Source organism: Streptomyces sp. NPDC059443 (assembly GCF_042750105.1).
In the GTDB taxonomy this organism is placed as follows: Bacteria; Actinomycetota; Actinomycetes; order Streptomycetales; family Streptomycetaceae; genus Streptomyces.
Map to the genome: position 1 here is coordinate 140996 of NZ_JBHYVM010000010.1, position 55827 is coordinate 196822.

53 protein-coding genes (1 of these 53 running past the window's edge) are annotated in these 55827 nt (G+C 71.6%); 21 read left to right on the forward strand and 32 right to left on the reverse strand.

What is annotated here, in order from left to right:
* Nucleotides 1–119: 119 nt before the first annotated feature.
* From ACFXDJ_RS12830 to ACFXDJ_RS12850, 5 genes are all read right to left on the reverse strand, one after another.
* Nucleotides 120–818, reverse strand: a complete 699-nt coding sequence (locus ACFXDJ_RS12830) for a DUF4191 domain-containing protein (RefSeq protein ID WP_384663466.1) — start codon at nt 816–818, stop codon at nt 120–122.
* Nucleotides 819–828: 10 nt separating this feature from the next.
* On the reverse strand, nt 829–1026 hold the full coding sequence (locus ACFXDJ_RS12835; protein WP_214950030.1) for a hypothetical protein: 198 nt from the start codon (nt 1024–1026) through the stop codon (nt 829–831).
* A 259-nt stretch (nt 1027–1285) separates the two neighbouring features.
* Complete coding sequence (gene lipA / locus ACFXDJ_RS12840) at nt 1286–2233, reverse strand: lipoyl synthase (RefSeq protein ID WP_384663464.1); 948 nt, start codon at nt 2231–2233, stop codon at nt 1286–1288.
* 121 nt (nt 2234–2354) lie between these two features.
* Nucleotides 2355–3152, reverse strand: coding sequence for a lipoyl(octanoyl) transferase LipB (gene lipB / locus ACFXDJ_RS12845; RefSeq protein WP_384663462.1), 798 nt, complete (start codon nt 3150–3152; stop codon nt 2355–2357).
* An 88-nt stretch (nt 3153–3240) separates the two neighbouring features.
* Nucleotides 3241–3612 carry a hypothetical protein gene (locus tag ACFXDJ_RS12850; protein WP_384663460.1) on the reverse strand — a complete coding sequence of 124 codons (372 nt, stop codon included), beginning with the start codon at nt 3610–3612 and terminating at the stop codon, nt 3241–3243.
* Between the two features lie 173 nt (nt 3613–3785).
* Here ACFXDJ_RS12850 and ACFXDJ_RS12855 point away from each other — a divergent pair, with 173 nt between their 5' ends.
* Entirely contained in the window at nt 3786–5270 is a 1485-nt protein-coding gene (locus tag ACFXDJ_RS12855; protein ID WP_384849016.1) for a regulator, read from the forward strand.
* 30 nt (nt 5271–5300) lie between these two features.
* On the opposite strand, the gene ACFXDJ_RS12860 is transcribed toward ACFXDJ_RS12855, so the two are convergent.
* The 3 genes from ACFXDJ_RS12860 to ACFXDJ_RS12870 form a co-directional block, all read right to left on the reverse strand.
* The gene (locus ACFXDJ_RS12860) at nt 5301–6551 is read right to left on the reverse strand and encodes an FAD-dependent oxidoreductase (RefSeq protein WP_384849019.1); all 1251 of its coding nucleotides are present in this window, start codon (nt 6549–6551) and stop codon (nt 5301–5303) included.
* Between the two features lie 186 nt (nt 6552–6737).
* Complete coding sequence (locus ACFXDJ_RS12865) at nt 6738–7631, reverse strand: TIGR01777 family oxidoreductase (RefSeq protein WP_384664059.1); 894 nt, start codon at nt 7629–7631, stop codon at nt 6738–6740.
* A 366-nt stretch (nt 7632–7997) separates the two neighbouring features.
* Nucleotides 7998–8669, reverse strand: a complete 672-nt coding sequence (locus ACFXDJ_RS12870) for a VIT family protein (protein ID WP_384649406.1) — start codon at nt 8667–8669, stop codon at nt 7998–8000.
* A gap of 151 nt (nt 8670–8820) precedes the next feature.
* On the opposite strand from ACFXDJ_RS12870, the gene ACFXDJ_RS12875 reads away from it, so the two are divergent.
* Nucleotides 8821–9933 carry a PP2C family protein-serine/threonine phosphatase gene (locus tag ACFXDJ_RS12875; protein ID WP_384649300.1) on the forward strand — a complete coding sequence of 371 codons (1113 nt, stop codon included), beginning with the start codon at nt 8821–8823 and terminating at the stop codon, nt 9931–9933.
* Nucleotides 9934–10116: 183 nt separating this feature from the next.
* Here the strand turns inward: ACFXDJ_RS12875 and ACFXDJ_RS12880 are convergent, their stop codons facing one another.
* A complete protein-coding gene (locus ACFXDJ_RS12880) occupies nt 10117–10398 on the reverse strand; it encodes a hypothetical protein (protein WP_384649302.1) in 282 nt (93 codons plus the stop codon).
* Between the two features lie 119 nt (nt 10399–10517).
* Between ACFXDJ_RS12880 and ACFXDJ_RS12885 the strand changes: the two genes are divergently transcribed.
* Together ACFXDJ_RS12885 and ACFXDJ_RS12890 are read left to right on the forward strand one after the other, a co-directional pair.
* Nucleotides 10518–10889 carry an ArsC/Spx/MgsR family protein gene (locus ACFXDJ_RS12885; RefSeq protein WP_384649303.1) on the forward strand — a complete coding sequence of 124 codons (372 nt, stop codon included), beginning with the start codon at nt 10518–10520 and terminating at the stop codon, nt 10887–10889.
* Between the two features lie 109 nt (nt 10890–10998).
* The gene (locus tag ACFXDJ_RS12890) at nt 10999–11526 is read left to right on the forward strand and encodes a hypothetical protein (protein ID WP_384649305.1); all 528 of its coding nucleotides are present in this window, start codon (nt 10999–11001) and stop codon (nt 11524–11526) included.
* A 19-nt stretch (nt 11527–11545) separates the two neighbouring features.
* On the opposite strand, the gene ACFXDJ_RS12895 is transcribed toward ACFXDJ_RS12890, so the two are convergent.
* On the reverse strand, nt 11546–12487 hold the full coding sequence (locus ACFXDJ_RS12895; protein ID WP_384649408.1) for a Gfo/Idh/MocA family protein: 942 nt from the start codon (nt 12485–12487) through the stop codon (nt 11546–11548).
* A gap of 254 nt (nt 12488–12741) precedes the next feature.
* On the opposite strand from ACFXDJ_RS12895, the gene glnII reads away from it, so the two are divergent.
* The gene (gene glnII / locus ACFXDJ_RS12900; protein WP_384649307.1) at nt 12742–13761 is read left to right on the forward strand and encodes a glutamine synthetase; all 1020 of its coding nucleotides are present in this window, start codon (nt 12742–12744) and stop codon (nt 13759–13761) included.
* Between the two features lie 514 nt (nt 13762–14275).
* Entirely contained in the window at nt 14276–14875 is a 600-nt protein-coding gene (locus tag ACFXDJ_RS12905) for a winged helix-turn-helix domain-containing protein (RefSeq protein ID WP_384649309.1), read from the forward strand.
* A gap of 113 nt (nt 14876–14988) precedes the next feature.
* Here the strand turns inward: ACFXDJ_RS12905 and ACFXDJ_RS12910 are convergent, their stop codons facing one another.
* Both ACFXDJ_RS12910 and ACFXDJ_RS12915 read right to left on the reverse strand, forming a co-directional pair.
* Nucleotides 14989–16494 carry a PepSY-associated TM helix domain-containing protein gene (locus ACFXDJ_RS12910; protein ID WP_384649311.1) on the reverse strand — a complete coding sequence of 502 codons (1506 nt, stop codon included), beginning with the start codon at nt 16492–16494 and terminating at the stop codon, nt 14989–14991.
* A 78-nt stretch (nt 16495–16572) separates the two neighbouring features.
* A complete protein-coding gene (locus tag ACFXDJ_RS12915; RefSeq protein WP_384649313.1) occupies nt 16573–17322 on the reverse strand; it encodes a hypothetical protein in 750 nt (249 codons plus the stop codon).
* A gap of 65 nt (nt 17323–17387) precedes the next feature.
* On the opposite strand from ACFXDJ_RS12915, the gene ACFXDJ_RS12920 reads away from it, so the two are divergent.
* The 7 genes from ACFXDJ_RS12920 (at nt 17388) to ACFXDJ_RS12950 (ending at nt 24380) form a co-directional block, all read left to right on the forward strand.
* Nucleotides 17388–18008, forward strand: coding sequence for a rhomboid-like protein (locus tag ACFXDJ_RS12920; RefSeq protein WP_384649315.1), 621 nt, complete (start codon nt 17388–17390; stop codon nt 18006–18008).
* 44 nt (nt 18009–18052) lie between these two features.
* On the forward strand, nt 18053–18853 hold the full coding sequence (locus ACFXDJ_RS12925) for a tyrosine-protein phosphatase (protein ID WP_384649317.1): 801 nt from the start codon (nt 18053–18055) through the stop codon (nt 18851–18853).
* 109 nt (nt 18854–18962) lie between these two features.
* A complete protein-coding gene (locus ACFXDJ_RS12930) occupies nt 18963–20891 on the forward strand; it encodes a hypothetical protein (protein WP_384649319.1) in 1929 nt (642 codons plus the stop codon).
* Nucleotides 20892–21062: 171 nt separating this feature from the next.
* Nucleotides 21063–21965, forward strand: coding sequence for a metal-dependent hydrolase (locus ACFXDJ_RS12935; RefSeq protein WP_384649321.1), 903 nt, complete (start codon nt 21063–21065; stop codon nt 21963–21965).
* Nucleotides 21962–23020: a PDR/VanB family oxidoreductase gene (locus ACFXDJ_RS12940; protein ID WP_384649323.1), complete on the forward strand. Its 1059-nt coding sequence runs from the start codon at nt 21962–21964 to the stop codon at nt 23018–23020. Before ACFXDJ_RS12935 ends, ACFXDJ_RS12940 begins: the two co-directional genes overlap by 4 nt.
* A gap of 47 nt (nt 23021–23067) precedes the next feature.
* Complete coding sequence (locus ACFXDJ_RS12945) at nt 23068–23793, forward strand: TetR/AcrR family transcriptional regulator (RefSeq protein ID WP_384649325.1); 726 nt, start codon at nt 23068–23070, stop codon at nt 23791–23793.
* Nucleotides 23794–23843: 50 nt separating this feature from the next.
* Complete coding sequence (locus ACFXDJ_RS12950; protein WP_384649326.1) at nt 23844–24380, forward strand: GNAT family N-acetyltransferase; 537 nt, start codon at nt 23844–23846, stop codon at nt 24378–24380.
* 27 nt (nt 24381–24407) lie between these two features.
* Here ACFXDJ_RS12950 and pulA read toward each other — a convergent pair whose 3' ends face one another.
* Nucleotides 24408–29870 carry a pullulanase-type alpha-1,6-glucosidase gene (gene pulA, locus ACFXDJ_RS12955; RefSeq protein ID WP_384649410.1) on the reverse strand — a complete coding sequence of 1821 codons (5463 nt, stop codon included), beginning with the start codon at nt 29868–29870 and terminating at the stop codon, nt 24408–24410.
* Nucleotides 29870–31612, reverse strand: coding sequence for a carbohydrate-binding module family 20 domain-containing protein (locus ACFXDJ_RS12960; RefSeq protein ID WP_384649328.1), 1743 nt, complete (start codon nt 31610–31612; stop codon nt 29870–29872). Before ACFXDJ_RS12960 ends, pulA begins: the two co-directional genes overlap by 1 nt.
* A gap of 317 nt (nt 31613–31929) precedes the next feature.
* Between ACFXDJ_RS12960 and ACFXDJ_RS12965 the strand changes: the two genes are divergently transcribed.
* Nucleotides 31930–32403, forward strand: coding sequence for a hypothetical protein (locus ACFXDJ_RS12965; protein WP_384649330.1), 474 nt, complete (start codon nt 31930–31932; stop codon nt 32401–32403).
* A 16-nt stretch (nt 32404–32419) separates the two neighbouring features.
* Here ACFXDJ_RS12965 and ACFXDJ_RS12970 read toward each other — a convergent pair whose 3' ends face one another.
* Together ACFXDJ_RS12970 and ACFXDJ_RS12975 are read right to left on the reverse strand one after the other, a co-directional pair.
* Nucleotides 32420–33301: a carbon-nitrogen hydrolase family protein gene (locus ACFXDJ_RS12970; protein WP_384649332.1), complete on the reverse strand. Its 882-nt coding sequence runs from the start codon at nt 33299–33301 to the stop codon at nt 32420–32422.
* 7 nt (nt 33302–33308) lie between these two features.
* Nucleotides 33309–34811 (reverse strand): APC family permease, encoded by a 1503-nt coding sequence (locus tag ACFXDJ_RS12975; protein ID WP_384649334.1) that lies wholly within the window; start codon nt 34809–34811, stop codon nt 33309–33311.
* A gap of 123 nt (nt 34812–34934) precedes the next feature.
* Between ACFXDJ_RS12975 and ACFXDJ_RS12980 the strand changes: the two genes are divergently transcribed.
* Nucleotides 34935–35543, forward strand: coding sequence for a TetR/AcrR family transcriptional regulator (locus ACFXDJ_RS12980; protein ID WP_384649336.1), 609 nt, complete (start codon nt 34935–34937; stop codon nt 35541–35543).
* 91 nt (nt 35544–35634) lie between these two features.
* On the opposite strand, the gene ACFXDJ_RS12985 is transcribed toward ACFXDJ_RS12980, so the two are convergent.
* Nucleotides 35635–35865, reverse strand: a complete 231-nt coding sequence (locus ACFXDJ_RS12985; RefSeq protein WP_384649338.1) for a hypothetical protein — start codon at nt 35863–35865, stop codon at nt 35635–35637.
* 97 nt (nt 35866–35962) lie between these two features.
* Between ACFXDJ_RS12985 and ACFXDJ_RS12990 the strand changes: the two genes are divergently transcribed.
* Nucleotides 35963–36253 carry a hypothetical protein gene (locus ACFXDJ_RS12990; RefSeq protein WP_384649339.1) on the forward strand — a complete coding sequence of 97 codons (291 nt, stop codon included), beginning with the start codon at nt 35963–35965 and terminating at the stop codon, nt 36251–36253.
* Nucleotides 36254–36375: 122 nt separating this feature from the next.
* On the opposite strand, the gene ACFXDJ_RS12995 is transcribed toward ACFXDJ_RS12990, so the two are convergent.
* From ACFXDJ_RS12995 to ACFXDJ_RS13015, 5 genes are all read right to left on the reverse strand, one after another.
* Nucleotides 36376–37395, reverse strand: a complete 1020-nt coding sequence (locus tag ACFXDJ_RS12995) for a LacI family DNA-binding transcriptional regulator (protein ID WP_384649341.1) — start codon at nt 37393–37395, stop codon at nt 36376–36378.
* On the reverse strand, nt 37380–38984 hold the full coding sequence (locus ACFXDJ_RS13000; protein WP_384649343.1) for a glycoside hydrolase family 13 protein: 1605 nt from the start codon (nt 38982–38984) through the stop codon (nt 37380–37382). Before ACFXDJ_RS13000 ends, ACFXDJ_RS12995 begins: the two co-directional genes overlap by 16 nt.
* Before the next feature lie 79 nt (nt 38985–39063).
* On the reverse strand, nt 39064–39972 hold the full coding sequence (locus ACFXDJ_RS13005) for a sugar ABC transporter permease (RefSeq protein ID WP_384649412.1): 909 nt from the start codon (nt 39970–39972) through the stop codon (nt 39064–39066).
* A 2-nt stretch (nt 39973–39974) separates the two neighbouring features.
* Nucleotides 39975–41036 (reverse strand): carbohydrate ABC transporter permease, encoded by a 1062-nt coding sequence (locus ACFXDJ_RS13010; RefSeq protein WP_384849023.1) that lies wholly within the window; start codon nt 41034–41036, stop codon nt 39975–39977.
* 8 nt (nt 41037–41044) lie between these two features.
* A complete protein-coding gene (locus ACFXDJ_RS13015; protein WP_384649347.1) occupies nt 41045–42319 on the reverse strand; it encodes an extracellular solute-binding protein in 1275 nt (424 codons plus the stop codon).
* Between the two features lie 399 nt (nt 42320–42718).
* On the opposite strand from ACFXDJ_RS13015, the gene ACFXDJ_RS13020 reads away from it, so the two are divergent.
* The 3 genes from ACFXDJ_RS13020 (at nt 42719) to ACFXDJ_RS13030 (ending at nt 45419) form a co-directional block, all read left to right on the forward strand.
* A complete protein-coding gene (locus tag ACFXDJ_RS13020) occupies nt 42719–43759 on the forward strand; it encodes a LacI family DNA-binding transcriptional regulator (RefSeq protein ID WP_384649349.1) in 1041 nt (346 codons plus the stop codon).
* A gap of 147 nt (nt 43760–43906) precedes the next feature.
* Nucleotides 43907–44809 (forward strand): phosphatase PAP2 family protein, encoded by a 903-nt coding sequence (locus tag ACFXDJ_RS13025; RefSeq protein WP_384649351.1) that lies wholly within the window; start codon nt 43907–43909, stop codon nt 44807–44809.
* 103 nt (nt 44810–44912) lie between these two features.
* Nucleotides 44913–45419, forward strand: a complete 507-nt coding sequence (locus tag ACFXDJ_RS13030) for a VOC family protein (protein WP_384649353.1) — start codon at nt 44913–44915, stop codon at nt 45417–45419.
* On the opposite strand, the gene ACFXDJ_RS13035 is transcribed toward ACFXDJ_RS13030, so the two are convergent.
* Together ACFXDJ_RS13035 and ACFXDJ_RS13040 are read right to left on the reverse strand one after the other, a co-directional pair.
* The gene (locus ACFXDJ_RS13035; RefSeq protein WP_384649355.1) at nt 45420–47027 is read right to left on the reverse strand and encodes an amidohydrolase; all 1608 of its coding nucleotides are present in this window, start codon (nt 47025–47027) and stop codon (nt 45420–45422) included.
* Nucleotides 46949–48541 (reverse strand): APC family permease, encoded by a 1593-nt coding sequence (locus tag ACFXDJ_RS13040; RefSeq protein ID WP_384649357.1) that lies wholly within the window; start codon nt 48539–48541, stop codon nt 46949–46951. The genes ACFXDJ_RS13035 and ACFXDJ_RS13040 overlap by 79 nt, the downstream gene beginning before the upstream one ends.
* 121 nt (nt 48542–48662) lie before the next feature.
* On the opposite strand from ACFXDJ_RS13040, the gene ACFXDJ_RS13045 reads away from it, so the two are divergent.
* Complete coding sequence (locus ACFXDJ_RS13045; protein ID WP_384649359.1) at nt 48663–49298, forward strand: TetR/AcrR family transcriptional regulator C-terminal domain-containing protein; 636 nt, start codon at nt 48663–48665, stop codon at nt 49296–49298.
* On the opposite strand, the gene ACFXDJ_RS13050 is transcribed toward ACFXDJ_RS13045, so the two are convergent.
* Entirely contained in the window at nt 49279–49578 is a 300-nt protein-coding gene (locus tag ACFXDJ_RS13050; RefSeq protein WP_384649361.1) for a hypothetical protein, read from the reverse strand. The two genes, ACFXDJ_RS13045 and ACFXDJ_RS13050, sit on opposite strands and share 20 nt — an antisense overlap.
* Nucleotides 49579–49731: 153 nt before the next feature.
* Here ACFXDJ_RS13050 and ACFXDJ_RS13055 point away from each other — a divergent pair, with 153 nt between their 5' ends.
* Nucleotides 49732–50475: a PP2C family protein-serine/threonine phosphatase gene (locus ACFXDJ_RS13055; protein ID WP_384649363.1), complete on the forward strand. Its 744-nt coding sequence runs from the start codon at nt 49732–49734 to the stop codon at nt 50473–50475.
* Between the two features lie 19 nt (nt 50476–50494).
* Here ACFXDJ_RS13055 and ACFXDJ_RS13060 read toward each other — a convergent pair whose 3' ends face one another.
* The 7 genes from ACFXDJ_RS13060 to ACFXDJ_RS13090 form a co-directional block, all read right to left on the reverse strand.
* Nucleotides 50495–51067: a hypothetical protein gene (locus ACFXDJ_RS13060; RefSeq protein ID WP_384649364.1), complete on the reverse strand. Its 573-nt coding sequence runs from the start codon at nt 51065–51067 to the stop codon at nt 50495–50497.
* Nucleotides 51064–51633: a hypothetical protein gene (locus ACFXDJ_RS13065; protein WP_384649366.1), complete on the reverse strand. Its 570-nt coding sequence runs from the start codon at nt 51631–51633 to the stop codon at nt 51064–51066. Before ACFXDJ_RS13065 ends, ACFXDJ_RS13060 begins: the two co-directional genes overlap by 4 nt.
* Nucleotides 51630–53870, reverse strand: a complete 2241-nt coding sequence (locus ACFXDJ_RS13070; RefSeq protein WP_384649368.1) for a DUF6571 family protein — start codon at nt 53868–53870, stop codon at nt 51630–51632. The genes ACFXDJ_RS13065 and ACFXDJ_RS13070 overlap by 4 nt, the downstream gene beginning before the upstream one ends.
* A gap of 12 nt (nt 53871–53882) precedes the next feature.
* Complete coding sequence (locus tag ACFXDJ_RS13075; RefSeq protein ID WP_384649369.1) at nt 53883–54341, reverse strand: hypothetical protein; 459 nt, start codon at nt 54339–54341, stop codon at nt 53883–53885.
* A gap of 125 nt (nt 54342–54466) precedes the next feature.
* The gene (locus ACFXDJ_RS13080) at nt 54467–54724 is read right to left on the reverse strand and encodes a DUF397 domain-containing protein (protein WP_384649371.1); all 258 of its coding nucleotides are present in this window, start codon (nt 54722–54724) and stop codon (nt 54467–54469) included.
* On the reverse strand, nt 54721–55578 hold the full coding sequence (locus ACFXDJ_RS13085; RefSeq protein ID WP_384649373.1) for a helix-turn-helix domain-containing protein: 858 nt from the start codon (nt 55576–55578) through the stop codon (nt 54721–54723). The genes ACFXDJ_RS13080 and ACFXDJ_RS13085 overlap by 4 nt, the downstream gene beginning before the upstream one ends.
* A gap of 175 nt (nt 55579–55753) precedes the next feature.
* Nucleotides 55754–55827, reverse strand: the 3' portion of a protein-coding gene (locus ACFXDJ_RS13090) for an RNA-guided endonuclease InsQ/TnpB family protein (protein ID WP_384649375.1). It continues 1156 nt past the right edge of the window; only the last 74 of its 1230 coding nucleotides appear in the window; its start codon lies off the right edge, out of view — the gene reads right to left on this strand; it ends in the stop codon at nt 55754–55756.

Genomic DNA, 55827 nt, shown 5'->3' on the forward strand with positions numbered 1-55827 from the left:
CCCATCAACCCCCCCCGCGGGCACCCGCGCTGCGTCCCGGTCGCGGGGGCGCGGGGTGGTGTATACGAGACCGGCCCGCGGCTCGGGGCGCCCGTGCGTAGTTGTATACGAAAAGCTGGTCAGCGCATCTTTCCGCCGCGCGGCATGCGCATCCCCTTGGGCATCGGGCCCTTCGGGATCGGCATGTTGCTCAGCAAGTCGCCCATGGCCCGAAGCTTGTCGTTGACCTGGGTGATCTGGGGGCCCGAGAGCACGCGGGGCAGCTTCAGCAGGGTCGTACGGACCTTCTTGAGCGCCACCTCGCCCTCACCGGTACCCACGATGAAGTCGTGGACCGGGATCTCGGGCATGATCCGGGACAGCTTCTTCTTCTCGTTCGCGAGCAGCGCCTTGACCCGGTTCGGGTTGCCCTCGCCGATCAGGACCACGCCGGCCTTGCCGACGGCCCGGTGAACGATGTCCTGCTGCTTGCTCATCGCGACGGCGGGGGTGGTGCTCCAACCCCTGCCCACGTTGTCCAGTACGGCCGCGGCCGCACCCGGCTGTCCCTCCATCTGCCCGAAGGCAGCGCTCTCGGCCCGTCGCCCGAAGATGATCGCCATCGCCAGGAACGCCACCAGGAAGCCCAGAATGCCCAGGTAGACCGGGTGGCCGATCAGGAAGCCGATCGCAAGAAAGACACCGAAGGTGACGATTCCCACGCCCGCGACGATCAGACCGACCTTCGGGTCGGCCTTGCGCGTCATCTTGTACGTCAGGGCGATCTGCTTCAGTCGCCCGGGGTTCGCAGCAGTCTCTGCGTTTGACTTCCTCGCCATGAAGCGAAGTTTACGTGGCCTTCTCGGTCCGGGTCGCAGCGGCCTCGAGTACGTGCTCGGTTTCGACCCGGTCCTTGGCCCTGCGGCGGTCTTCGAGCACCGCGGTCCAGGCGTTGCGGCGGGCGCCGCTCATGAGCAGCGACTCGATGCCCCGGAAGGCGTCGGTGAAGGACGGGATGGCGATGGCGCGTACGGGCGCGGCCTGCATGATGTCGATCCCTTTCACGGAGCTCACATCGGGCGTGCGGAGCGTTGCGTGGAACGTCGTGCGAACGGCGTGCGCACCGGCGCGTACGCGGTGGCGTGCGCGGTGCGTCGAACAATCGTCACTGATTGGTGTTACCAGGGCGTGACTGGCTGGTCAAACAGTGATGAAACATTTACGCGGCCCGCCGGACTCTTCCTTGAAAGAGCCTAGGGGCCGCGTCGATGCGGTGTTACCTGTCAGTAAGGATTTGTGCGCGAGTTCACACGGTCGCGCGCTTCTCCATCGCCTGCTGGTAAAGGCGGCCGGCGCGGTACGAGGAGCGCACCAGCGGTCCGGACATCACACCGGAGAAACCGATGTCCTCGGCCTCCTTCGCCAGCTCCACGAACTCGGCCGGCTTCACCCAGCGCTCCACGGGGTGGTGCCGCGACGAGGGCCGCAGGTACTGGGTGATGGTGATGAGCTCGCAGCCCGCCTCGTGGAGGTCGCGCAGCGCCTGGCTGACTTCCTCGCGCTCCTCGCCCATGCCGAGGATCAGGTTGGACTTGGTCACCAGGCCGTACGCCCGCGCCCGGGTGATGACGTCCAGCGAGCGCTCGTAGCGGAAGCCGGGGCGGATCCGCTTGAAGATCCGCGGCACCGTCTCGATGTTGTGCGCGAACACCTCGGGGCGGGAGGCGAAGACCTCTTCCAGCAGCTCCGGGACCGCGTTGAAGTCCGGGGCGAGCAGCTCGACCTTGGTCTGCCCGGCCGCGCGCTCCGCCGTCTGCTGGTGGATCTGGCGCACGGTCTCCGCGTACAGCCAGGCGCCGCCGTCCGCCAGGTCGTCGCGCGCGACGCCCGTGATGGTGGCGTAGTTCAGGTCCATGGTGACGACCGACTCGCCCACGCGGCGCGGCTCGTCCCGGTCCAGCGCCTCGGGCTTGCCCGTGTCGATCTGGCAGAAGTCGCAGCGCCGGGTGCACTGGTCGCCACCGATGAGGAAGGTGGCCTCGCGGTCCTCCCAGCATTCGTAAATGTTCGGACAACCGGCTTCCTGGCACACCGTGTGCAGTCCTTCGCCCTTCACCAGGGCCTGCATCTTGGTGTACTCGGGACCCATCTTCGCCCGGGTCTTGATCCACTCGGGCTTGCGCTCGATGGGCGTCTGGGCGTTACGGACCTCCAGGCGCAGCATCTTGCGTCCGTCGGGTGCGACTGCGGACACGACCGGCTCCCTGTGACTTCGATTCTTCGGCGCCCACCAGGGTACGCCCGTAATTCGTACGTTCTTACGTCGGCCAACCTGCGGGCGGGCCGGCCCATTCCCCCGGGGGACCGGGCCGCGGCTAGCCGGCGGCCGGCTCTATCTCGCGGGGCCGCAGCTCCGCGTGGACCAGTACGTCGTTCAGGTGGCGTTCGATCACCGGCAGCACCTCGGCGATGGTGATCTCGCGCCCGAGCTCGTACGAGAGCGAGGTCACACCGGCGTCGCGGATGCCGCAGGGCACGATCCGGTCGAACCAGGTGTTGTCGGGGTTCACGTTGATCGCGAACCCGTGCATCGTGACGCCCTTGGCGACCCGGATGCCGATGGCGGCGAGCTTGCGGTCCTCGCGGCGCTGGCCGGCGTTGGACGGGGCGTACTCGGGGCCGTTCAGGCGCGGGTCGAACTCCTCGTCCGCCAGCCGGGGGTCGAAGTCGAGGGAGAGCCCGCCGATCTTCGGACGGTCCTCCACCGGGTCGCCGAGCACCCAGACCCCGCTGCGCCCTTCGACGCGGGTGGTCTCCAGGCCGAACTCGGCGGCCGTGCGGATCAGCGCCTCCTCCAGGCGGCGGACGTGGGCGACCACGTCCACCGGGCGGGGCAGCTTCATGATCGGGTAGCCGACCAGCTGGCCCGGCCCGTGCCAGGTGATCTTGCCGCCGCGGTCCACGTCCACGACGGGCGTGCCGTCGAGCGGCCGCTCGCTGTCGGCGGTGCGCCGGCCGGCGGTGTAGACCGGCTGGTGCTCCAGCAGCAGGCAGGTGTCCGCGATCTCGTCCGCGAAGCGGGCGGCGTGCACCCGGCGCTGTTCTTCCCACGCCACCGTGTACTCGACGGCTTCCGCTCCGAAGCCCAGATGGACAAACCCAAGCTCAGCCACCGCGGCGCCTCCTCGTTGAACCTGCCGACGAACTTGCTGTGTGCACGTATCGCACCAGGCAAGGGTACGGCGGCCCGTGCGCGCCCCGTCAGCCGCCCGTCGCGGGCTCCGCGAAAGGCCCCGGCAGCGGCCCCGGCGGCGTCTCCGGCAGAGGATCCGGCAGCGGCTCCGGCGGCGGCCCCGGCAGCTGTCTCGGCCGCCTGCGCCCCTTCGGCGGCCGGTCCGGGTCCTCGTCCGCCCGGGGCAGCCGCCGGTGCCCCTCGGAGTGGTCGTTGACCCAGCCGCAGACCCCGCACGCGTAGCGCCCGTCGAGACCCGCGATGTACGTCCCGCACCGCCGGCACTCCGCCTCGGTCAGCTCGGGCGCGGCCAGCTCGGGGACGGGCAGCGGGGCCGTGGCGGAATCCGCTTGGTCCTCGCAGCGCTCGGGGGGCTGCTCCCCGGTGGTCCGGCGGGTCATGGGCCGCAGCGTACGCGGGTGGAGGGGGTCGGTCCGTAAAGAGCCCTACCCGTTCTCCACACGATCGGATGAATGTGGGGCAGAGAGGGCGGTGTGGGTCAAGTTCGCCGCTACATTCACGCCGTTCAGAGGGCCGGTACTCCGGTCCATCACGTCAGGAAACCGTGGAGCTGATGACGGAACGACCTGCCCAGCGTGTCCCCAACCGGCAGCTGGCGGCACTGATCGCCGAGGCCGGTTTCTCCAACGCCGGACTCGCCCGCCGCGTCGATCAGCTCGGTCTGGAGCACGGTCTCGATCTGCGGTACGACAAGACCTCCGTGACCCGCTGGCTGCGCGGGCAGCAGCCGCGCGGTACGACCCCGGCGCTGATCGCGGAGGTGTTCACCCGGCGCCTCGGGCGGCGGCTGTCGGCCCAGGACCTGGGGCTGGACGCGTGCGCCCCCGTCTACGCCGGGCTGGAGTTCGCGGCCACCCCCGAGGAGGCCGTGGACATCGCCAGCGGGCTGTGGCGCAAGGACTCCGGCTCGCACGCCGAGCTGCGCAAGATCGCCTTCACCCCGGCCGGGCTGGTGGTGCCCAGCCGGGACTGGCTCATCGGGCGGGCCGACGAGCGGGTCGGCCGGGGGGCGGAACAGGCCGCCGCCCGCGTCCCTGAGCAAGGCCGTCCTGAGCAAGGCCGTCCCGAGCAGGGCCGTCCCGTACCGGTCCGGGCCTCGGTGCCCCGGCAGCGGCAGATCGACCGCGGGCCCGGACAGCGGGTCACGGGCGGGGACATCGCGGCGCTCAGGTCGGTGAGCGAGCTGTTCCGCACCCTGGACCACGCCTACGGAGGCGGCCATGCCCGCCAGGCCCTGGTGCGCTACCTGGAGCACGAGGCGGAGCCGATGCTCCGCGGGACCTACGGGGAGACCACCGGGCGGCGGCTGTTCTCGGCCGCCGCCGACCTGACCCGGCTCGCGGGCTGGACCTCGTACGACATCGCCGCGCACGGGCTCGCCCAGCGGTACTTCGTGCAGGCGCTGCGCCTCGCCCAGGCCGCCGCGGACCGGCCCTACGGGGCGTACGTGCTGGTCACCATGAGCCGGCAGGCGGTCTACCTCGGCCACGGCCGGGAGGCGGTGCAGCTGGCCCGGGTGGCCCAGCAGGGCGTCGGCTCGGGCCCGCCGCCGGTGGTGCAGGCGCTGCTGCACTCGGCGGAGGCCCGCGGGCACGCGGTGCTCGGCGAGGTCAGGGCGGCGACGGCCTCCCTGGTGCGGGCCGAGCGGGCGCTGGGCGCGGCCCGGCCGGGTGACGACGTGCCGCACTGGGCCCGGTCCTACGACGAGGGGCAGCTGGCGGACGAGTTCGGGCACTGCCACCGGGACCTCCAGCAGTACCGGGCCTCGGCGCAGCACGCGGAGCGCTCGCTCCAGCTGCGGGCACCGGGGTACGCGCGCTCGCGGCTGTTCTGCCGGGTGGTGCTGGCCACGGCGCGGCTGGGGCTGGGCGAGCTGGACCAGGCGTGCGCGCTGGGCGCGGAGGCGGCGCAGCAGGCGATGGAGATGCGGTCGGTGCGGGCGGTGGAGTACGTACGGGACTTCGAGCGCCGGCTGGAGCCGTACCGGGACGCGTCGGCCGTGCGGACGTACCGGGACCGGGTCGCGGCGCTGTCGTAGCCGCGGCCCGGTCCCGGAGAGGCGGTTCCCTCAGGCCGCCACCGGAAGCAGGGCTTCCGGGGCGGCCGGGAGCGGGATGCCGAAGTCCTTCAGGAGGGCTCCGGCGGCGCGGCGCGCCGAACGCAGGGCGCCCTCGACGGTGTTGGTGTCCCGGTGGTCGCCGCACACGTAGAGCCCGGCGAGGACCCGGACCGGGCGGCGCGTGTCCTGCGGCGGGGGCATGGCGGGGACGGCCTCGGGGGTGTGGTGGACGGCGAGGAGCTCCCACTCCCGGGTCGAGGTCTCGTAGAGCCGGGCCAGGCGCGAGGCGACCGTACGCGTGGGCGGCGGGGGGCCGAGCACGGTGGTGGTGACCAGGCTGCGGCCGGCGGGGGCGCGCGTCGGGTCGACGGCGCTCATCACGGCGGTGTGGGCGACGGGCCACTTGGGGTCGCCGTCCAGGAGCAGCGAGCCGTCCCGGGGCAGGGTCCCGGTGGTGGCGTGGTGGATGACCGTCACCTCGTGGAAGCCGGGCACGCGCAGCCCCGGGAGCAGTTCGGCGGCGGCCCGGGCCCCGGTGGCCAGGACGGCGGAGCGGCAGCTGAAGTCCCCGTGCCCCTCGGTGGTGACGAGGTTGGTGGCCACCGACCGGACCCGGACCCCGGTGCGTACGGTGCCGGGCGGCAGCGCGGCGGCGAGCAGTCCGGGCAGGGTGGCGGCGCCGCCCTCGGGCACGGCGAGGCGGCCGCGGGCGAAGGTGCGCAGGGCGAGGTCGGCGACGCGGCTGGAGGTGGCGAGCGCGGGGTCGCGCAGGAGCGCGGCGAGGAGCGGGCGCAGCGCCGTACCGAGGCTCCGGGAGCTCAGGGCGGCTTGCGCGGTGCGCTCCGGGCGGGCGAGGAGGCGTTCCTCTGGCTGCGCGGCGAGGCGGCCGAGGGCGGCGCCGATCCGGGCTTGGTCGAGGGAGCCGCTGGTCAGGGCGCGGGCGGGGGTGAGTGCGCCGGCGTGCAGGATCCTGCCGTCGGTGTGGATGAGGGCGCCGGGTGCGAAGGGCCGCAGGACCAGGCCCTCCAGGCCGGGGGTGCGGGCCGGCTCGGCGTAGGCGGTGTTGAGCAACTGGCCGACCCGGTCGAGCCGGAAGCCGTCCACGGTCTCGGTGGCCATCCGTCCCCCGGGGTCGTCCGCGCCCTCCAGGACGATGACCGTGACCCCGGCCGCGATCAGGTGGTGCGCGGCCGCGAGTCCGGAGACTCCGGCTCCTACGATGACCACGTCCGCATGGTGTGCGTGTGCGCTGTTGAGCACGTGCCCCTCCCCGAGGTCGGCCCGGCTGTGTGGGAATCCTCCTTCCCCCAACCGGCTCCAGCGGAACCCGAGTTTGCCGTGCTATTGCGAGCGAAGCGGTCAACTACGGTCGCACGGCGGTCGCATTCGGCTCACGTACGGTCGCACGCGGGCGCCGGACGCTCCCCCCGAGGACCCCGCACCCGCCTAGCTCTCCAGCGCCGCCCTGATCGACTCGTCGATCCCCGGGTACCGGAAGACGAAGCCGGACTCCAGCAGCCGGGCGGGGCGCACCCGCTGACTGCCCAGCACGTCCTGGGCGAACTCGCCGAGCACGAGGCGCATGGCCGGAGCCGGCACGGCGAACACCGCCGGACGGTGCAGGGCCCGGCCCATCGCGGCCGTGACCTCGCGGTTGGTCAGGGGCTCGGGGGCGGTCAGGTTCACCGGGCCGGTCATCGCCGGGTTGTCGATGACGTACCGCAGGGCGGCGAGCTCGTCGTACATCGAGATGTGCGACCAGTACTGGCGGCCGTTGCCGAGCCGGCCGCCGATCCCGGCCTTGAAGATCGGGAAGAGCTTGCCCCAGGCCCCGCCCTCGGCCGCGACGACCAGCCCGGTACGGGCGAACACCGTCCGGACGCCGGCGTCCAGCGCGGGGGCGGCGGCCGCCTCCCACGCGATGCACACCTCGGGGAGGAAGCCCTCTCCCGCCGGGGCGCTCTCGTCGACGGCCCGGTCGCCCGTATCGCCGTAGTAGCCGATGGCGGTCCCGCAGACGAACACCTCGGGCGGCTCGGCCATGGCGGCGACGGCACGCGCCATGGCGTCCGTGCCGTTGACCCGGCTGTCGCGGATCTCCCGCTTGTACGCGTCCGTCCACCGGTGGTCTCCAACCCCGGCTCCGGCGAGGTGCACGACGGCTTGGCAGCCGGTGAGTCCGGCGGGATCGACGTAGCCGGCGGCCGGATCCCACCGCGCCTCGTCGGAGGTCGCGGCCGCCCGCCGCACGAAGCGGACGACCTCGTGCCCGTCGGCCTTCAAGGACCGCCCGAGGGCGCTGCCGATGAGCCCGGTGGCACCGGTGATCGCGATACGCATGCCCTCATCTTGGCAGCCGCGGCCGCGGGGCGGCCCTGCGGTGGCGCCGCGCCGCGCGGCTCCGCTCCCGGGGGCCAGCCCCCGGCCCCCCGCGCCTCAAACGCCGGCGAGGCTTGATTTGCCTCCGGCGGCGCCTCAAACGCCGGCGGGGCTGGATTTTGCCCGGCGGGGCAATCCAGTCCCGCCCCCATTCACGTGCAGGCTGACGCCGGCCAATTCCAGCCTCGCCGGCGTTTGAGGCGCGGGTCTGGGCGGAGCCCAGGGAACGGTGGAAGGGCGGGTAGGGGACGAGCCCCGCAGGGCCGACCACCCGCGCCAGGCCACCTGGCCCCGCGGCCAGGCGACGGCGGCGGCACCCCGCCCGTGTCAGGATGAGGCTCCGCCCAGCCAGGTGCCGACCGCGTAGGTCACGGCCATCGCCAGCGCGCCCCCGGCAACGTTCCGCAGGACCGCGCGAGCCACCGCCGCCCCGCCCAGCCGTGCGCTGAGCACCCCGCACAGGGTCAGCGCCACCAGCACCGCCGCCACCGTCACCGGCACCCGCCCCGACGGCCCCGGCAGGACGATCGCCAGGAGCGGCAGCAGCGCCCCCACCGTGAAGGCCACCAGGCTCGCCAGTGCCGCGTGCCACGGATTGGCCAGTTCGTCGGGGTTGATCCCCAGCTCCACGCGCGCATGCGCCCGCAGCGCGTCCCGTTCCGTCAGCTGCTCCGCGGCCTCGCGCGCCACCGCCCCGCTCAGCCCCCGCTGCACCAGGAGCCCGGTCAGCTCCTCCAGCTCCTCCTCCGGGGACTCCGCCAACTCCCGCCGCTCCAGCTCCAGCGCCGCCTTCTCGGAGTCCCGCTGGGAGCTGACCGACACGTACTCCCCCGCCGCCATCGACAGCGCGCCCGCCAGCAGCCCCGCGACGCCCGCCGCGAGGATCGCCGACCGCGAGGTCGTGGCCCCGGCGACGCCGACCACCAGGCCCGCCGTGGAGATGATCCCGTCGTTCGCGCCGAGCACCCCCGCGCGCAGCCAGTTCAGCCGCGTGCTGATCGCCGCGCTCTGCGTGCCTCCGTCAACGCTCGCCCCGCCCTCGGGGGCCGCGCCACCGTCCGTCGTTTCCGTCACGCCCCCACTGTCGTGGCCACCGCCGCGCGGGGCCACCCGGCGTGCGCGCCTTCCGTGCCGGTACCAGGGTGGAGGGGTGAGACGCGTACGCGAGGAGCCGGGCTGGCTGCGCGGGGCGCCGCCGCCGCGCTGGGCCCGGCTCGCGCCCGCGGTGGCGCTGTTCGTGCTGGTCTGCGCCCAGCGCATCACCCCGGGCGATGTCGAATTCGGCTACTTCCTGGCCGGGCTCCCCCCGGTCGCCGCCTTCGCGTACGGTGCCGCCGGCACCGCCGTCTTCGCCGGGGTGGTGCTCGTACTCCTCGGCCTGCCCGCCATCGGCATCGCGCACCCCCGCGGCTCCGACCTCGCCACCGTCGCCGCGATCGGCCTGCTGAGCGTGGTGGTCGCCTGGGTCCGAAAACGTCGTGACGCCCAGCTGATCAACGTCCGGACCGTCGCCGAGGCCGCCCAGCTGGCGGTGCTGCCGCCCGTCCCCGGGCGGGTCGGCCAGGTCCGCTGCTCCGGTCTCTACCGGGCGGCCCAGCGCGGCACCCTGGTGGGCGGCGACCTCTACGACGTCCGGGTCGGCCCCTTCGGCGTGCGCGCGGTGGTCGGCGACGTCCAGGGCCACGGTCTCGCCGCCGTCGGCACGGTGGCCTCGCTGCTCGGCGCCTTCCGCGAGGGGGTCCTGGACGACGCGGAGCTCGCGGCCGTGGCGGCCCGGCTGGACCGGCGGCTGCTGGCGGACGCGGCGTCCTCGGCGGTGGAGCACGCGGAGCTGTTCGCGACGGCGGTGCTGCTGGAGTTCCCGCCGGGGCTGGGCCTCGTACGGATCATGTCGTGCGGGCATCCCCCGCCCCTGCTGCTACGGGGCTTCGTGGTCTCGGAGCTCGACGTGGAGCCGGGCCCCCCGCTCGGCCTCGGGCTGGCCGGTCCGGCCCCGGCGCAGCCCACCGAGCTCCCGGTCCGGCCCGAGGACCGGGTCCTGCTGTACACGGACGGGGTGACGGAGGCCCGCGACGCGGCGGGCAACTTCTACCCGCTGGCCGCGCGGGTCCCCGTACTCGCGACGGACCCGGCGGGGCTGGCGCGGGCGGTGTGGCGGGACCTGGCCTCCTTCACCGGGGGCGGACCGCGCGACGACGTGGCGCTGCTGGTGCTGTCACCGGACGGGAACCCCGCCGGAGGCGACGCGCACCGTCCGCCGTGACGGCCACCCGTTCGGGCCATTCACCCTGTGCCGGTGTGCCGGTGTGCCGGTGTGCCGGTGTGCCGGTGCGCCGGTGCGCCGGTGCGCCGGTGTTTCGCCCGAGGCGGGCCGGGGCGACGGCTCGCGCCGCCGCTCCCGACCCGCCCGCCCTGCCTGCCCTGCCGACCCCGCCCGCCCCGCTGCCTACGCGGCTTCGCGGATGAAGGAACGGACCAGCTTGCAGGTGACGTTGGACGGCCGGTGGATGCCCGTCCGGACGGCCATCGCGCGGATCTTGCGGTTGGTGGCGCGCCGGACGTCATAGGTGCCCGAGTCGAGCAGGGATATCGCCAGCCGCATCGCCTTCAGCCGCCGGTTGTGGCTCTCGTACCACTCGCGCGGCAGCCCCGCCGGCAGCGGCTTCTTCTTGACGGTCTCGACGGTGCGCGTGACCGTACCCCTCGTAGTGGCAGTGGCAGTGGCCATCTACAGCCTCCCAAACGGTAGTTGGCGTCCTGTCGTTCTCCCTCGATTTTACCGGGGACCACTGACAAAGGACCTGGCCAGGCGCCGCCTCCCCCCGGCATCTCGTTAGGCTTCGGAGCATGGAGATCTGGATCAATCCGGCCTGTTCGAAGTGCCGCAGCGCGTTGACCCTGCTGGACGCGGAGGGCGCCGAGTACACCGTCCGCCGCTACCTGGAGGACGTACCTTCCGAGACCGAAATTCGCGAGGTCCTGGGCCGTCTGGGCCTGGAGCCGTGGGACATCACCCGCACCTCGGACCCGCTCGCCAAGGAGACCGGTGTACGCGACCTCCCGCGCGAGGAGACCGAAGCGGCCCGGCAGCTCTGGATCAGCCACCTGGCGGCGCACCCGAAGCTGATCCAGCGCCCGATCATCACCGCCGAGGACGGCACGGCGGTGGTGGCCCGTTCGGAGGAGGCGGTCCGGGAGGCGCTGTCGCGCAAGGGATAGCCGGGACGGGAGACCAGACCCCACCGCTCACACGGACCCCACCCCTTACCCCCTACGCTTGCCGAGGTCAGCCCAAACGGGGATGAATCAGACCCAAGGACCGCCCTCCGTGACCGAGCAGTCTCCGGAAACCCCCGAAGCGCCCCTCCTCCCCCCGCCCCGCCGGAACGCCGACTGGATGTTCGGCGGGGTGTACGGGACGGTCCTCGCGTCCGGGCTGCTCGCCGCGCTCGACCAGAAGAACGCGGAGTTCACCCCCTTCTACGACGCCAACTGGGTCCTCGTCACCGCCGCCACCGCCGCGCTCGCGCACGGGTACTCGCACCACATGGCCACCCACCAGCCCGGTTCCGCCGGGCACCGGTGGCGGCTGCTCGGGCGGGCGCTGTGGAACGAGTGGCCGATGATCGCGGCCACCCTTCCCACCGTCCTGCTGCTGTTCGTCACCGGGCTCACCGGCTGGGACTCGCACGGGGTCACCGCGATCGGGCTCGGCCTGAACACGGCGCTGCTGTTCGCCTGGGGCTGCTTCGTGGCCCTGCGGGTCGGCTACAAGCTCGGCTCCGCCCTCCTGATCGGCGTCGCCGACGCCACGATCGGGCTGGCCATCATCGTGGCCAACGCCCTCATCAAATGACGCCCTGATCAAGTAGGGGTCAGGAGGGGAGCTGTCCCTCCGCCTCCGCCAGGATCTCCGTCAGCCGTGCTCCGAACTCCGCCCCCCGGGTGTCCGGCACCCCGGTGCGGGCGGCCGTGAGCAGCGCGTCCAGGGCCCGGCCGTAGGCGCCCGGGACGTTGCTCCACTCCGGGAGCCCGAAGACGCCCTCGGCCCCGCGCAGTTCCAGGCCCACTCCGGCGGCGGCGCGCGGGGAGCTCAGGCTCAGGACGGCGGTGCTGGCCGCACCGGAGGTGTGGCGCAGGGCCAGCTGGACCACGTCGGACGGGCCGCGGGTGGCGCTGACCGAGGTGACGTCGCCGAGGACGGGGATGAGTACGGACAGGGCGTGCGGACCCACGTCCCACAGCCCGCCCTTGGCCTTGCGCCAGGGCGAGTCGGCGTAGGCGCTGGGCTCGCCGTCGGGCGGGAAGACCGCGCCGAGCCAGTGGGCGGCCGCGGTGAACCAGCCCGAGCGCTCCGCCTGCTGCTCCACCCAGCCGGCGGTCGGCTCGGCGAAGCGGAGGGTCAGGAAGACGACGGAGGCGACCCGGTGTTCGACCACGGCGTCGGCGACGGCACGGGCGTCGGCCGCGGTCGTCGCGACGGGCTTGTCGAGCAGCAGGTGGCATCCGGCGGCCGCCGCGCGCACCGCGAGCGGGGCCTGCACGTCGGGCGGCAGGGCGAAGGCCACGGCGTCGCAGTCGGCGAACAGCGCGTCGGGGTCTTCGTACACCTTCACGCCGTACCGGCGCGCCAGCTCGGCCGCGGCTTCGGGCCGCCGGCCCCAGACTCCGGCGAACTCGGAGCCGGGGTGCGCGGCGAGGGCGGGGGCGTGGGTGCGGTGGGCCCACGGGCCGGTCCCCAGCAGTCCGACACGGGGGCGCGGTCCGGAAGCGGCCGCTGCGGCACCGTCTTCGGCGGACTTCAAATCGTACGAAATGCTCACCTGGTCAGTCTGCCCCACCCGGACGGGTGCCCCGCGGTCAACCCGCACAGCCGCGCCCACCTGCGGCGTAAACCTCGGTAACACGGGGTTCACACACGGGCAACGGAAGAGAAATCGCGAGGGGGCACGCTGCGGTCACAGCGCAGTTCGAACTGCGCCGCAGAACGAATTCGCAGCACGCGAACCGCAGGACGCAACGCAGCACCCGCAGAGTCTGCGCCGGAGCGACGCACCGAAGGATGGGGCCCGTGAGCTACAAGGCTGAGTACATCTGGATCGACGGAACCGAGCCGACGGCGAAGCTGCGCTCCAAGACCAGGATCCTGGCGGACGGCGACGCGCTGCCGATCTGGGGCTTCGACGGTTCGAGCACCAACCAGGCCGAGGGCCACGCCTCCGACCGCGTCCTCAACCCGGTGTTCTCCTGCCCGGACCCGATCCGCGGCGGCGACCACGTCCTCGTCCTGTGCGAGGTCCTGAACATCGACATGACCCCCCACGAGTCGAACACCCGCGCGCAGCTGCGTCCGATCGCCGAGAAGTTCGCGGCCCAGGCCCCGATCTTCGGCATCGAGCAGGAGTACACCTTCTTCGACGGGGCCCGCCCGCTCGGCTTCCCGGTCAACGGCTTCCCGGCCGCGCAGGGCGGCTACTACTGCGGTGTCGGCTCGGACGAGATCTTCGGCCGCGAGATCGTCGAGAAGCACCTGGACCACTGCCTCGCGGCGGGCCTGGCGATCTCCGGCATCAACGCCGAGGTCATGCCCGGCCAGTGGGAGTTCCAGGTCGGCCCGGTCGGCCCGCTGGAGGTCTCCGACCAGCTGTGGATCGCGCGCTGGCTGCTCTACCGCACCGCCGAGGACTTCAACGTCTCCGCGACGCTGAACCCGAAGCCTGTCAAGGGCGACTGGAACGGCGCGGGCGCGCACACCAACTTCTCCACGAAGGCGATGCGCGAGAGCTACCCGGCGATCATCTCCGCGTGCGAGTCGCTGGGCGAGGGCAGCAAGCCCCTCGACCACGTCAAGAACTACGGGGCGGGCATCGACGAGCGCCTGACGGGCCTGCACGAGACCGCCCCGTGGAACGAGTTCAGCTACGGCGTCTCCGACCGCGGCGCCTCCGTCCGCATCCCGTGGCAGGTGGAGAAGGACGGCAAGGGCTACATCGAGGACCGCCGCCCGAACGCGAACGTGGACCCGTACGTGGTCACCCGCCTCATCACGGACACCTGCTGCACCGCCCTGGAGAAGGACGGCCTGGTCTAACCCCCAGCCTCCACCCCGCACGCCCCACCGCCCGCCGAGCCCCCCGTGGCCCGGCGGGCGTTGTCATGAAGGCTCGCCGTCGTGTGGGACGGATCCGCCCGCGATGCGATACGGGTGACCGGGCTGGACTGGCGGAAGCGGCTGACCGGGTGAGGTTTTGTCAGGATTGCTACGGTCCATTCACGAGGTGATCGCGGAATATGAGATTCCGATCCATGGGGTGAGACGGGGCCTGCGGTGGCGGCCGTACATCTGCTTGAATGGGGCCATGGCCAGCCACTCGCACACCTCGATCGGTCGCACCGACCTCGAACCGTTCTGGCCTTCCCGTCAGGATCACGATTTCGACCGGGTGTGTTGCCGCGCGAAGAACGCGCCGGCCCTCTAAAACCTCCGGGACCTCCTCACCGACCTCTCCCGAGGCCTTCGGTCTGCGCGGTACGACAAAGACGACGCCTGCACGTATGCACGTACGTCTCCTGCCGACCACTCCGCGTGAAAGAGCTGACCACTCATGGCAAACACCCGTTCCTTCGCCTCCGCCGCCTCCACCGCGACCGCACCCCTGACCTACCCGGCCTTCCCCCCCAGTCCGCGCCACCGCCTGCGGTCCGTGGACCGGGACGAGGTGGCCCGGGTCGTGGAGTTCCTCCCGCCCGGTGCCACCTGGCTGCCGGCTCCTCAGCACACCCTGCCCAACCTGCCGGGCCAGCCGCCGATGGTCGGCTACCTGGTCCTCGTACCCGCCGATCAGCAGCCACCGATCGCCTTCGCCCCCCAGTCCGTTCCCGCCGCCCAGGCCGGCGGCCCCGAGGGCGCGGCCGTCACCGGGGACGCCCTGGTCCGCATCGACCCGGCGCAGCGCACCGCCGAGGTGGACGGCCAGGTCCTGGACCTGACCTACCTGGAGTTCGAGCTGCTGGCCCACCTGGTCGCTCACCCGCACCGGGTGCACAGCCGGGACCAGTTGGTGACCACCGTCTGGGGGTACGGCCACGTGGGCGACGGCCGCACCGTCGACGTCCACGTCGCCCGGCTGCGCCGCAAGCTCGGCGCGGCCCATCGCGGCGCGATCCAGACCGTGCGCCGGGTGGGGTACAAGTACGCCCCCTGAGCTCCCGCATGACCTCCGGCCGACGAGGCATGCCTTATGACGGGTGGGCCCGTACTCACGAGGGGGAGTACGGGCCCACGCGCATGCCCGAGCGCTAGGACGGGCTGGAGGCGCTAGACCGTCCGCGAACGGCGGCGCGCAGCGGCGAAGCCCAGCAGCAGGTCCACCGCCAGGAACGCCACCAGGCTGATCCCGAGCAGCGGCAGGAACCAGCCCACGACGGCCGTCGCCGCGGCCAGCGGCAGCAGCAGCGCCACCGGCAGCTTCCGCCAGGCCCCGCGCGGCTGCGGGCGTCCGGCCGAGAGCCTGCGCTCCTTGGTCGGGCGGCGCAGCCACCACATGCGGTAGCCCCAGACGATCGTGCACATCAGCAGGACCGCCAGCACGGCCAGCGCCAGCTGGTTGACCAGCCCGAACGCCAGGCCCATGTGCAGGTCGATGCCGAAGCGGGTGAGCTGCGCGAGCAGCGGGTAGTCGGCGAAGCGGAGTTCGTCCATGACCCGGCCGTCGGCGGGGTCGACGGAGACTGCGTCCAAGTGCACCGGCACCTGCTTGTCCTGCTCCTTGACCACGTACCCCTTGCCCTTGGCGGGCAGGGTGATCCGCAGGTACTCGGTGACTCCGGCGGCACGGGCCGCCGCCACCGCGCGGTCGATGCCCACGTCGGCCACGGGGGCCGGCGGCATCTCCATGCCCTCCATCCCCTCCATGCCTTCGGTCATGACATGGCCCGCGTGGTCCCCGCCCGCGGCGCCGGCCGCGGAGCCGCCGACCGTGGCGGAGACGGCGGGGGTGGCCCCGCCGAGGCCGTCCTTGAGTTCCCCGATGTTCCCGCCGGCGTGCTTCGACCAGGTCAGGCCGGTGGCCGACAGCCCGACGAGGCCGACGGCGAGCCAGACGCCGACCGACCCGTGCCAGGACAGCGTCCGGCGCCGGCCCGTCGCGGCCCGGTCGGGAAGGACCAGCTGTGCCTTGCGCGTGCGCCTGCGGCCGATCCACAGCGCGAGCCCGCCCAGGGCGACGACCCACAGCCAGCTCGCGGCGAGCTCGCTGTAGTTCCGCCCGAACTCCCCCAGCTGGAGGCTGGCGTGGAACTCGCTCAGCCAGGCCCGCAGGGGCAGCGCGTCACCGACGGTGGTGAGCTTCCCGCGCACCTCGGCCGTATACGGATCGACGAACACGGTGAGGGTTTCGCCCTCGGCGAGTCCCGGGCTCTCCATGATCACCCGGGTGGTGGCATCCGCCTCGGGCGCGGGCCACACGGCGGTCACCGAGCCCTGGGGCGCGGCCTTCTTGGCCGCGTCGACCTGGGCGCCGAGCGACAGCGCGCTCGCGCCGACGCGGTCGACCGTCAGCTGGTCGGCGTAGAGGATCTTCTCGGCCTGCCAGGAGCCCGCGTAGAGCAGCCCGGTGGCGGCGGCGAGGAACAGCAGCGGGGCGATCAGCACCCCTGCGTAGAAGTGCAGCCGCAGGAGCAGCGGCCGCAGGGCGGCCCAGGTTCCGGGGGTTCCGGGGGTTCCGGCGGCGGGTTCGGGTGCGGCTGCGGGGTCGGCCGCGGCCCGGGTTTCGGGTGCGTCGGGGTCCGCTGCGCGGACCTGCCCGACCTGGTCGAGAGACATGGGTGTCCTAGGTATTGGCGAAGACATGGGTGACCGGCCCCAGGTCTCGCCGCCTCCTCAAGGAGGTGCGCCGTTCGGTCAGGCGCGGGCGGGCCGGCCGGGGGCCGTGATACGGATCCGGAACGGCGCGGGCGGCCCCCGCCGCTCGGCGGTGTGCGCGTGCAGCGCCCCGCGCAGGGCGCGCGGCCGCTCGTACCCGGGACGGAAGGCCGGCCTCGGCGGTACGGGGGCCACGCGCGTCCGCAGCAGGGCCAGGACCCGGGAGAGCGGCCGGGCCGCGAGCAGCGCTCCGGCCGCGAGGACGGCGGTGAGCCGGAAGACGGCTGCCTCGCCCCAGGCCAACCAGGCCGCGCAGAACAGTCCGGCGAGGACGTGCGCGGCGATCATGCCGAGGCCGTCGTGGGCGTGCCCGGCCATCGCCGTGCCCATGTCCATGCCCGAGCTCATGTCCATGCCCGAGCCCATGCCCGAGCCCATGCCCGAGCCCATGTCCATGCTCATGGCCGAGCCCATGGCGCTCATGTCGTGCGCGCCCGCGCCGCCCATGGAACCGTGAGCCGGGGCGTCGGACGCAGACGCCGACGCGGAGAAGACGAGGTGCAGGACCGCCTGGACGCCCAGCAGGGCCGAGCCGATGGAGAGCAGTCCGCGGCGCCGCCCCGCACCGAGCCAGGCGAGTCCGCCGGTGAGCCCGAATGCGGACAGAAGCCCTATCGCAGGAATGTCCGTACCGGACATGTACGAATGCCCCACCGCACCCAGTGCGACGACCACCGCCGCGAACATCGCGGCCCGGATGGAGCGCAGCGGCGCGGGGCTGGGTGGCATGACCAGGGCATATTGCCATGAGGCCCCGCCTGGCCCGACGCGCGGGGGTGGCCGATCATGACCGGATGAACCGACTGCCGTGGACGGTGCCGCTGAGCGCGGTGTACGCGGGCGGGGTGCAGCTGGGGGCGTACGCCCTGGAACGGCTGGATCCGGCGGCCCGCGAGCGGGTGCTGCGCGCCTGCTCGACCAATGCCGACAACCTCGACGCCGGCCGCTGGGAGACCCTGCCGGTCAGCGCGTTCCTCGTCGAGGAGCCGATGACGCTGCCGTACGCGCTGCTGCTGACGGCGGTCCTCGGCTACGCCGAATACGCGTACGGGGCCTGGTGGACGGCCGCAGCCTTCCTGTTCGGGCATGCCACGGCGACCCTGCTGGTCTACGGCGTGCTGCGCCGGACGGCCGGTCCGCGGACCCGGCGGGCGGTGGACGTGGGCACGAGCTACGGGTTCAACGCCGTGCTCGGCGCGCTGACCTCGGCGCTGCCGCCCGGGCCGGTGCGCACGGCCGCCCGGGCGGGGCTGCTGGCGCTCGCGGTGCGGCCCGTGCTCATGCGGGGCCGGACCTTCACGGACGCCGGGCACCTGGTGGCGATGGGGCTCGGGCTGGGGGTCTCCGTGGCCGCCGATTACCTTTCCGGAGCGAAATCTCCGAAAATCATATGGATGACACGCGTCACCCCTTGAAGCCATAGCAACGCCATGACAACGCCACCGCTGGAGTCGCCACGATGACCGCCACCCCCGCCACGACCGTCGCCAACCTCCGCGACCTCGGCGGCACCCCGCTCTCCGGCGGCCGCACGGTCCGCCCCGGCCTGGTGCTCCGCTCGGGCCAGCTCGACCGGCTCGACGTGGACAGGGACCCGGCGGTGGCCGCGCTGGGCCTGCGCACGGTCATCGACTTCCGCACCGACGCCGAGCGCGCCGATCACCCCGACCGGGTGCCGGCCGGCGCCCGGCTGCTCATAGCCGACGTCCTGGCCGACAAGATGCGCTCCGGGCCGGCCGGCATGCCCGTCGCCGCGCAGCTCAAGGACCTGCTGACCGACCCGGCGGTCGCCGAGGAGCACCTGGGCGGCGGCAAGGCGCAGGCTCTGTTCGGCGGTGTCTACCGCTCTCTGGTGAGCTCCGGCTCCGCGCAGGCCTCGTACCGGACCCTGCTCACCGAGCTCGCCGACCCCGAGGCGGGCCCGCTGCTCTTCCACTGCACGGCGGGCAAGGACCGTACGGGCTGGGGCGCGACCGTGATCCTGTCGCTGCTCGGCGCCGACGACGAGACGCTGATGAGCGAGTACCTGTCGGTCAACTCGGCGGTGCGCCAGGCCTTCGCCCCGATGATCGAGGGGTTCACGGCGGCCGGCGGGGACCCGGACATCGCGCTGGCCCTCATCGGGGTCTTCCCCTCGTACCTGGAGACGGCGATGGACGAGGTGAGCACCCGCTACGGCTCCGTGGAGAAGTACGTGCGCGAGGGCCTCGGAGTTCCCGACGAGACGGTCGAGGCGCTGCGCGCCCGCCTCGTCGCGTAAACCTTTCAGCCCTTTGGGGGCGGTCGGTCCCGGGGGCTCACCGGCGGCCGATCCGAACGTTCGCGCTGGGACCGGGTGACCATCCGACCATTCGCTCGTTCTGCTGAATGTGACTGCGCCGGATACCGCCACCCGCCCCCTCCCGCCCGACGTCGAGCAGGCCGAGGCCGCCATCGTCGAGCACTATCCGCGGCTGGTGCGGCTCGCCTACCTGGTGCTGCCGCCCGCCCTCGGCCGCCACCGCCGGGTCCTCACCGCCCACTCGCTGGCCCAGCGCGCCCTGCCGCGCGGCCGCCGGGACGGGGCGGTCGCCGCCCAGGCCGCGGTGCAGGGCGGGGTTCCCGGGCAGCGGGGCGGGGCGGGTTCCGAGTCCGGGTACGCCTACGTACGCCTGCGCGTGCTGCGGGCCGCCCTGGAGGCCGGGATCCCGCTGACCTTCCGCGCGCTGCCCCGGCGGGCCCAGCTGCCCCCGCTGCTCCCCCAGGTGTGGGGGCTGCGGCTGTTCCCGCGCTCGGGCGGGGCCGAGGAGCTGGCGCTCGACCAGTGGCTGGCCACCCTCGACGGGCCGGGGCGGGCCGCCTGCGTCCTGCGGGCGCTGGAGCGGATGAGCGAGCCGGAGGTCCTGCGGGTGCTGGCGGAGGCCGGGGTCGCGAATCCGGCCTCCGCCGTCGCCGAGTCGGGGGATCCGGGGACCGACGAGCTGTTCGCCTCCCCCGAGTTCGATCCGTGCGTGCTCCAGGCCCGGCCCACCGATCTGCTGCGCCGCCGCCGCTTCGCGCGGGCCGGGATCGCCGCCGGGGCCGCCCTCGTCGTGTGCGGGGCGCTGCTCGCGCTGCCCGGCGGGGGCTGGGGGGCCGACGGGGCCGCGGCCCCGCTGTACGCGAAGAACGCGGCGGCGGAGCAGGCCCTGGATCCCGGGCAGCTGGTCCGGGCCGCGCCGGGGGCCTGGCGCACGTCCTCCCGTACCGACTACTCCGCCTGGCCCGCGCGCGGGGACCGGGCCGATGACACCGCCCTGCTGCGGCGGGCGCTGGCCGTCTGGGCGCGGCCCGGCCGCTCGGTGGTCGTCTCGGCCACCCCGGGCACCCCGTCGGGTCCGCCGATGGGGCCGCCGCAGCTGCTGTTCGCCGGGACGGTCGACCAGGCCGTCGTGGTGCTGCTCTACGACGGGCTGCGCGTGGCCCGGTACGCCGAACCGCGCTCCGGCACCGAGATCGCGGCCCTCGACTTCGCCCGGACCGACGGCGCCTCCGAGGACACGGCGACCGCCCTCGTGCTCAGCCGGGTCGACGGCAACGTCCGCTACCTGGCGGCGCCTTGGGTGACGGGCGCGGCGCTGCGGGACCTGCTCAAGCCCGGCGAGGCCCCCTCCGAGCTGAAGCTGACGCCGGGCGGGATGACTCCGCCGGTGCCGAGCCCGGCCCCGGGAGGCACCTGTACGAGCTGGAACGCGCTGGCCCTGACCGGCGACGGCCAGACCCGGCTGATCACCGACCTGGGCGAACTGACCCCGGCCCGGCTGACCTCGGGGGCGCCGGGCGCCGAGCGGAACGTGACGGAGGGCGCGGAGCTGGGCGACTGGTCGCGGATCGCGTGCCTGCTGCCCTCGGTGCGCTCGCACGGGGTGCGCACGGTCAACGCGTGGACGTACGCGAAGCAGCCGCTGCCCGAGGGCGACGGCTCGGCGACCTGGCTGTGCACGCGGGCGGAGACCTGGCAGGGCACGGCGGACCGGGTGCAGGCGCAGTTCCTGGCCCCGGGGGCCCCGTTGGCGGCGCAGGCCGCGAAGGCGGAGGGCTCGCCGGCGTGCGGGGCGCGGGAGCCCCGGGTGCTGGCCGGGGTGCTGTGGAAGTCGAAGGCCGGGCAGTGGTACGTACTGGCAGCGGGCAGCGCTCAGTTCGCCTCGCTGACGGTGGGCGGCGGCCAGGTGAGCGGGTCCGCGACGGGCAACCGGCTGGCGGTGAAGGCTCCGGCGGGGGCGCAGGTGGAGCTGTCGGGCAAGCTGACGGACGGGTCGAAGGCGGGGGTGCTGCGGTAGCTCCGGCCGGGCGAGTGGCGGGTCCGTGCGGGCACCGCCGGACGGAGTCCGGCGCAGCGGCGCGAAGCCGGTGAGGCCCGCCAGGGCCGCACCGTGCGAGCGGCGCGTCAAGAAGGAGGAAGTGGCGGCAGAGGGGTTTCCCTCCCTCATACCCATCAGTACATTGACGCCATGTCTAATACGCCGCCCGCGTCGCCCGCCCCCGTGGCGTCGGAACACATAGATCTCAAGGCCCGCAACGTGTCCTTCTCCTGGGAGGACACCCCGCTCCACTGGCTGCCCGGCGACCCCTTCGCCAACCACACCATCAACGTGCTGCACCTGCTGCTCCCGGCGGGCGAGCGCTGGTTCGTGCACGTCTACAAGCAGGTGCTCCCGTACATCACGGACGACCGGCTGCGGGAGGACGTGGTCGGGTTCATCGGCCAGGAGGCCATGCACGCGAGCGCGCACGACGACGTGCTCCCCCACCTCAAGCGGCTGGGCCTGGACCCGACCCCGTACACGGCCCAGGTCGACTGGCTCTTCGAGAAGATGCTCGGCGACCGGACGCTGCCGCCGGGCAGGGCGCGCAAGTGGTGGCTGATGGAGCGCGTGGCGATGATCGCGGCGATCGAGCACTACACGGCGTTCCTGGGCAACTGGGTCCTCAACGCCGAGGAGCTGGACCGGCGCGGCGCGGACCCGATGATGCTGGACCTGCTGCGCTGGCACGGCGCGGAGGAGGTGGAGCACCGCTCCGTGGCCTTCGACCTCTTCATGCACGTGGACGGCAACTACCGCCGCCGGGCCAGGACCTGGGCCACCGCCTTCACCGCGCTGGCCTTCCTGTGGCAGCGCGGCTCGCGCTACTTCATGGAACACGACCCCGAACTGCCGCCCGGCTCCAAGGCCTCGGTGGGCCAGTTCTACCGCGCGGGCCGCAAGGGCACCCTGCCGTCCACGGGCGAGATGCTGAAGTCGATCCCGACGTACCTGTCGCGCACCTACCACCCCTCGCAGGAGGGCTCGACGGCCCAGGCCGTCGCCTACCTGGCCTCCTCCCCCGGCGCGAACGGTGGTTTCCGGGCATGAGGCGGGCCACGGCGGTAACGGCGCTCGCGGGCGGCGCGGCGGTATGGCTCGCGAAGCGGGCGATCGGCAGGCGCATCAACGCCGGCTCCCCGCTCTGGCCTCTGCCGGCGCTGGAGACCCCGGTGTCGGGGTACTCGCCGCGCCGGTGGATCCCGACGCTGATCGTCTCGCGCGAGGAGCCGGCGGAAGGGGTCCTGACCCTGGTGCTGGAGTCCCCGGAGCTCCCGGCCTGGGCCCCGGGCGCGCACGTGGACGTGCAGCTGCCTTCGGGGCTGGTCCGCCAGTACTCCCTGTGCGGCGACCCGTCGACGGAGGGCCGCTACACCCTCGCGATCCGCCTCGTCGAGGACGGCCGCGGCGGCTCGCGCGAGGCGCACGCGCAGCTGGTGGAGGGCGCGGAGCTCCCGGTCCGTCCGCCGCGCAACCGCTTCCCGCTGGAGCCCGCGGCCTCGTACGCCTTCGTCGCGGGCGGCATCGGCATCACGCCCGTCCTCCCGATGCTGCGGGCCGCCGAGGCGGCGGGCGCGTCCTGGACCCTCCTCTACGGGGGCCGCTCGCGCGCCTCGATGCCGTTCCTGGCGGAACTCGCGGCGTACGGGGACCGGGTCACGATCGCGGCCGAGGACGAGTCGGGCCTTCCCGACCTGGCCCGCCTGTCGGCGCCGGCGCCCGGCACGCTGGTCTACTGCTGCGGTCCGGCCCCCCTGATGGCCGCGGTCGAGGCGGCGACCCCGGAGGGGATCCAGGTCCACCTGGAACGCTTCGCCCCGACGGCGGCCGGATCCGCGGACGCCCGCCCCTTCACGGTGGAACTCCACCGCTCGGGACGGCTGGTGGAGGTCGCGGCGGACGAATCCGCCCTGACCGCCGTCCGCCGCGAGCTCCCCAACACCCCGTACTCCTGCGAACAGGGCTTCTGCGGCACCTGCCGGCACCGCGTCCTGTCGGGCCCCGTCGACCACCGCGACACCCTCCTCACGGACGGCGAACGCGAGGACTCGATGCTCCTGTGCGTCTCCCGCGCGGCCGCGGACCACCTGGTCCTGGACCTCTGAGGGGCGCTGCGGACGGCCCGGACGGGGTGCGCAGTAGGGTGTTCCGCATGACAACCGGGGTGCGACGCAGGATGGGTGTCGAGGAGCGGCGGCAGCAGCTGATCGGGGTGGCGCTGGAGCTGTTCAGCCACCGGTCGCCCGATGACGTGTCGATCGACGAGATCGCGGCGGCCGCCGGGATATCGCGGCCCCTGGTCTACCACTACTTCCCCGGCAAGCAGAGCCTGTACGAGGCCGCGCTGCGCCGAGCCGCCGACGAGCTGGCGCTGCGCTTCGTGGAGCCCCGGGAGGGGCCGCTCGGGGCGCGGCTGCTGCGGGTCATGGGGCGGTTCTTCGCGTTCGTGGACGAGCACGGGCCCGGGTTCTCGGCGCTGATGCGGGGCGGGCCGGCCGTCGGGAGCAACCGGGCCAACGCGATGATCGACGAGGTGCGGCAGGCCGCGTACGAGCAGATCCTCGCGCACCTCGGCGTCGAGGAGCCGCCCGCGCGGCTGGAGCTCGTGGTGCGCTCGTGGGTGTCGCTGGCCGAGTCCACCGCGCTGATCTGGCTGGACGGCCGGCAGATCCCGCGCGCCGAGCTGGAGTTGCAGCTGGTGCACGACTTCGCGGCGCTGGCCGCGGTGAGCGCCGCCTACGACGCGGAGATGGCGGGCATCCTCGTACGGATCCTCGTGGACGAGCCGGCCGACGGGCCGTTCGGGGACCTGGTGGGGCGGCTCGCGGCGCTCGTACCGGCGGCGGCGGAGGCGGGCGTGCCCGCGCCACGTCGATAACTGCTCCCCGGCCGCCCCTCCTTGATCATCCGTCGGGCGATAATGCCCGCGTGATCATTGATGACGGGATCTTGTTCCGGCAGGCCGAGGAGAAGGACACCGGCACGCTGGTGCAGCTGTACGACCAGGCCGCCCGCTGGATGCGCGAGCAGGGGATCGAGCAGTGGAAGCCCGGGGACAAGGACCCCGCGCACTTCCTGGCTGTCATGCGGGAGGGCGAGGTGTGGCTCGCCTCGGACGGTGACGGGCGCGTCGTCGGGGCGTACGAGCTGTGGTGGTCCGACGAGGAGGCCTGGGGCATCCAGCCGCCCGTCGCGGGCTACGTGCACCGGCTCATGGTCGAACGCGAGACCGCGCCCGCCGGGGCCGGCCGGCGGCTGCTCGAACATGCCGAGCGGCGCATCGCCTGGACCGGCCGCGAACGGGCGCGGCTGGACTGCGTCTCCACCAATCCCCGGCTGGTCGCGTACTACCAGGGTGCGGGCTACCGGGTGGTCGGGGAATTCCCCCACAAGGAGGGCCGGGACGGGCGGGTGTACGGGGTGATCCTGCTGGAGAAGCGGCTCGACCAGCTCACTCTGGTCTGAGCCGCCCTCCCTCCCCCCCTCAGCGGATCAGCTCCGCTTGAAGACGGCCACCGTGCGCGCGGGGACCTTGAACTCCCCCGTCCCCGCGTCGTACGCCGACCCCTTGACCGTGGCGTCCGCCCCCGAAGCCTGGACCGGGTGCAGTCCGTAGGCCGTGCCCGCAAGGGCGGGGACGCGCTGGGTCCGGGTCTCGGTGGTGGCGTTGAAGACCACCACCAGCTCGCCCAGGGTCATCGTGATCACGCCCGGGGTCTCTTCGGATCCGGAGAGCGGGAAGGCCAGCCGGGACTGGACCGCTTCGGCGGAGGCGAGGCCGAAGGCGGGTTCCGTCGTACGGATCTTCAGGAGGTCCCGGTAGGCGGCCGAGGCGCCCGTCATCTCCGTACAGCCGGGGGCGGGGGTGGCGCCGGCGGCCAGCAGCGGCTTCGCGTAGGGCCACTTCGAGCGGTTGTCGGCGGCCGGCGGCAGGCCCCGGCCGAATCCGTTTCCGTCCCGGCAGTCCCAGTGGATGGCGTTGAACCAGTCGCCGCTGTCGAAGGAGTTGCGGTCCAGGGACTTCGAGCGCAGCAGGTCCGTGCCGGCCTGGGACAGGGACGGGCCCTGGGAGAGGGTCGCGACCGACATCCCCAGGACCTGCATGCGGGCCTGGTCGGCGGCCGAAGTGCCCTGCGGCAGCTTGTACTTCAGGGCGTCGAACAGCGATTCGTTGTCGTGGGCGTCCACGTACGCCAGCGCGTCGCCGGGCGCCGCCGCGTAACCGGCCGGGGCGCCGTTGTAGTCCACCTCGGAGCCCTTGACGGGCTTGCCCGTGGAGTCCGTGAAGGAGTACGAGGCCAGGTTGCCGGTCAGGCCGACCTTGATCAGGTCCTGGTCGTGGAGGAGCCGGGCCCGCTGCTGCTCCGGAGTGCCGTTCGCCGGGGACGCGTTCGGGGTCGTGAACAGGCCGGACGCGAAGCCCTGTACGCGCGGGTCCTCGTCGAAGGGGCCGCCGCCGCGCACCGCGTCGCGGGCGCGGTCGGAGAAGGTGGCGATGCCGGTGCCGGCCATGTTCCGCTGGGTGGCCTGGACGAAGCGGGCGTCGTTGGCGACCTCGCCGAAGTTCCAGCCCTCCCCGTAGAGGACGATCTTCTTCCCGTCGACCCCGTCCTTGGCAGGCGTCAGCGCGTCGAGGGCGGCGCGCACCGCCAGGATGTTGGCCTTCGGGTGGTGGCCCATGAGGTCGAAGCGGAACCCGTCGACCTTGTACTGCTTGGCCCAGGTGACCACCGAGTCCACGACGAGGCGGCCCATCATGGCGTTCTCGGGTGCGGTGTTGGCGCAGCAGCTGGAGGTGGCGACGGAGCCGTCGGCCAGCAGCCGCTGGTAGTAGCCGGGGACGATGCGGTCCAGGACCGACTTGTCCGACTGCCCCGACGCCACGGTGTGGTTGTAGACCACGTCCATGACCGTGCGCAGGCCCGCGCCGTTCAGGGACTGCACCATCCGGCGGAACTCCACCGTGCGGGCGGTGCCGTTCGGGTCGCTCGCGTACGAGCCCTCGGGGACCGTGTAGTGCAGCGGGTCGTAGCCCCAGTTGTACGAGTCCTTCGCGGCCGCGGCGGCCACGCAGGCCTGCTGCTCCTCGGAGTCCGGGGCGTACACCTTCAGGTCGCAGGCGGGCTCGGTGCGGTCCGCGGCCTTCTCCGGGACGGTGCCGATGTCGAAGGCGGGCAGGAGGTGGACGTACGAGGTCCCGGCGGCGGCCAGGTCGCGCAGGTGCCGCATGCCCGCCGAGTCGGTGTCGGTGAAGGCCAGGTACTGGCCGGGGTGGGTGGTGGTGCGGTCCGCGACGGAGAAGTCACGGATGTGGAGCTCCTGGATCTGCGCGGAGGCGAAGGGGACGGCGGCGGGCTTCTTCAGCTCGCGCCAGCCGGGCGGGGCGAGCTTCGGGTCGGCCAGGTCCACGGCCAGGCTGTACGTGGAGTCCGTGGTCAGGGCGGTGGAGTAGGGGTCGGTGACGAGGTTCCGGACCACCTTCATCGTGCTCGGGGCCCAGACGGTGACGGCGAAGCGGTACTTCTTGCCGGTCCAGTCGCGTTCCCCGCGCACCGACCACACGCCGGTGGCGTCGTCGCGGTGCATGGGGACGGTGCGGCCGCCCTCACCGCCGAGCTCCAGGGCGACCTGCTGGGCGGTGGGTGCCCAGACGGAGAGGGTGGGGCGGCCGTCCTTGAAGACGGGGCCGAGGGGGGCTGATCCGGCGTTCTTCGCGTAGAGGTCGTCGAGGACCCCCGCGAGCTGGACGCCGGTCGCCGCCAGGACGGCGCCGTTCGCGGCCCGGGCGCTCGCGACGAGCTGGCCGCGCAGGGCCTCGCGGACGCGGTCCCGGTCGCGCGGGTCCACGGTGTAGGCGGTGTACGCGGCCAGGTGCGGGAACTTCTCCTTCTGGGCGGCGGTGAGCTCGGTCTTGGCCAGGCGCAGCCACTGGGCGCCGGCCTCGTGGAGGACGCCGTTCTCCGCGGTGATCCGGCCGTCGCGGGAGGCGAGGAGCTGGAGCGAGGCGGCGGCCGGCGGGGCGTTCCAGGCGAGGGTGGAGCGGTCGATCCAGACGGCCTGGGCCTTGGTGAGGTCCAGGGCTGCGGCGCTGCCGGCCGGCTGCGGGAGGAGGTACTTCTCCTTGCCGCCCAGCATCCACACCTCGTGGCCGGAGCCGGTGGCCTTGAGGTCGAGGGACTGGTCGGAGGGGAGGTCCTTGGCGTCGCCGTTGTGGAGGATGTAGCTGAGGCTGGTGGCCCCGGCGGCGAGCGGGACCTCGTAGACCGCTCCGTAGGAGTCCATGCGGGCGGGGAGCAGCGGCTTGGACCAGTCGGTCGGCGTCGCGGCGCCCGTCCAGACGTGCAGGCCCCAGCCGTCGTAGGCGCCGTCGGGGCGCTGGTAGTGGAGGACGGCCTTGGTCTGGTCCTGCGCGGGGTAGGCGGGGCGCTCGGGGCGGGGGGCTTCCTTGCCCTGGTCGAGCCAGATCTCGCCGGTCTTCGTCACGTCGATGGTGCGGTCGGCGGCCACGTCCTTGTTGCCGTCCTTGTCGATGACGAGGTAGCCGACGCTGCTCGCGCCGGGCTTGAGCCTGACGTACGCGAAGGCTCCGTAGGCGTCGCGGCCGGTGAAGGCGTGGCCGGCGGGCCAGGTGGTGGCTTCGCCCTCGGCGAGGTCGCCCCAGGCGTACAGGCGCCAGTCGGTGTAGTCGCCGTCGGGGCGGTTGTAGTGGACGATCGCGTACTCGCGCTGGGTGGCGGTGGGGACCTCGGCGGGCGGGGTCCGGCCGGTGACCGACGCGGCGGGGGCGCTCGCGGTGCGGCCGGCGGAGTCGATGACGACGGCCTTGTAGCGCAGGGGGGTTCCGGGGGCGGTGGCTTCGTCGATGTGCTGGGTGACCTTGTAGGGGGCGTGGTCGGCGGAGCCGAGGACCTGCCAGGCGCCGGCGCCGGTCTGGGCGGCGAAGACGACCCGGCTCAGGGGGTCGCCGCCGGTCACGTCGGCGGAGAGCTCGACGGTGCCGGTGGCTCCGGGGGCCGGGGCCTTGAGGGTGACGGCGGGCTTGGCGGCGGGCTTCGGCTGCGGGGCGGTCGCCTGGAGGACGACGGAGCCGAGCGCGGGGACGGTGACGGTGAGCTTGCCGGCGGCGGAGGCTCGGAGCAGGGCAGCCGTGCCACCGGCCGCTCCCCCGTACAGGGTGCGGTACTGGGCGCCGGCCGGGGCGTCGAGCTCGATGGTGCGGGGCTCGGTGCCGTTGTTGGCGGCGACCAGGTACTCGGTGCGCGTACGGGTGTCGGTGCGGGCGAAGGCGTAGACCGACCCATCGGAGAAACGTTCACTCTGAACGCCGTCCCGCAGGGCCGGGTGGTCCTTGGTCAGCTTCGAGAGAGCACTGATCTCCTTGTAGAGCGGGTGCTCCGGATCGTAAGCATCGCTCGCGTGTGTGCGCACCGTTCCGAGTTCGTCGTCGTCCAGGTAGTCGGCCACCCGCGAGGCGAAGAGCGGCTGTCGCGCGTCCTTGTCCCCGCCCGCGCCCGTGAACCCCTGCTCGTCGCCGGAGTAGATCACCGGATTGCCCCGGGAGAAGAACATCAGCTCGTTGGCCAGCCGGTACCGGTCCAGCAGCTCCTGCTCCCCCGCCCCCGGCCGGTCCTGCTTCAGGAAGCTCCCGAAGCGCCCCATGTCGTGGTTGCCGAGGAAGGTGACCTGCTCGTACGCGTTCGCCTTGTCGGTCGTGTACCGGTAGTCGTCGCCGAAGACGGACGCGAGCCGCCCGGCCCCAGCTCCCTGGGAGGCGTAGGAGCGGATCGCGTCCTGGAGCGGGAAGTCGAGGGTGGCGTCGAGGCGGCCCCGGGTCACGTACGGGGAGGTGACGGCGGTGTCGGCCGAGTAGACCTCGCCGAACATGAAGAAGTCCTTGCGCCCGTGCTGGGCCGCGTACTTGTCCAGGGCGGTGGCCCACTGGGTCCAGAACCCGGTGTTGACGTGCTTCACGGTGTCGACCCGGAACCCGTCGATGTCGAAATCCTTTACCCACTTCTCGTAGATCTTCTCCATCCCCTCCACCACCTCGGGACGCTCCGTCCACAGGTCGTCGAGGCCGAAGAAGTCCCCCTGCTCGGAGGACTCGCCGGCGAAGGTGGAGTCGCCCCGGTTGTGGTACATCGTCGGGTCGTTGAGCCAGGCCGGGGACTTGAGGTTCTTCTTCGCCTCCGGGACGAAGGGGGTCCGGGGGAAGGAGCCGGCGTCCACGGCGGGGAACTTCCCCTTCCCCGCCGCATAGTCGGAGTCGTCGAAGGGCACCCCGTCCTTGGTCAGATAGGGAAACGCGCCCTTGGACAGGTACCCGTACGACGCCTCCCGGTAGTCGACCACGTCGGCGGTGTGGTTGGTGATGACGTCGAAGAAGACCTTCATCCCCTTCTGGTGCGCCTTGTCGATCAGCCGCTCCAGGTCGGCGTTGGTCCCGAAGTGCGGATCGACCTGGGTGAAGTCGGTGATCCAGTACCCGTGGTAGCCGGCGGACACGTCCTTCCCCGTCCCCTGCACCGGCTGGTTCTTGAAGATCGGCGCCATCCAGATGGCCGTGGTGCCGAGCCCCTTGATGTAGTCCAGCCGGTCGGTGAGCCCCTTGAGGTCCCCGCCCTGATAGAAGCCCTTGTCCGTCGGGTCGAGCCCGGTCTCCAGCCGGGAACCGGTCAGGCCGCCCCGGTCGTTGCCCGGATCGCCGTTCGCGAACCGGTCCGGGAGCACGAAGTAGAACTGCTCCCGGGTCAGATCGTGCCGCGCGGGTTCGGCGGCCAGCTTGGCGTCCGAGGGCGGGGCCGGCGGCGCCTTGTCGGCGACCGCCGCGGCGGCGGGAAGGGCGGGCAGGAGCGTCACGGCCAGGGTGGCGGCGAGCACTCCCGCGGCGCCGGCGAGGGCGGGGCGTTTCAAGACGGGTCTCCTCGGGTGCGGGACGGGGCGGGGCGGGAGGATCAGTTGCGCCAGGTGTCGGTCAGCGTGACCTTGCCGTTCGCGGGGACCGTGGCGGAGCGGTTGGCTCCGCTCTCCCAGGTGACGTTCCCGACGGCGTCCTTGCGGACGTACTTGTACGCGAAGACCGTGCCGGGCGGGAGCGTGACGTCGAGCTTCCAGACGGGGTAGGCGGCCGGGTCGAGCTTCAGGGCGCTGCCGGTGTTCCAGCCGCCGAGCTCGGCGCGGTCACCGGTGACGTAGATGTTCTGGCCGGGCACGGTGGTGGCGTTGACCGCGAAGGAGGCCCCGGCGGCGACGGTCGGGGTGGGCGTGGGGGTAGGCGTGGGGGCAGGGCCACAACTCCGCGCACCCACGTGCAGGGCGACGGCCGTCCCGGCTCCGAGGGTGGCGGTGAACCGCCCGCCGGAATCCACGGTGACCGCGCGCCCGCTCTGCACGTCGCAGTAGTCACCGGCCGCGAGCGAGGTCTGGAACGTCCGGGTCAGCGCCGAACCCTCGTGGTTGATGGCCACGTACGCCTTGGCGCCCCGCCCGAAGGCGACCTGGTTGCCCCCGTTGTCCCACCAGTCGGTGACGGCCTGCCCGCGCGCGGCGTTGCGGAAGCCGACCATGGAGGAGATCTCCCGCCAGGCGTGCTGGCACTTCCACCCGTCGGCGTAACAGGCGTTCACGGTCCCGCCGTTGGGCGGCCCCGCATCCCGATCGGTCCACTCATAACCGGAGTGCACGTCGGGCGACCCGTACGGCCAGGCCAACATGAACACGCTGGCGAGGGTGTAGGAGGACCCGTCCTTGTAGTTCAGCGTGTCGCCACCGCGCTCGGTGTCGTGATTGTCGACAAAGACACCAGCCTGCCCACTCGGCAGATACCCCCACGCCTCCCCGAAGTTCTTCAAATAGGCGAGCTTCTCGCTCTGGAAGACCCTCTTGAGGTCGCGGGCGTAGCGGAACTCCTGCACGTCCCCGTTGCCGAGGTACTCGCTCGGCTGGACGGCCTCCCCCGCTCCGTAGATCGCCTCCTGCTTCCAGTACGCGCCCGGATCGCTCAGCCGGGACTTGATGTTGGCGAGGTCGGCGGCGGGCATGTGCTTGGCGGCGTCGATCCGGAACCCGTCCACACCGAGCGACAGCAGATCGTTGAGATAGGTCGCGATCCGACCCCGCACGTACTCCTCACCGGTGTCCAGGTCCGCGAGCTGCACGAGCTCGCAGTTCTGCACGTTGGCCCGGTCGGCATAGTTGGAGATGGTCGCCCGGCAGTCGTCCATGTCGGAGCCGGAGTAGACGCCGGGGTAGTTGTACTTCGTGTACGAACTCCCACCCGTCCCGACCCCATCACCGGCGGCCATGTGGTTGATGACGGAATCGGCGACGACCTTCACCCCGGCGGCGTGACAGGCGTCGACCATCGCCTTGAAGGCGGCCCGGTCACCCAGCCGCCCGGCGATCTTGTAGCTGACGGGCTGGTACGAGGTCCACCACTGCGCCCCCTGCACGTGCTCCTGAGGCGGCGAAACCTGCACGTACCCGTACCCGGCGGGCCCCAGGGAATCCCCGCAGGCCTTGGCGACGGAGTCGAACCGCCACTCGAACATGACGGCGGTGACGTCCTTCTCCCCGGGTGCGGCGGCGAACGCCCGCGAAGCGGGCCCACCGACGACGGCGAGGGCGGCTCCGGCGGATATGGCGGATACGGAGAGCAGCGCGGCGGCGGCTCTGACGGCGCGAGCACGGGTGAGCATGCGGGTGTTCCTCCTGGCGGAGAGGCGCGGAGCCGGGTGGGGACCGGTCACGGCCGAGTCGGGGATTGCAGCGACCGTAGGTGCCAGGGAGAAGCCCTGCAAGACTTTGCGCAAGAGATTGCAGAATTGTTTCGCGCCGACGTCAGGCCCAGGACGCCAGAACCCCCGGGCCCCGGGCCCCCGCACCCCCGGGGCGGCCGAACCGCCTCCATACCTAAGTACTACGCAAGATCCCACTCCACAGCGTGACGCAACGACAAGGCCCCCGAAGGGAACATGGGCCCATCGCCAAGACCCACACCGCAGGGAGCACCACGATGTCCGTCCAGAACATGAACGTCGCCGGCACCATCGCCCCGGCGTTGCGCACGTGGAGTACGCGGGCGGCGCGCACGGCAATGGCGCTTCCCGTGGGCGTCGCCTGCGTAGGCCTCGCCCTGATCGGCCAGGGGCAGCGGGCCGACCGACTCCAGACCCGAGTCAGCGGCGTCGCCGGATGGACCGGTCCGCGCGTCGCGGCCCGCACACTGCTAGGCCTGCCACTGGACCTAGCCGCTTTGGCCCTGGTCGCCTACTCCCTCTTCAACACCGTGCGCAACCTCGGCTACCCGATCTGGTACGGCGACACCGACTACCACCAGGCCTGGGGCGGCCCGACCCTGACCGGCGTCTGGCTGGTGCACGCCCTCGGCTGGCTGGCCTGCCTGTACGCCATCGGCTGGATCCTCCGAGGCATAGCCGGGGCCCAACACGCGCTCACCCGGCGCATCGCCAAAACCACCCCGGCCTGAGCACCACCTCAACCTTCTACGCGGTCTCGCCCTTCAGCCAGTCCGGTGTGCGGAACGTTCCGCCGCTGTACATCGGAAGATCTATCGATTCTCCGTATCGGCCGAGCTGGCTCCAGGGTCGGTTGATTCCGGCGGAGCCGTAGCGGCGCACTCTGGTGACGGTGTCCAGGTCGAGGACGTCGACGAGGATCTCCTCGCCGGGCCCGGCTTGCTGGCGGACGATGCCCTCGGGGTCGACGACGGCGCTGGTGCCGACCCCGGCCGGGTCGGCGGCGTTCACGTTGATGACGTACACCTGGTTGGTCCAGGCGTTGGCGCGGGCGCAGACGAGTTCCATGTCCCGGTCGCGGGTGGGGGTCAGGGTGGGCTGGATGATGATCTCCGCTCCCAGCCAGGCGAGCTGGCGGACGGTTTCCGGGAAGGAGCCGTCGTAGCAGATGGCCAGGCCCGCGCGGCCGACGCCGGGGATGTCGAAGACGGTGAATTCGTGTCCGGGGCTGGACTTTTCGTACGGCTGCCAGGGGAAGACCTTGCGGTAGCGGGCGACGATCTCGCCCTCCGGCGAGATGGCGAGTGCCGTGTTGTAGATGCGGTCGTCCTCGGCGCGCTCGTAGACGCTCCCCGGGACGAGCCACAGGCCGGTCTCCACGGCGAGGGAACAGATCCGGTCGGTGAGCGGCCCCGGGATCGTGACGGCGGCCCGCTCCATCCAGTCAACGGGCGCCGGATGCAGGAGCGGAGCCTCGGCGGCCAGCAGCAGCTCGGGGACGACCAGGAGCTGGACGTGGGGGAAGAGGTCGCGCGCGGCACGGACCTGGCCGGCGAAGCGCTGCCAGCTCGCTTCGAGGTCATGGGGTACGGGCCTGGTCTGCAGAGCGGCGATGGCGAGTGTGCGCATGGGGCTGTCAGTCCTTGGTGATGGTGAGTTCGGCGACCGAGGTGCGGCCGTCGCGGAAGAAGCGGTGGAAGCGGGTACGGGCGATCAGCAGGGCCAGGCCGCCGGCGGCTATGGAGCCGGCGCCGAGGAGGAAGACCCCGCCGATGCCGTGGAAGGAGGTGCCGCCGTAGTCCGGGGCGTACATGTCGTGGGCGCTGCGGGCGAAGGCCGCCAGCATCAGCACACCGCCCAGCAGGGGTAGGACACCGCGCAGCAGCAGGTCGCGCGGGGAGTCCCACAGGCGCCCCCGGAAGTACCAGACGCAGGCCAGCGCGGTGGTGCCGTAGTAGCAGGCGATGAGGAGTCCGACGCAGAGGATGGCGTCGCCGAGGAAGTCGCCGGAGACGAGCGTGAGCAGGACGAGCAGGCAGGCCGCCGCCGCTCCGAAGAAGAGGGTTCCGGCGGCGGGTGTGCGGTGGCGGGGGTGGATGCGGGCGAAGGCCCGGGGCAGGGCTCCGTGGGCGGCCATGGACAGGGTGCTGCGGGAACTGCCGACGAGGCAGGTGAGCAGGGCGGAGATGGCCGAGACGCAAACGGCCAGCTGCATCACCTTCGCGAGGGCGGCGCCGAGGACCGGCGGGGCGAGGGTGGCCAGGATGTCGGCGGCGTTGTCGGGATTGCCCAGTCCGATGCCTTCGGTGCCGGTGCCGGCGAAGCTGATCGCCGCGAAGGCGGTGAACAGGTAGGTCCCCAGCAGCACCACGGTCGAGATGACAGCGGCCTGACCGGAGACGCGGTCGCCGTCGCGGGTCTCCTCGTTCGCGGTGATCAGCGCGTCCCAGCCCCAGTAGATGAAGAGGCACAGCAGTACCGCCTCGGCGAATGAGCCGAAACCGCCGAACGCGAGGGGGTCGAGCCAGGCCACGGACGGTGTGGAGGCCCCGTCCCTGACGAAGGCCGCCACACCGAAGCCGAGCAGGGCCAGTAGCTGAAGGCCGAGCAGCACGTACTGGACGGAGGCCGCGAGATGCAGGCCCCGGTAGGCGATCGACGTGACGGCGGCCAGCAGCAGGACCGCGGTGATCGTCACCGCGGTGCTGCTGTCGGCGAGGGAGTGCGGGCCCAGCAGGTGCAGCAGGTAGCCGGCGCCGACCTGGGAGAGCGCCGTCATCGCGATGAGCGTGGCGACCTGGGGCACCCAGCCTCCGGTGAGCCAGCCGGTCAGCGGCCCGAAGGTGCGGGTGGTCCACACGAAGGTGGTACCGCAGTCGGGCATCGCCCGGTTGAGCTCGCGGAAAGCGAACGCGGTGAGCAGGATCGGCAGGAAACCCAGCAGCAGGGCGGCCGGAGCGAGGTTCCCGACGGTCAGCGTCACGAAGCCCAGGGTGACCGCGATGCTGTACGCCGGGGCGACCGAGGACAGGCCGAGCGTGACGGCGGCGAGCAGGCCCACGGAGCCTTCCCGCAGCCCCTTGCCCACGGGAGCGGGCGGGGCCCCGGCTCTGACCTCGGCGTCGATCGGATTGGTCATGGGGTGGCTCCTGAGGCCGAAGTTTTGTTAAACGCAGATTTAAGAGCCGAAGGCATGAGGAGTCAAGGCTCTGGGCGCTATTGTTAAATCCAAACGCAACAACCACACAGAAGGAGCTAGGGCGTGGCGGCCAGGAAAGGCAGCGGCAAGGAGGCCCGTCGGGCCGAGCTGGGCAAGGCCGTCCAACGCGCCTTGATGGTGCGCGGGCTGGAGGGTCTGCGCCTGCGCGACATCGCCGAGGAGGCCGGGGTCACGCCCGCCGCGGTGCTCTACTACGGCGACCTCGACTCCCTGGTGCACGAGACCTACCAGCAGGCCATCGAGCGCTACAGCCAGGAGCGCGAGCAGGCCGCGAACCGATTCTCCGACGCCCGCGACCAGCTCAGGGCCTGCATCGACAACGGCGTCGCCAGCGGACCCGACGACGTACTGACCCGGCTGCTCTTCGAGTACTGGCCGCGCTGTCTGCGCGACGCCAGGGCCGCCGCGCTCGACAGCGCGCTGACGGAGCGCCAGATCGCGGTCTACTCAGGGATCCTGGTCCTCGGGCAGGCCCAGGGTCATTTCGCCCTCCAGGACCCGCCCCGCCTGCTGGCCGCCAGCTTCGTCGCCATGGAGGACGGCTACCAGATGGAGGTCCTCGCCGGCCGGCGCACCCGCACCGAAGTGATCACAGCCCTGCACGCCTACGCCCGCGCCGTCACGTCCCACGATCTGACCGACCGCCCGTGACAACGTCTCCTCGACCAGGTCCACTCGCCACGGAACCTGACGGATGGCGGCAATCAGCATCGCCAAGACCACGGTCGGACAAGCCGATCAGTCAGAGGGATGCGCGCCGCTCACGGGAGCAACCCACTGCACCCTCCACCAGGTACAGGTTCCCGCCCATCAGCCGATGGCTGTCGTCGCCCGTGCGCACGAACTCGGCGCTGTCCAGGCTCACCACCCAGCACAGCGGATGCTCGGTCACCTGCGAGACCACCATCTCCACCACGGACGGCCCGAACGACCGGGCCACCTCGTTCCGCTGTTCCACAAGGGCCGCAACCACACCCACGGCGTGTTCTCTTCCGATCACCCTCACATCATCACGGACGCCTGCCCAGCCGACTGCCGAGTGCGGGCCCGGAGGTGCGAAGGTTTGCCCCATGCGCCCGGACAAGAAGTCGACCGCCGATGCGGCAGCCCAATCGCTCCTCGCTGACGGAGTGGTTCACGTCGAGACCCTTCAGGCCGATCCGAACGTCATCGACACCTACCCGTACTCCCGCCTCCTGCTGATAGCACGGGGTGGCGCGTCGGCACCCAACGAGATCTTCTGGGGGGTGGCGACGCTGGAGGCGAAGGGCTGGACCGCCGAGTCCTGGGACATGGCAACGGCGGGGCTGAAGTTCGGCGTCTGGCGCGTGGTGATGCGCCGCCCCGCCAACGCCCTGTAGACGACCCCGGACGGCCCGCAGTCGCTGAGCCGAGTGGCAGTGCGTAGCGATCTGACGCGCCTCAGGGCTCCGGAGGATCATCCGCCCGACCTTGCCCCGCCCGAGCGAAGGCCCGTAACCCCCTAAGCCCCCGGCCCCTGGCCCGTGGAGCCGCGGACCACCAGTTCCGGCTGGAAGACGTACTCCGTGCGCTGGACCGGGGTGCCGGCCACCGATTCCAGGAGGGCTCCCACCGCCGCCGTGGCCATGGCGCGCACCGGCTGGCGGATGGTGGTCAGTGGGGGGTCGGTGAAGGCGATGAGCGGGGAGTCGTCGAACCCGACGACCGAGACGTCCTCCGGCACCCGCAAGCCCCGCTCGCGCGCCGCCCGTATGACGCCCAGGGCCATCGGGTCGCTGCCGCACACGATGCCCGTGCAGCCCCGGTCGAGCAGGGCTCCGCCCGCGGCGTGGCCGCCCTCCACCGTGAACAGGGTGCGCTGGATCAGCCCTTCGGCCGGGGCGGACGGGCAGGCGGCAATGAAGCCCGCCTCCTTGCGCGCCGAAGGCACGTAGCGCGTCGGGCCGATGGCGAGGCCGATCCGCCGGTGGCCCAGGTCCTCCAGGTGGCGGACCGCCATCTCCGCCGCCGCGCGGTCGTCCGGGGAGATGGAGGGGGCGCTCACCTGGTCGTTGGAGCCGTTGATCAGAACGAACGGCACGCCCCGCAAGGCGAGACGCTGGTAGCGCGACGGATCCGCCGAGGAGTCCGCGTGCAGCCCGGAGAGGAACACGATGCCGGTGACACCGCGCTCCTCCAGCTGCTCGACCAGCTCGTCCTCGGTGGCCCCGCCCGGGGTCTGCGTGCACAGCACCGGGGTGTAGCCGTGGCCGGCCAGGGCCTGTTCGATGACCTGGGCGAAGGCCGGAAAGATGGGATTGGTCAGCTCAGGGGTGAGGAGACCCACCAGGCCGTTGCTGCGTCGCCGCAGCCGCACCGGGCGTTCGTAGCCCAGCAGGTCCATGGCGGCCAGCACCTTGTGACGGGTGCCGGACGCCACGCCCGACTTGCCGTTGAGCACACGGCTGACGGTCGCCTCGCTGACCGCGGCCTGCGCGGCGATGTCCGTCAGCCGCAGGGGTGTGGTCACCCCTGCCACCACACCGCCGTGTCGCCGGGCAGCAGCGACGGGTCGTCGCCGAGGGAGCCGCTGGACAGCAGGACCGCACCCGGCGCGGGAAGGAGCACCGCCTCCGCCGTCGTGTTCACCGTGCAGACGAACCCGCCCCGGCGGAAGGCCAGCACGCCCTCCGGGGCCTCCAGCCACTCCACCGCGTCGCCCGCGCCCAGCTCCGGCCGTTCCCGGCGCAGCCGCAGGGCCGCGCGGTAGAGCTCCAGGGTCGAGGCGGGGTCGCCCGTCTGGGCGGCCACGCTCAGGCCCGCCCACTCGGCCGGCTGCGGCAGCCAGCTGCCCCCGTCGCCGAAGCCGTACGGGGCTTCGGCGCCCGACCACGGGATCGGGACGCGGCAGCCGTCGCGCAGCCCGTCCTGTCCCTCGCCGCGGGCGAAGGCCGGGTCCTGGCGGACGGAGTCCGGGAGGTCGGTCACCTCGGGCAGGCCCAGTTCCTCGCCCTGGTAGACGTACGCCGACCCGGGCAGGGCCAGCATCAGCAGCGCGGCCGCGCGCGCCCGGGCCAGGCCCTGCGCGCCGCCCCCGTACCGCGTCACATGGCGCACCACGTCGTGGTTCGACAGCACCCACGTGGTCGGGGCGCCGACCGGGCGCATCGCGTCCAGCGATTCGTTGATGGTGGCGCGCAGCGCCTCCGCGTCCCACCCGGTGTTCAGGTAGTGGAAGTTGAAGGCCTGGTGCAGCTCGTCGGGGCGCAGGTACATGGCCGTCCGGTCGGCGCTCGGCGTCCACGCCTCGGCGACTCCGATGCGGTCGCCCGCGTACTCGTCGAGGACGCGGCGCCAGGAGCGGTAGATCTCGTGGACGCCGTCCTGGTCGAAGAAGGGCAGCACCTGGTTGCCGAGCAGCTTGAGCTGCTCTCCCCGCCCCAGATCGGGCAGGCCGGGCGCCTTGACCAACCCGTGGGCCACGTCGATGCGGAAGCCGTCGGCGCCGAGGTCGAGCCAGAACCGCAGGATGGAGCGGAACTCGTCCTGGACGGCCGGGTGTTCCCAGTTGAAGTCGGGCTGCTCGGGCGCGAACAGGTGCAGGTACCACTCGCCGTCGGCGACCCGCGTCCACGCGGGCCCGCCGAAGATGGACTCCCAGTCGTTCGGGGGCTCCGCCCCGTCCGCGCCCCTCCCCTCCCGGAAGTGGAAGCGCTCGCGCAGCGGCGTACCGGGCCCTTCGCGCAGCGCCTGCTTGAACCATTCGTGCTGGTCGGAGCAGTGGTTGGGGACCAGGTCCACGATGATCCGCAGGCCCAGCGCGTGCGCTTCGCGGATCACGGCGTCGGCGTCGTGGAGACTGCCGAACATCGGATCGATGGCCCGGTAGTCGGCGACGTCGTAGCCCGCGTCGGCCTGCGGAGAGGCGTAGAAGGGGCTGAGCCAGACGGCGTCGACCCCGAGTTCCTTGAGGTAGGGCAGCCGGCTGCGGATGCCTTCGAGGTCCCCCATGCCGTCCCCGTTGGAGTCGGCGAAGCTGCGCGGATAGACCTGGTAGATCACCGCTTCTCTCCACCAGCCGGGCTTGGTCCCGGTGGAGGTGGGAAGTGCGTCGGCGAGGTGCTGGGTCATGTCGTCCTTGGGAGGTCGGGCCGGGGTGAGAGGGGGCGGGCGGCTGCGGGTGGTCAGCCCGAGCCCGTGGCGGGGCTGGTCAGCCCTTGGTCGCGCCTGCCGTCATCCCGGCGACGAGGTGACGCTGGGCGAAGAGGAAGAAGAACGCCGCGGGGATGGCGATGAGGACGGAGGCCGCGCTCATCGCACCCCAGTTGGAGGTGTACTGGGTGACGAAGGTCTGGAGGCCTCCGGCCAGGGTGAGGTGCTCGTCGCCGACCATGAAGGCGGAGGCGTACGCGACCTCGCCCCAGGCGGTGATGAAGGCGTAGAAGCCGGTGACGGCGAGGCCGGGCTTGGCCAGCGGGAGGATGAGGCGCCAGAAGGTACCGAAGGGGTTGAGCCCGTCGACGCGGCCGGATTCGTCGATCTCGACCGGGATGGTGTCGAAGAAGCCCTTCATCATCCAGGCGCAGAACGGCACGGCGATGGTGAGGTACGTGATGACCAGGCCGAGCGGCTGGTTGAGCAGCCCCAGCTGCCCCATGAGGTTGTAGAGCGGGACGATGAGGATGGCCATCGGGAACATCTGGGTGATGAGCAGGGTCCACATCAGCGGCTTCATTCCGGGGAACTTGAAGCGGCTGACGGCGTATCCGGTGGTGGCGGCGATGAACACCCCGAGGACGGTGGTGATGCCGGCGACCAGGACGGAGTTGCCGAACCAGGTGAGGAAGGAGGTCGACTCCACCAGGTAGCGGTAGTTGTCGAGGGTCGGCTCCTTCACGAAGTCCGTGGAGATGGCCAGCTTCGCGGGCTTGAGGGAGGTCAGCAGGACCCACAGCACCGGGAACACGGCGATCACGGACGCGGCGATCAGGGTGCCGTGGAGGCCGGCGGAGGCGAGCGGGGAGCGCTTGCCCCTCGGACGGGCCGCGGCCTTGGACGCCGCGGCCTTGGCCTCGGACGTCGTGGCCGTGGCCTCGGAAGTCGTGGAGGTCGTCGTCACGGTCACCACACCTCTCCCTGCTTGCGCAGCGAACGCCGGTAGACCAGCGCGAAGATCATGAGCAGCAGGAGGATCAGCACGCCCCACGTCGCCGAGCCGGCGAAGTCGCGCGGGCTGGTCACGAACGCCTCGCGGAAGGCCTGGGTCACCAGGATCTCGGTGGAGTCGCCCGGTCCGCCCCGGGTGAGCAGGAAGATCACCGGGAACATGTTGAAGGTCCAGATGGTGGAGAGCAGGATCACGGTCATGCTGACCGTGCGCAGCCCCGGCAGGGTGATGTGGCGGAACCGCTGCCAGGGCCCGGCCCCGTCCATCTCGGCGGCCTCGTAGAGCTCGCCGGGGATCGACTGCATGCCGCCGAGCAGGGCGACCATCATGAAGGGGATGCCGAGCCAGACGTTGACGGCGATGACCGCGACCTTGGCCCAGGTCGGGTCGTCGAGCCACCCGATCCCGGAGATCCCGCCGCCTTCGAGGATCTTGTTGAGGATGCCGTTGTCGCGGTTGAAGAGGAACCGCCAGGCGAAGACGGAGACGAATCCGGGGACGGCCCAGGGCAGGATGAGTGCCATCCGGTAGGCGGCGCGCCCCTTGAACTCGCGGTTGAGCACGGTGGCGAGGCCGAGGCCGAGCGTGAAGGTGATCGACACGCAGGCCACGGTCCACAGCACCGTCCACACCAGCCGCTGCAGGAACACCGGGTCGGCCAGGACGGCGGCGTAGTTGTCGAGTCCGACGAACTTGTACGTCGCCTCGATGTGGTTGGCGCCGATGGTGCGGCCGACGTTGCGCTCGGTGGCGTCGGTCAGCGACAGGTAGATGCCGCGGACGAGCGGCCAGCCGATGATCACGCCGAGCACGAGCACCACGGGGGTGACCATGGCCCAGGCGTACCAGTGGGTGGCCAGCGCCCGCCGCAGCCCCGGACGGTTCGGCCCGGGGCGGTTCCCCTTGCCCGCCTTGCTGTCAGTCCTGCGGCTCCGGCCGCGGGCGGCGGTGCCGGCGTCAGGACCGGCCTCGCTGCCCGCGGCCTTCGCCACCGACCGGCTGGTGTGAGCAGCCATCTTCTTCGCTACTTCCAACCCTTGAGGATCTTGCGGAATTCGACGCCGGCCGCCTTGGCCGCGTCCTCCGGGCTCGACGCCCCGGTGATCGCCTTGGTGTATTCGACCTTCAGCGGCTCGAAGAGGGATCCGTTCTCCGGGATCCAGGCGCGCTCGACGGCCTTGTCCACGGCCGGCTTGAAGAACTGGACCATCTCGTTGGACTTCACGTCGGGCTGCTCGTAGGCGGCGGTCCGGGTCGGGAGCAGGCTCAGCTCCTTGGTGGTCTGGACCTGGACCTCCTGCGAGGTCATGTAGTCGACGAAGGCGTTCGCAGCGGCGATGTTCTTGGAGCCCGCGTACACGGCGAGGTCGTGGCCGCCCTGCGGGGCGCCCGACTTGACGGAGCCGGCCGGGACGGCGGCGACGCCGAGGTTGGCCTTGTCCTTGAACTGGTCGCCGGCGTAGCTGTCGGCCACGGCCCACGGGCCGTTGATCATCATTGCGACCTCGCCCGACTTGAAGGCGGTCTGCATGTTGACCCAGCCGTCGGTGGCGTTGGTGATCGCCGCGCCCGAGGTGACCAGGTCGCGGGCGGTCTTGAAGGCCTTGACCCCCGCCGCGTTGTCCACGGTGACCGTCTTGGTCTTCGCGTCGACGAGGTCGCCGCCCTCTCCGTAGATGAGGGGCAGGAACCAGTAGGACTCGTCGCCGCGCAGGTAGAGGCCGACCTTGCCGGTCTTGGCCTTGATGGCGGCGGAGGCGGTCTTCAGCTCTTCCAGCGTCTTGGGGGGCTGGACGCCGGCGTCGGCGAGCATCTTCTTGTTGTAGAAGAGGCCGAGGCTGTCGATGACCTGCGGGACGGCGTAGGTCTTGCCCTCGTACTTGCCGCTGGCCGCGGCCTGGGGCAGGAACTCGGCGTCGACCTTCTTGGCCGTGTCGGCCGGGACCTCGGCGAGGTATCCGAGGGAGGCGAAGTCGGCGACCCAGCCCACGTCCGAGCGGATGACGTCCGGGGCGTCGGCGCCGCTGCTGAAGGCGTTCTTGGCCTTGTTCTGGGCGTCACCGTAGGGGACGTTGACGTACTTGACGGTCACCTTGGGGTGCTTGGCGGTGAACCCCTCGGCGATCTTCTGGAAGGACGCCTTCTCGGCGTCGTTCGAGGTGTCCCACCAGGTGACGGTGCCGGTGAGCTCCCCGTCGGCCTTGGCTCCGCCGTTGCCGTCCTTGGTGTCACCGCCGCAAGCCGTCGCCGCGAGCGCCAGAGTCGCGACCAGCGCGGTGGCCGCTATGCCACGCCGCATATGAACTCCTTCGATGATCCCGGCCGCGCCTCGCGGTCCCGAGTTGCCGAGAACGTAACAAGCCTGCAAGCCGACCGAAAGACCTTGCGGCAATTTTCTGCAAGACGCGGTGATCGTTACATCCGTGTGTCCGTACGGTTGCCGCAGCTTGCTGTTACTCCGAACCCTTTTCGACTGTCCGGGCCCGCCACCAGGGGGCACGTAGATCATCTTGACCCGATATGACCCACGGCCCGACCGCATCCCGGCTTGCAAGCGCTTCCAGCAACGCCACTGCCAGCGGCTCCCGAGCGGCTCCCGAGCGTCGCCCGAGGGGAACCCACGCGGCTCCCCGGTGGCGACCGAAGCCCCCTGCGCCTTCGGTTACCAAGGTGACGCGTGACCGGTACAGTCCTATCCGTGACCGCACGGCTAGCCGACATCGCAGCCCAGGCGGGGGTCAGCGAAGCCACAGTCAGCCGCGTGCTCAACGGCAAGCCCGGTGTGGCCGCAGGCACCCGTGAATCCGTGCTGGCCGCACTCGACGTACTCGGCTACGAACGCCCCGTACGGCTGCGCCAGCGCAGCGCGGGGCTCGTCGGACTCATAACTCCCGAGCTGGACAACCCCATCTTCCCGGCGCTCGCCCAGGTCATCGGCCAGGCCCTGACCCGGCAGGGGTACACCCCCGTACTGGCCACGCAGACGCCCGGCGGATCCACCGAGGACGAGCTGACCGAGATGCTCGTCGACCGCGGGGTCTCCGGGATCATCTTCGTCTCCGGACTGCACGCGGACACCACGGCCGACATGGGTCGCTACGACCAACTGCGCGGGCAGGGCGTCCCGTACGTCCTGATCAACGGGTTCTCCGACAAGGTGCAGGCCCCCTTCGTCTCCCCCGACGACCGGGCCGCCATGCAGCTCGCGGTGACCCACCTGACCGCGCTCGGGCACACCCGGATCGGACTGGCCGTCGGACCCAAGCGGTTCGTGCCGGTCCTCCGCAAGATCGAGGGCTTCCGGCTCGGCATGAAGGAGCGGCTCGGACTCGGCGAGGACGAGGTCGAGGAGCTCATCCAGCACTCCCTCTACACGCTGGAGGGCGGCCAGGCCGCTGCGGCCGCGCTCATCTCGCGGGGCTGCACGGCGGTGGTGTGCGCGAGCGACATGATGGCGCTCGGCGCGATCCGGGCGGCCCGCCAGCAGGGGCTCAAGGTCCCGCAGGACGTCTCGGTCGTGGGCTTCGACGACTCACCGCTCATAGCGTTCACCGATCCTCCGCTGACCACCATCCGCCAGCCCGTGCAAGCCATGGGACAGGCGGCGGTGCGGACCCTGCTGGAGGAGATCGGGGGGACGCCGGCCCCTCACAGCGAGTTCGTGTTCCTGCCCGAGCTCGTCGTCCGCGGATCGACGGCTTCCGGACCGCGTCAGGGCCGGGGCCCCGACCGCTCCTGAGGACCCGCTGTGCACGATCCTGCCCCCAAGGGTCCCGGAATCCTTGGGGCACACGGCCTCCGGTAGTCCGCGAGGTGGAGATGCTGCGCCCAAGACCGTCCCAAGGGATGATCGGAGGCGAGAACGCATCTGGCAGACTCTTTTCCTATGGGTGAAGCGAGCGTGAAGACACTGGATACCCGGACGGACGCCTCGTCACCCACCGTGACCGAGGGCCAGACCCGCCCGGCACCGTCCGGGCGAACCCTCCTCTCCCGGCTGCGCGCACCCCGGCGGCCCCGGATCTGGTTCGAAATCCTGCTCATCGCGGTCAGCTACTGGACGTACTCGCTGATCCGCAACGCCGTACCCGAGCAGAAGGCGGCCGCGCTCGCGAACGCCGACTGGATCTGGAAGACGGAGCACTCGCTCGGCATCGCCGTGGAACAGACGGTCAACCACGCCGTCAACTCGGTGACCTGGCTGGTGGTGGGCATGAACTACTACTACGCCACGCTCCACTTCATCATGACCATCGGCGTCCTGGTGTGGATCTACCGCTTCCATCCGGGGCGTTACGCGGCCACCCGCCTCGTCCTCTTCGCCACCACGGGCGTGGCCCTGGTCGGCTACTACTTCTACCCGCTCGCGCCGCCCCGGCTGATGAACGGGCAGAACTTCGTCGACACCGTGCTGGTCCACCACACCTGGGGCTCCATGGCCTCGGGCAACCTCAAGCACATGTCGAACCAGTACGCGGCCATGCCCTCCATGCACATAGGGTGGTCGCTCTGGTGCGGGCTGACGATCTTCGCGGTCGCCTCGGCCCCCTGGGCCCGGATCCTGGGCCTGCTCTACCCGACGGCGACACTGATCGTGATCGTGTCCACCGCCAACCACTTCTGGCTCGACGCCGTGGGCGGCATGCTCTGCCTGGCCTTCGGCTTCACCGTCTCCCGCGCCTGGTACGGGTCCCTCCCGCACCGCCTGCCGCGCAAGCCGGAGGAGACCGGCCACCACCCGGTGACGGCGGCCCTCCTGAACCGCGCCCGCGTCCGCACCCGCGCCTGAGGCACCGGCTCCACGCCCCTTGACCTCAAGGATGCTTGAGGTTTTACGGTCATTTCCAGAGGCCGTCGGAACCGTCCGGCGGGTCTCCTCATGGAGGTTCGACATGACCGAGCACGCCGCCCACACCGAGACCCCCGCGATCTCCGTGACCCCCGAGCGCTACCGCAACGCCGTGATCCCGCACATCATGGTCGACGACGCCGCCGCGGCGATCGAGTTCTACGAGCGGGCCTTCGGCGCCCGCGAGCAGTTCAGGATCGACGCCCCGGGCGGCGGGGTCCTGCACGCCGAGATCAGCATCGGGCCGTCCGTCCTGATGCTCGGCGACGCGAGCGTGGAGGTGGCCGAGGCGGGCTCCTTCGCCGCCCCGGCCGCGCTCGGCGGGGGCACGTCCGTCACGCTGCACGTCTTCGTCGCGGACGTCGACGCCCTGGCGGAGCGCGCGGAGGCCGCCGGGGCGGAGATCCTCCAGCCGCCGACGGACATGTTCCACGGGGACCGCACCGTCATCCTCAAGGACCCTTCGGGCCACATGTGGGTGTTCCTGACCCACCTCGCCGACCTCTCGGACGAGGAGCTCCGCAGCGGCCTGGCCGCCTCCGGGATCTGATCAGCCCGCCGCCCCCCGGTGGGTGATCCGGCCGCCCGACATCGTCAGGCGGACCGGAGCCCCCGCCACTTCGTCCGGGGGCGCGTCCACCGGGTCCGCGCCGAAGGCCGTCAGGTCCGCCCGGAAGCCGGCCGCGATCCGGCCCGCAACCCGCCCCTCCCCCGCCGCCAGCGCGGCGTGCGAGGTCATGCCCTCCAGGGCCATCAGCCCGGTCAGGGCCGCGCCGGGCCCGGCCCCCGTACCGGCGGAGGCCGCGCCGCGCGGGCTGCGGGCGATGGACAGCACCTCGCGGGCGTCGTAGTGGGCGATCGGCCAGTCGGAGCCGAGGGCGAGCACCGCGCCCGCGTCGCGCAGGTCACGGCAGCGCCAGGCGTGGCCGGCCCGCTCCGCGCCCAGCCGCTTGGACCACTCGTCGCTGTGGTCGGCCCGGGTGCAATCGGTGTGCTGCGGCTGCATCGAGGCGATCACCCCGAGCTCCGCGAACCGCTTCAGCTGGTTGTCGGGGACCGTCTCGATGTGCTCGATCCGGTGCCGCATGCGGGCCCGCGGGCCCAGCCCCGCCACGGTGTCCAGGACGTGCCGGACCGCCGCGTCGCCGATGGCGTGGGTCGCGGTGCGGACCCCGGCCGCGTCGAGGACCCGTACCGCTTCGGCGTACGCGTGCGGGTCGGGCCAGAAGGCGTCCGTGCCCTGGCCGTGGCAGTCGGCGTGCTCCAGCCAGGCGGTGCCGCCCTCGACGGTGCCGTCCATGAAGAACTTCACCCCGCCGACCTGCCAGTGCCGGCCCAGGAGCCCCTGGAGCTCGATCAGCTCCTCCAGGTCCTCCGAGGTGGCGCCCGGCATGCACCAGGGCGCGAGCTTGAGCCGCACCGGCAGGTCGCCCTCGTACTCCACGGTCGACAGCAGGGCCGGTACGTCCCCGTCTCCGAGGTCCATGACGTGCGCGCCGGTGAGTCCGGTGGCGGCCATGTCGCCGAGCAGCCGGGTGAGGCGGTCCCGGCGCTCGGCGTACGAGGGTTTCGGCGCGAGGGAGCCGACCAGGTCCATCGCGGCGTGCTCGATCAGGTGGCCGGTGGGCCGCCCGGCCGCGTCGCAGACGATCTCGGAGCGCTGGGCGAAGGCGCGGGGCCCGGTGATCCCGGCGGCGGCCAGGGCCGCGCCGGAGGCCAGGGCGGAGTGGGCGTCGTAGAGGCGCAGGAAGGCGGGGGCCCCGGCGAGGGCCTCCTCGATCAGCGCCTTGTCGATGGGGCGGCCGCCGAAGGCGTTGTGGTCGAGGCCGAAGCCGGTGACCCAGCCGCCGGGTCCCCGGTCGGCCGCGCGCAGGGCGGCGCGGAGCTGGTCGAGGTCGCCGACGGCGGAGAGGTCGGTCCCGGTGGCCATTTCGATGCCCCAGACGGGGTGGCTGTGGGCGTCGGTGAGACCGGGGGTGAGGGTCGCTCCGCCGAGGTCGATGACCTCGGTGCCGGGGCCGCGCCAGTCGCGCACGTCGGCCTCTTCGCCGACGGCGACGATCTCCCCGCCGAGTACGGCTACCGCGCCGGCCTCGGGGCGGTCCGGGTCGAGGGTGCGGACGCGGGCTCCGGTGAGGACGGTGTCGGCAGCGGGCACGGGGTTTCTCCTTCGGAGGCTTCGGAGGTCACGGTGGCTTCGGCGGCTTCGGCGGCGGGCTCTTCGGCGAATCGGGCGTAGACCTCGGGGCGGCGGGTCTTGAGCCGCTGCGCGAGGACGAGACCGGCCAGGAACACGGCGGGGACGAGGGCGACGAGGACGGTGTCGACGGTGGTGGAGGCCATGGTGAACAGGTTGACCTTGGAGATCACCAGGCAGATCGCGACGGCCAGCAGCACGGCTGCGGCGACGGGCGCGATCAGCGTCCGCCAGGGGCCTTCGTCGTGGCGGATCCGGCGGAAGTAGACGGGTACGGCGATGGCGGCCAGCAGCATCAGGGCCATGAGCCCGATCATGCCGGGGGTGTTCACCCACAGCAGGAGCTGCTGGTACGGGTCGGCTCCGGCGAGCGCGAAACCGAGCACGATGACGGCGCCGAGGGCGGTCTGGGCTAGCCCGGCGAGGTACGGGGAGCCGTGGCGCGGGTGGATCCGGCCGAGGGTGGCGGGCAGGACGCCTTCCTCGGCGAGGGCGAGCACGTACCGGTTGATGGCGTTGTGGAAGGCGAGGAGGGAGGCGATGACGCTGGTGACGATGAAGACGTGCATCAGGTCGGCCGCCCACGGGCCGACGTAGGTGGTGATGGCGGTGAAGAAGAGGCCGGCCGGGTCGTCGGTGGCGGCGGCGAGGACCTCCTCGGAGCCGAAGGCCTGGATGACGGTCCAGACGATGAAGGCGTAGAAGAGGCCGAGGAAGGCGACGGCGATGTAGGTGGCGCGCGGGATGGTCCGGTCGGGGTCGCGGGCCTCGCGGCGGTAGATGACCGTGGACTCGAAGCCGGTGAAGGCGGCGAAGGCGAAGGCCAGGACGGCGGCGGTGCCGGGGACGAGCACCGCGCCGGGGGCGAAGGAGCCGGCGGAGAGGCCGTGGGCGCCGCCCTTGAGGAGGACTCCGCCCGCGAGCAGGACGAGTATCCCGGTCTCGGCGACGAGCAGGACGCCGAGCAGCTTGGCGCCGAAGTCGATGGAGCGGAAGCCGCCGTACCAGATGAGGGCGAGCCCGGCGAGGGAGACGGGCAGCCAGGGGACGTCGATGCCACCGAGGGCGTGGGCGGTGTCCGCGGTGGTGGTGCCGAGGAGGCCGTAGACGCCGATCTCCATGCCGTTGTAGCCGATGAGGGCGAGCAGGGCGGCGCCGATGCCGACGCGCTTGCCGAGGCCCTGGGCGATGTACGCGTAGAAGGCGCCGCCGCTGCGGACATGGCGGCTCATGGTGGTGAACCCGACGGCGAAGACCGCGAGGGTGAGGCCCGCGAGGAGGTAGCCGGCGGGGGCGCCGATGCCGCCGAGCAGGATCGCTACGGGGGCCACCCCGGCCATGACGGTGAGTGGGGCGGCGGCGGAGACGACGAAGAAGGAGATGTCGGCGGTGCCGAGGGTGGCGCGGCGGAGGGTGGGGGCGGCGGCGGGGGCGTTGGCCTTGGTGTCGGCGTCGGCGGGTCTGGGTTCGGGCATGCGGGAGCACCCTTCTGCGAACGGCAGGCGGCGGGGACGCGAAAACCTAAAGGCTTTCGGTTTGCGGCAATGTAGCCTCCGGTTTTGGCGTACGGGAAGACCTGACGGCGGGAGAAAAACGATGGCGCGGCCACGCACCCCACTGCTCGACCGGGAGCGGATCGGTGCTACAGCCCTGCAACTGCTGGCGGAGCAAGGGGAGTTCAGCGTTCCGCAGATCGCCCGCGCGCTCGGGGTGCAGACCGGTTCGCTGTATCACCACGTGGACGGCCGGGCCGGGGTGATCGAACTGATACGGGAGCGGGTCTGCGCCGGAATCGACGGCGGGGCCCTGGCCACGGAACCCTGGGACGCGGCGCTGGAGGCCTGGGCCCGCTCCTACCGGGCCGCCTTCGCCGCCTACCCGCGCGCCATCCCGCTGCTCATGACCACCCCGGTACGTGCGCCGGCCGTGCTCGCGCAGTACGAGCAGGCGGTGGCGCTGCTGCTGCGGGCGGGATTCCGCACGGAGCAGGTGATGCCGCTGCTCACGGGCCTGGAGAACCTGGTACTGGGCTCGGCCCTGGACCTCGCCGCGCCGCACGCCATGTGGGAGCCGACCCCGCAGACCCCGCTGCTCGCGGAGGCCCTGGCCGTACAGGGCCCGGGGCGCGCGGAGGCCGCCTTCGAGGTCGGCCTGGCGGCGTTCCTGTCCTACGCCCGGACCCAGCGGGACGGGGGCGAGGGCGGGGGCGCGGCTATGGCTCCAGGTGACTGAATCCGACCTCGAAGCGTTCGACCGAGAGGATCCGCTGGCCTTCCCGGTGCGCCGTTTCCTCGCGGATCTGGGAAGCGCGTTCCTCGCTGTCCCGCATGCTGCGCTCGTCTTCCCACAGCGTCAGCGACACGGCCTTGCCGGAGGCGCGGTCGACCAGGTAGTAGACGCCCCGGAAGCCGGGAGCGTCCCGGACCTGCTGGACGATCGCCTCCGAATTCGCGGTCGGGTCTCCCGTCGGCGGCACCGGTGATCCCTGGTAGGTACTCAGCCTCACGAACATCTCCCGAGTCCTTCCCTCAGGCCCCTCAGACCGTTCGGCCCCCAGGACCAGCGTGCTCCGGCCGGTCACGCGCCGCATGCCGGGCGGCGCGACAATGGGGGTGAGGGACACGTCCGCCGTGCGTCGCGTCGCGTTACGGAGAGGCGGGAGCTCGTGGGAGCGTACATAGCCGTGACCGCCCTGAGCCATGTCGGGCTGGTCCGCGATCAGAACGAGGACAGCCTCGTCGTGGGACCGTGGACGCTGTGCGGGACCACGACCCGCAGCCCCCAGACGCTCCTGTTCCCCCTCGGCCGACCGCTCGTCGTCGCGGTGGCCGACGGCCTCGGCGGGCACCCGGGCGGCGAGGTCGCCAGCGAGCTGGTCGTCCGCGAGCTCGCCCTCCTCGGCCCCAAACTCGACAGCGCCCTGGCCATCGAGGACGCGCTGAACGTCTGCAACCGCGCCGTGCACGCGGCCACCGACGGCCGCCCGGACCTGACCGCCATGGGGACCACGGTCGCGGGCACCCTCGTACTGGAAGAGTCGCTGCTGTCCTTCAACGTCGGCGACAGCAAGGTGTACCAGGCGACCGAGGAAGGGCTCCGCCAGGTCAGCGTGGACGACAGCCCTCCCCCGGAGCCGGGCCAGCGCACCACGTCGGTCGTCACCCAGACCCTCGGCGGAAGCCGCGCCCAGCACGTCCTCACCCCCCACGTGGCGACCCTCCCCCTCGTCACGGGCGACCGCTACCTGGTGTGCAGCGACGGACTGACCGACCCGGTGCCCGACGAGGCCATCGAAGAGGTCCTACGGGTCCACGACGACGGCAAGGCGGCGTTCGAACTGTGGCGCGCCGCGATCGAGGCCGGCGGCCCCGACAACATCACCCTGGCGCTGGTCCGCATCGGCGCGTGAGCGGCGGGCTGACGCGGCCCTACGCCTCGCAGTCGTACTGCTTGGCGAGGTTGTCGACGGCCTCCAGGATCACGGTGCGGGAGGCCGCGACGAGGGCCGCATCGTCCCAGTTCTCCGCCACGACCACACCGGGCGCGACCTCCAGCGAGACGGTGACGTACTCCGCGTCCGCCTTCATCTTCTTCGGGCACCCGACGGGGAGCTGGACCTCGCTCTGCCGGGGGCCGACCCATCCCGAACGGCCGCCGGGAAGCCCGGTGGCACCCTTGGCCGGACTGTTCAGGGTGTCGGCGGGACGGACGGCGAGGGTGTACTGAAGCGGGCCCGCGGTGGCCTTTTCCGGGACCCGGATGACGAAGCACGTTGTGGAGAAGACGGGGTCCGCCGGGGACTTGCCGGTCTTGTCCTCGTCGACGGTGACTCGGCCGCCCTTGCCGTCGGACAGGAGACCCGCCGTCTTCTCGGTGAGCATCCCGAGACACAGGTTCCGCGCCCGCAGGTCCTTCAGCGTGCTGGGCCACAGCTGGATGGCGGCGACGACTGCCGCCGCGGCCACGAGCACGGCCGGCAGCACCAGATATTTCCTGTTCATGAGCAGCCAGAGATACGCGCGAGGCTGAGAGCGCTTTCGCGCACCACTGCGGCAGCGTTGCGGATTGCCGTGTCCCGGTCCACGATCCCCTTCTTCTCCGCCTGTGAGGGAGCGCTGAGCGTCACAGTGATGTAGGGCGCCGTCGATCCCAAGCGGCTGGGACAGCCCGTCGGCAGTTGGGCCTCGGCCCTGTCGGGGAGCGCCCAGCCGATGAGCCCCCCGCCGCCGAGCAGCACGGCGCCCTTCGGCAGCCCGGCGCCTCCCTTGCTGTCCTCCATGATCAGCGAGTAGACGGTTCGGGTCGCGTTGCCGTCCGCGCCGGCTCGCCGGGCTATGCACGAGCGGAAGAAGGCGTAGTCGCCCTGCCCCTTCCGTTCGAACTCGTCCATGTCGACCCTCCCGCCCTGCCCGTCGTCGATGAGCGCCGCGGTCCGCTCGTCGAGCGTCCCGAAGCACAGGCTCCGAGGCGGTTTCGGCTCGTCACCACCGGACCACATCGTGAGTGCGACGATCGCCCCGTAGGTGATCAACGCCCCTGCCAGTAGCACGAGATGCTTCCTGTTCACCGCTCGCCCATCTTCATGTCGGCGTCCTTGATGCCGTTCTGGTACCACTGCTGGGCGGTCGGCTGGAGGCCGTCCTCGTACTCTCCGGGGCTCGCGTCCAGCTCCGAGAGGTGCAGCCCCTTGACCGTCGCCATCTGGCTCAGCAGGGCGTTCATCTCCTTCTGCCCGTTGTCGAAGTGGTTGATCATGTTGTTGCGGGTGTCGGCGTCGACCTTGGCGTTGAGGTCGTTCATGTACGCGGCCGTGCCCACGTCGACCGAACGCTGGATGGCGTCACCCACGACGGGGATGGCCGTCAGGGGCCCGCCGTAGACGTGATAATTCATCATCTTGTTCCAGCCGTTCGCGTCCTTCTGGGCCTGCCCGAGGTCGAAGATGACGTCGCCGCGCACGCCGTCGAGGTGGCCGAGTACCGATGCCGACTGCTTGACCCACGCGCGCAGCTTGGGGTCTTCGTGGCGGTAGGAGTCCTCGGGGAAGCTGTCGAGCCCGTCGCCGATCACTGCGGTCTGCGAGGCATGGATGACGGCGAAGGCTTTCGGGTCCTCGACGGCGGAGCGGATGATCCGGGTCAGGGCCCCGCGGTCGATGTCGAGATTGCTGAAGTCGGTGGGCCCGTCCAAGTTCTTGCCGAGGATTTGGTGCACATCGGATCCGTAGTCGCCGATCATCTCGCCCATGGCCATGCGCATGGTGACGGGCACGGCGCTCTGGTTCTTCTTCGTTTCCTCGGCATACTCGCCGATCATCCGCTCGAAGATCGCGGTCTCGGCGCCGTCGTGGCGGGTGCCCACCGGGTGCAGGGGGTCGCCCGGCTCACGGCCCGTCGCCGCGGCGTCGACAGCGGCCGCGAACTCGGCGCGGGCGGAGGTGTGCTGCAGGTCCTCGGGCATCTTGTCCTGGACGTCCCCGCCAGGCCAGTGCCGGTCCTCCAGGAAGTACTTCAAATTGTCCGTTGTGCTCGGATCGAAGTAGCTGGTCGCGGCGGACGGGTTGCGGCTCATCGCGTTCATCAGACCCTTCATCGGGTCCTCCTGCGTGCCCTGCCAGTTCTTCATGACCCCGTCGTAGGCGTCCTTGTCGTGCGTCTCCCACTCGCGGATGGTGTTGCCGACCTCGGTCAGGAAGGCCTCGCTGTAGACCGGGTCGTCCTTGTCCTTCCGGAACGGACTGTCCTTGGGGTCCTTCGGGTCGTACGGCTTGTCCCCGACGTCGGCGGCCATGAGGTCGGTCAGGGCCTTGAGGCCCGCCGCTCCGCCCTTGAGCTGCCCGGGGTGCTGGCTGGGCAGGTCGTTGCCGTTGCGGGCCATGGTGATGAGCCGGTGGGTCCAGGCCGAGGTGACCCCGCCCGCCGGGGTGCCGATCGGGGAGTCCGGGCCGGTGGCGGTGGCGAGGCTGCCGGAGAGAGCCTTGTAGAGCCGCGCGTCGGTTGCGGAGACCTGGCCGTCGCGGCCGCCGTGCTCCAGGCTTCCGGCGAGCAGCAGCACCGCTTCCTGGTCCTCGCGGCCGTTGTAGCTGAGGTTCTGCATCAGCTCGGCGGAGAACGCGGGCGAGTTCTGGCCACCCTCGACAAGGCTGAGGAGCCGCTCGCGCTCCTTGTCGTCGAGGTAGTCCCAGCGGCCGTAGAGCTTGGCGGCCTCGCGGCCGTTCTCAGTCTGCTGCTTCTCCTCGGCGCGCATCCTCTTCGCGTCGGCGACGCCGCCGAGGTCGGTGCTGCCGAAGTCGTTGGGGTGGTTCTTGACCAGCGCGCGCAGACCCCAGGCACACAGCTCGTCGGCCTCGTTGGCACGCTGCAGGATGCCTTCGATCTTTCCCCGCAGCGCGTCGAACTGTGCCTCGGTGGCGATCGGTTCGGTGCTGTCCTTCGACCGGCGGTCGGGGTGGACGCGATGGCTGAGCACACCGTTCGGGTAGATGGTGATGCCCGGCGGAGGATTCTCGTACGTGGCCTTGAGGTCGTCCTGGGCGGTCTTGAGCAGAGTGTGGGCGTCCTGGAGGAGATCGCGTACGGATTCGGCCTCGGTGACGGCGTCACCGAACTCCTTCGCCGTCTTCGTGACGAACTCCTTCGTCACGGCGGCGTTCTCACCCCTCCAGGTGGACTTGTCGGCCTTGCCCTTCATGGCCGACGCATCGGTCTTGAGCTGCGTCAGCCTGGCAACCATCTCGGTCCACTGAGTGACCGCCGTGTCCATCGGACCGAGCTTGGCGTTCAGGAGCTGCTCGAAATCAGGCATGACTGCGACTCCTTAACGGAAGAACTTGTCGATCCGGGACGCGGACACGGCACCCTCACTGCCCGGCACGACGGGTCCCACGATGCGCAACTGTGCACCGATCCAGGCGTCGTTGGCCTTGCTGGACTTCTTCGTGTAGTCGAGGTGGTTGGAGATGTGCGCGCACGCCTGGAGGAGGGTCTTCACCTGCGTCTCCCAGGTCTTGTTCACCTCCGAGAGCGCGGCACCCGTGTCGAAGCCGTCACCCTTCAGGCTGCTTCCGGCACTCTCGCTCGCCGCGTTCGCGTGCTTGCCCGCGGGCTCCAGCCCGTTGAAGAGCCCGTGGGCCGCATGGCCGATCTCACCGAGATCGTCATCCTCGACCACGTAGTCGGCCGAGCCCGCCGGCGCCGAACCGCCCCCGCTGCCGGCCTGGTTCAACCTCATCGCCACGGACGCCTGCTCCGCGGCCCATTCCTCGTCGAACGACATCGCCAGAACCCCCGTTTGCTGATCGCAAAGCTGTCCCGCCCGCCACGCTACCCATCTGCGTCACCAACGGCTACAGCTGATCGATCATTCGTACGGGACTCCCGCGGGGAGTGGCCGGGGGCGCGTCAGCCTGCGGCGTACCGCACGAAGCCGGTCCAGGCGGTGGGGGCCACGGCCAGGTGGGTGCGGTCCACGTCCTTGGAGTCCCGGATGAGGATCGACTCGGGGAGCATTGCTACTTCGACGCACTCCGGTCCGTCGTTGGTGCTGTAGCTGCTCTTGACCCAGGCGACTTCGACGCAGTCGTTGCTGTCGCTCGGGCTGTAACTGCTCTTCACCCAGGTCAGTTCGGAAGGGCCGCCGGTCGAGGGCTTGATGCTCATGTATCCCCCAGCAATTTCTCGATGAAGGCCCTCGACTGCCGTGGGCTCAGGGCCTGTGAACGGATGATCCCATACCGGAGTTCGAGGATCTGGATGTCCTTGGCGTCGGTGAACAAGCGGCTCATCAGCTGCGCTTCGACATACCCGATCGTCGAACCGTCCCGGAGCTTCAGCACCTGGAGACCGCCACCCATTCCGGCGTGGTCCTCGCAGTCCGTCGGCATCACCTGGATCTCCACGTTGCGCAGCAGGCCGATGTCAAGCAGGCGCTCAAGCTGCCTGCGGAGTACGTCCCGGCCACCGATCGGCCGCTCCAGCATGGCCTGCTCCAGAACGAAGGTCAGGGCCGGTGACGGCTGCCGGTGGAACATCTCCTGCCTGGTCATGCGCGCCGTGACGTACCGCTCCACCACCTCCGGAGAGAAGGCCGGCCGCCGGATCTCGTACAGCGCCCGTGCGTACTCCTCGGTCTGGAGCAGGCCGTGCAAGTTGTGGTTGCCGTACGCGCCCAGCTCGACCGCGTCGGACTCCAGCTTGGCCAGGTCCCGGACCTTCTTGGGATGGCGGGCCCTTTCCACATCGATCTTCATCGCGGCGATCTTGCCGTTCCCGCCGAGGATCTCGTCCGCCTTGTCCAAGTACTCAGGGCGAGGAATTCGCGCGCCGCGCTCGATCTTGTAGATGAGATTCGGGCCGTATCCCATGCGCGTACCGAACTGGGTTCGGTCAAGTCCGGCCGCCTCGCGCCATATCTTCAGCTGGCGCCCCACGGTGGCGATAACCGCCCCCGCTTCGTCCTCCGGGTCGAGTTCCCAACTGGATTCGCTCGACTCGTCGGTACCGTCTGCGTTCACTTCCACCCCCAGGGGACAGGCGGGACAGGGTCGGACACCCCGGGACAGCCGTCGTACACGACGTGCCCATCCCTGTTCAGGTTACGCACGGCTGGCCACGCTGAGTCACTTGAATCCTCCCCTCCCTGGAGGGAGGGGATTCCTCATCCTCCAGGGCTGATCGGGGATTTCTAGCTCAGGCAGCCACTTGGGGCAGCGCCCCAGGTGGTCTTACGCCCTCAGCGCTAACCGGGTTGAGACCAGCCCGGA

Bases quoted from the DNA above. Each gene is read 5' to 3' on its own strand.
- ACFXDJ_RS12940 (WP_384649323.1), top strand. From the start codon at position 21,962: ATGAGGCGGGCCACGGCGGTAACGGCGCTCGCGGGCGGCGCGGCGGTA.
- ACFXDJ_RS12865 (WP_384664059.1), bottom strand. From the start codon at position 7,631: ATGCGTATCGCGATCACCGGTGCCACCGGGCTCATCGGCAGCGCCCTC.
- ACFXDJ_RS13070 (WP_384649368.1), bottom strand. From the start codon at position 53,870: ATGCCTGATTTCGAGCAGCTCCTGAACGCCAAGCTCGGTCCGATGGAC.
- ACFXDJ_RS13080 (WP_384649371.1), bottom strand. From the start codon at position 54,724: ATGAGCATCAAGCCCTCGACCGGCGGCCCTTCCGAACTGACCTGGGTG.
- ACFXDJ_RS13015 (WP_384649347.1), bottom strand. From the start codon at position 42,319: ATGCGGCGTGGCATAGCGGCCACCGCGCTGGTCGCGACTCTGGCGCTC.
- ACFXDJ_RS12835 (WP_214950030.1), bottom strand. From the start codon at position 1,026: ATGCAGGCCGCGCCCGTACGCGCCATCGCCATCCCGTCCTTCACCGAC.
- ACFXDJ_RS12885 (WP_384649303.1), top strand. From the start codon at position 10,518: ATGGAGATCTGGATCAATCCGGCCTGTTCGAAGTGCCGCAGCGCGTTG.
- ACFXDJ_RS12850 (WP_384663460.1), bottom strand. From the start codon at position 3,612: ATGACCCGCCGGACCACCGGGGAGCAGCCCCCCGAGCGCTGCGAGGAC.
- ACFXDJ_RS13060 (WP_384649364.1), bottom strand. From the start codon at position 51,067: ATGAACAGGAAATATCTGGTGCTGCCGGCCGTGCTCGTGGCCGCGGCG.
- ACFXDJ_RS12880 (WP_384649302.1), bottom strand. From the start codon at position 10,398: ATGGCCACTGCCACTGCCACTACGAGGGGTACGGTCACGCGCACCGTC.
- ACFXDJ_RS12975 (WP_384649334.1), bottom strand. From the start codon at position 34,811: ATGACCAATCCGATCGACGCCGAGGTCAGAGCCGGGGCCCCGCCCGCT.
- ACFXDJ_RS12990 (WP_384649339.1), top strand. From the start codon at position 35,963: ATGCGCCCGGACAAGAAGTCGACCGCCGATGCGGCAGCCCAATCGCTC.
- ACFXDJ_RS12920 (WP_384649315.1), top strand. From the start codon at position 17,388: ATGAACCGACTGCCGTGGACGGTGCCGCTGAGCGCGGTGTACGCGGGC.
- ACFXDJ_RS12960 (WP_384649328.1), bottom strand. From the start codon at position 31,612: ATGCTCACCCGTGCTCGCGCCGTCAGAGCCGCCGCCGCGCTGCTCTCC.
- ACFXDJ_RS12910 (WP_384649311.1), bottom strand. From the start codon at position 16,494: ATGTCTCTCGACCAGGTCGGGCAGGTCCGCGCAGCGGACCCCGACGCA.
- ACFXDJ_RS13050 (WP_384649361.1), bottom strand. From the start codon at position 49,578: ATGTTCGTGAGGCTGAGTACCTACCAGGGATCACCGGTGCCGCCGACG.
- ACFXDJ_RS13025 (WP_384649351.1), top strand. From the start codon at position 43,907: ATGGGTGAAGCGAGCGTGAAGACACTGGATACCCGGACGGACGCCTCG.
- ACFXDJ_RS13030 (WP_384649353.1), top strand. From the start codon at position 44,913: ATGACCGAGCACGCCGCCCACACCGAGACCCCCGCGATCTCCGTGACC.
- ACFXDJ_RS12970 (WP_384649332.1), bottom strand. From the start codon at position 33,301: ATGCGCACACTCGCCATCGCCGCTCTGCAGACCAGGCCCGTACCCCAT.
- ACFXDJ_RS12915 (WP_384649313.1), bottom strand. From the start codon at position 17,322: ATGCCACCCAGCCCCGCGCCGCTGCGCTCCATCCGGGCCGCGATGTTC.
- ACFXDJ_RS13000 (WP_384649343.1), bottom strand. From the start codon at position 38,984: ATGACCCAGCACCTCGCCGACGCACTTCCCACCTCCACCGGGACCAAG.
- ACFXDJ_RS12945 (WP_384649325.1), top strand. From the start codon at position 23,068: ATGACAACCGGGGTGCGACGCAGGATGGGTGTCGAGGAGCGGCGGCAG.
- ACFXDJ_RS13075 (WP_384649369.1), bottom strand. From the start codon at position 54,341: ATGTCGTTCGACGAGGAATGGGCCGCGGAGCAGGCGTCCGTGGCGATG.
- ACFXDJ_RS12965 (WP_384649330.1), top strand. From the start codon at position 31,930: ATGTCCGTCCAGAACATGAACGTCGCCGGCACCATCGCCCCGGCGTTG.
- ACFXDJ_RS12830 (WP_384663466.1), bottom strand. From the start codon at position 818: ATGGCGAGGAAGTCAAACGCAGAGACTGCTGCGAACCCCGGGCGACTG.
- ACFXDJ_RS13045 (WP_384649359.1), top strand. From the start codon at position 48,663: ATGGCGCGGCCACGCACCCCACTGCTCGACCGGGAGCGGATCGGTGCT.
- ACFXDJ_RS13010 (WP_384849023.1), bottom strand. From the start codon at position 41,036: ATGGCTGCTCACACCAGCCGGTCGGTGGCGAAGGCCGCGGGCAGCGAG.
- ACFXDJ_RS12905 (WP_384649309.1), top strand. From the start codon at position 14,276: ATGGCAAACACCCGTTCCTTCGCCTCCGCCGCCTCCACCGCGACCGCA.
- ACFXDJ_RS12855 (WP_384849016.1), top strand. From the start codon at position 3,786: ATGACGGAACGACCTGCCCAGCGTGTCCCCAACCGGCAGCTGGCGGCA.
- ACFXDJ_RS13040 (WP_384649357.1), bottom strand. From the start codon at position 48,541: ATGCCCGAACCCAGACCCGCCGACGCCGACACCAAGGCCAACGCCCCC.
- ACFXDJ_RS12935 (WP_384649321.1), top strand. From the start codon at position 21,063: ATGTCTAATACGCCGCCCGCGTCGCCCGCCCCCGTGGCGTCGGAACAC.
- ACFXDJ_RS12925 (WP_384649317.1), top strand. From the start codon at position 18,053: ATGACCGCCACCCCCGCCACGACCGTCGCCAACCTCCGCGACCTCGGC.